Below are 57,671 nucleotides of genomic sequence, written 5' to 3'. Positions count from 1 at the left end.
CATTGCCGATAAAGCTGGCATTATTGAGTCATTCTTCCAATTTGCCCAAAAAGAGCAACAACAAGAAGCCAATGAATTGATAAATACCGAAGGACTTAATATTGAAGATGCCAAACGTTATATTAACGTGTCATTACAACGTGGATATGCAAGTGAACAAGGTACAGATTTAAATGAGGCGCTTCCTAAAATGAGCCCACTTAATCCACAATACCTCACTAAAAAACAGAGTGTTTTCCAAAAAATATCCGCATTTGTTGAAAAATTTAAAGGTATTGGGGGAAAAGTTTAAATTTAAGGGGTTGTCCTAGATAACGACTAAAAACTCTATTTAGGCTAAGATAGCCAAATGAGAAAAAGTCTCCTAAGTCAGCATAAACAAAATAAACTTATTGATCTATTTGTGGTAGATATGACAGCTCGAACCGCAATTGTGTTAGCAAATATAAATAAAGCCACTTTAGCTTATGTAAAGGACAAAAGCGCATCAAAAATAGTTTCAACATTATCTTCACTTTCTGTGGTATCGGTATTTTAGTAAAAAAGATACGATGGTTGGTTCAGCATACGGATACCAATGGTAATCAAATAACAATAATAAATCTCTAAAGTAAGTGAAGCGCCCGGCAAATGCTGGGCGCTTTTTTATCCGCAATATGTTAAAGAAATGATAGTTCATGATAAAATTTGGGAATAAGGCTTAGATAAAACTTGGAGTAATATAAATGAGCAAAATTTTAGCCGTGAAAGCCGCCAAAGCGAGCGTGCTCACATTATCTGATGGTAAACAAATTACAACGGCTATTCGTAAACATTCGGTATCGCACATTCGGGTTGAGCGTTTGGGCCCTGTTGGGGATGAAGTCGCGAACGTTAAACATCATGGTGGGGTTGATAAAGCTATTTTTTTCAATGGGCAGAAAAGTTTAGAAAAACTGACCGCACTTTTGGCTTTATCGTATGATTATTTACAAGATTCACGTTTTGGTGAAAATTTTGTGGTGTCTGATTTGGATGAAAATAATGTTTGTATTGGTGATCAGTTTCGTATTGGCGAAGCGTTAATTGAAGTTTGCCAACCTCGCAAGCCGTGTAATACGTTATCTCAAAATACGAACGTACCAGAAACACGAAAAGTGGTGGTGGAAACGGGGTTGGTGGGATGGTATGCGCGTGTATTAGAGGCAGGTGAAATTCATCAAGATGATGAACTAGTATTGGTTAAGCGTCCTTATCCAGCATTAACTGTGATGGCAGTGCATGAACTGCTTTCAAAACCAGCCAATACTTTAAATAAAACCTTTTTAGAACAAACCTTACAGTGCAATGTGTTAGCGGAGGGTTATAAAATCACTTTGCGTAAGCAAGCAGATAAACTGGCTCAAGATTCTTCACAAAGTGCCTTTTTTAATACACCTGAATTTTAATGAGGGTAGAAAGTCAGGCAAAGTTTAAATTTATGCTATAATTTTTCCATCATTCAATTTTCAATAAAGGATAAATCATGAAAAAATGGTTGTTAGTGGTCGCGGCTGCATTGGTTGTTTCAGCTTGTGCGAATAAAGATGTATATTTTAATGGGGCGGAAGGTTCGCATTCTGGAATCAAATTTGATAAAAACACACGTCATTGGGGAATGAATCCATAAAGTGCGGTAGGTTTTAGTCCTATTTTCATTCATAAAAAATAAGCGCTGGTTTCCCAGCGCTTATTTTTATTTGCATTTATTATTTATATTGAACCGCAATATCGCTTTCGCTGACGCTATCACCATAAACTGGCAATAATGTTTTTTCATAGGCTTGTTTTAATACGCCTTCTTTAGAAAGTTTTACAATTTCAGTATTTAACCAATTGAGTAAATCTGGCGCATCTTTGCGTACTGCTGGGGCAATAACATCTTGATCGCCAAAACTTTTTACGCCTACTGTGTAGCCTGGATTTTGTTTTGCCCAAGCAAATAAGAAGGTGTTGTCATTAGAAAGTGCATCACCACGTCCGTCACGTAATGCTTCAAAGGTTTCGGTATTTTGTTCAAATTTAAGTAATTTGATGTTGGGATAATTTTTGGTAAAGAAAATATCCGCGGTAGTCCCTTTATCCACAATCAGGGTTTTATCTTTTAATTGTTCAAGGTTTGTGATGACTTCACCATTTTTAGACACCACGCCAAGTGCAACTTTCATATAAGGGTTCGCAAAATCGACCACTTCTTTACGTGCTGCGGTGACAGTAAAATTCGCTAGAATAATATCTACTTTTTTGGAAAGTAAATATTCAGCGCGATTTGCCGCATCTACAAGCACAAATTCCACTTTATTTTCATCGCCTAATAGATCCTTCGTAATCGCTTTACCGATTTCTACATCAAACCCTTGGCTTTTTCCTTGGGCATCCACATAGCCAAATGGCGGTTTATCACTGAATACGCCAATGCGTACTTTGCCTGCTTGTTTGATTTGTTCAATTGCAGAAGCTTGTTTCGTTTCTTTGACCTGTTCTTTATCGTTACAGGCCGATAATCCAAAAGCAAGTGCTGCCGTGGCAAAAAGTGCGGTTAATTTTTTAAATGTTTTCTTCATAGTTTGTCCCTCTTGGTTCATAGTTTAAGATGTTTAAGAATGTTTTCGCCCGATCCGTGGTCGGATTCGTAAAGAAATCTTCAGGCTTGGCTTGTTCGATGATTTGACCTTTATCCATAAATACAATGCGATGTGCGACTTGACGTGCAAAATTCATTTCATGTGTCACAATCAACATTGTCATGCCATCTTTGGCTAGACCTAAAATAACATCGAGTACTTCACGTACCATTTCTGGATCCAATGCAGCGGTCACTTCATCAAATAGAATAATTTCAGGATTCATACATAGGGTGCGCACAATGGCTATGCGTTGCTTTTGCCCACCTGAAAGCTCGCGTGGATAGGCATTTTTACGCTCATATAATCCCACTCGTTTGAGTAATTCATCTGCTTGTTTTTCTGCTTCAGCACGATCGCGTTTTTGTACTTTTAATGGTCCAAGTAGAATGTTGTCGATCACCGATAAATGAGCAAATAATTCATAACTTTGAAACACCATACCAATACGTTGGCGCGCTTTTACCCAACTAATGTCTTTGCCAAGTAGGCCTGCATTTTGCAGTAGTAATTGACCGCTCTTTATTGGTTCTAAGCCATTTAGTGTGCGTAAAAAAGTGCTTTTCCCACAGCCAGATGGCCCTAAAATTACGACAACTTCCCCTTTTTCAACAGAAAGACTTATTCCTTTTAATGCTTCTACATCGCCATAATTTTTAACAAGATTTTTGATTTCTAGTAATGCCATTTTGGTTCCTTAATTTTCCCAACGCGCTTCTAAATAACGAGAAAATAATGAAAGTGGATAACAAATTACAAAATATAAACAGAAAATTACACCGTATATCCAAAGGGCAGCGGATTGATTAGTGAAAAGAGAATGTTCAATAATTTGTTGGCCAACTTTGATAACTTCAACCACACCAATTAACATGGCAAGTGAACTGGTTTTTATCATACGTGTGAATAAGTTAATCATACTTGGTGTCACTCGTTTTAGGCTTTGAGGAAGTAAAATATAAATGAACGTTTGCAAGGGCGTTAAGCCTAGGGCGTAAGCCGATTCAATTTGGTGTTTTTCAATGGAGGTAAGCGCACCACGCACGAGATCCCCCATTTCTGCAGTTCCCCAAAAAATAAAGACAAGAATACAGACGGTGACACTATCTAAATGGATATCAAACCATTTTGCTAATCCAAAATAGGCAAGAAACAACAACACTAATAATGGGATAAGGCGTACAAATTCAAGATAAAAGCCTGTAATTGCTTTGATAATTTTATTTTTACTTGTCATCAGTACGCCTAAAATAATCCCTAAGAAGCAAGCAAAAAATACTGAAATAAATGCAATTTCAGCGGTAATCCAAAGCCCATGGAGTAAGCGGTTTAATTGGTTACCTTGGAATAATAATTCAAGCCCCATATTTTGCTCTCCGAGTACGTTTTTCTAAATAGCGAATCAAAATTGACATCGGTAATAAAATAATTAGATAAAATACAACCAATAAAAATAAGGACTCATTTGTTTTGTAATCCATACCAATGATTTCTTTTGCAATAAACATTAATTCTGCGACAGCAACTGCGCTAATAACGGAGGTTTCTTTCATTAAAAATAAACAGTTTGCTCCAATAGCTGGCATAGAAATAGCAAAGGCTTGAGGTAAAATCACATATCGGAAAGCTTGAAAAGGTGTTAAACCGATGCTAAGTGCAGATTCTATTTGCCCTTTTGAGACTGCTTCTAATCCCCCTCGAATGGCCTCAGCCATATAGCTCCCACCTAAAAAAGCTAATCCAATCACACCACAAGTGAACCCATCTAATTTAATGCCAACTTTAGATAATCCGAAATAAAGGAAAAACACTTGAATTAAAAGTGGGGTATTACGAGAAAGCTCAATGTAGCTTTTAACTAGCCAACTTAATGATTTTACTTGGTAAGTACTTATCACTGCGCAAATAGTGCCGATAATCAGCGAAAGTAAGATTCCCCAAAAGGAGAGAGCAAGTGTCATTAATGTTGCATCTACAAATCGCGGAAAAACGTTAATGATATAATCCCAGTTCATTTTCTTTTTATGAAAGCATTGTTTGTAAAAAGATAATAAAAGAGATTTTTTATGTTGAGAAAGAATTGAAATGAATGATTTATAGTGAAATGGAATAAGATGAGATAAAGAAAATGCGGTGAAACGTCACCGCACTTATTTATTATTCTACTTTCACAATCCAGCCTTCAGGCGCTTCGACATCACCGAACTGGATGCCTGTGAGCTCTTCATAAAGGCGACGTGTTATTGGGCCAACTTCAGTTTCAGAATAGAACACATGGAATTTACCTTTATGTTGGATTCCTCCAACGGGTGAAATGACTGCTGCAGTACCACAGGCACCAGCTTCAGCAAATTGATCTAGCTGATCGATATAAACATCGCCTTCAATTGCTTCCATACCTAAACGCTCTTTTGCGATATGTAAAAGAGAGTATTTGGTGATACTAGGCAAAATAGATTCTGATTTTGGTGTGATGAATTTATTGTCTTTTGTGATCCCAAAGAAGTTTGCCGCACCGACTTCTTCAATTTTAGTGTGAGTTTTGGGATCTAAATAAATGGCATCAGCAAATTTACGTTCTGGCGTACCTTGTTCCGCCGCTAATACATGTGGCAGAAGGCTTGCAGCGTAGTTACCACCCACTTTTACGCCACCGGTTCCCATTGGTGCAGCGCGATCGTATTCGGTGGTAATAAAGTTAGATGGTGTTAAACCACCTTTGAAATAGGCACCAACTGGGCAGCAGAATACAGAGAAAATAAATTCTGGCGCAGCTTTTACACCAATATTTTCACCCACACCAATTAAAAATGGACGTAAATATAGGGTTGCGCCAGAGCCGTAAGGGCCGACCCATTCTTCGTTTGCTTTCACTACTTCTTTACATGCACGGATAAATAATTCAGTGGGCACCTGTGGCATGAGTAAACGATCTGATGTATGTTGCATGCGTTTTGCATTTTCTTGCGGACGGAATAAGTTGATTGAGCCGTCTTTGCAACGATAAGCTTTTAAGCCTTCAAAGCATTGTTGACCATAGTGCAGTGCGGTAGAACCTTCGTGAATATGCAACGTATTGTCTGTGGTGAGTTTGCCTTCGTCCCATTTGCCATCTTTCCAGTGAGCGATAAAACGGTAATCTGTTTTGATATAACTAAAACCAAGGTTATTCCAGTCTAAGTCTTTCATTTTGCTTCCTTAATTTATTTTTATGAATGAAATAGGGGTTAATCTACATCATTATTATGGGAATTTGAATCTTAAATTTTCAAAATTGGTTAATTTTTAGAAAATTAACTAATAATTGTGAAATTTGTGAAGTCGATCAGAAAATCAAGATGTAACTGTGATAGAATCAAGAAGAAAAAAACGCCACTCAAGAAGAGTAGCGTTTAACCAATAAGGTTTAAATATACAGGAAGTAAATGAGTAACTTGATTTTGTTACTCAAGTTCGGTTACCCGAACTATATGCAAACACAACATCATACTTAAGTCCGAAACTCATTAACTAGTAAGGAATTACCAATCATTAAGTATGTTTGTATTGTAAGGAAAAAGGGTAGAAAAGGACAAATGACGTTTTTTTATTTGAAGTATTAGAAAAACTAATCCGAATTAAATCTTGTCTATTATAGACAAAAATTTTATGAATGGAAATACTTATGTATAAACGTTTGCCACCGTTGAATTCGCTAAAAGCTTTTGAGTCAGCTGCTCGCTATTTAAGTTTTACTAAAGCGGCAGATGAGCTTTGTGTGACACAAGCGGCAGTTAGTCATCAAATTAAATTATTAGAAGAGTTCTTAGGAATTGAATTATTTAAGCGAAAGAATCGTTCTTTAGAATTAACAGAGCTTGGAAAAGCTTATTTTGTTGATATTAATAAAATTCTACGTCGTTTAAATGAAGCCACAGAGCGATTGTTAACGTTAAAAACGGATCCGCATTTAAATATTAGTGTGCCACAAACTTTTGGTATCCAATGGCTCGTGCCACATTTAAGTGAATTTAATCAGCTTTATCCGCAAATTGAGGTGCGTTTAACCGGTGTGGATCAAGATGAAGGATTGTTAAATAAAGAAATTGATCTTGCTATTTATTATGGTTTGGGTAATTGGCAGAATCTCCAAGTGGATCGTCTTGGCGGAGAAAATTTATTGATTTTAGCTTCGCCCGAATTGCTAGCGGAAAATCCAATTATTCAGCCTGAAGATTTAAAAAAACACACATTAATTCATATTCATACGCGTGATAATTGGCAAGTGATGGCAAATCATTTACAGTTAGATGATTTAAATATTCAGCAAGGACCGTTATTTAGTCATACATTTATGGCGTTACAGGCGGCTATTCATGGGCAAGGCATTGTATTAGCTAATCGCTTATTAGCCTTGCAAGAAATTGAAAATGGCTCATTAAAAGTGGTATTGCCAACCAATTTGCCTGATCCAAAATCATTTTATGTGGTCAATCATCTTGATCGCCTTGATGACCAAAAAATTCAAGCATTCCGTCAGTGGATTATTAACTCAATTAAGCAAGAAGAAAATGAATAAACTCGCATTATATTGTCGCCCAGGTTTTGAGAAAGAAGTCGCCGCAGAGATCACCGATCAAGCAAGTAATTTAGGTGTATTTGGTTTTACACGAGTACAAGATAATTCGGGCTATGTCATTTTTGAATGTTATCAACCTGATGAGGCAGATCGCCTTGCTCGAGACATTCCTTTTAACCGTTTGATTTTTGCTCGTCAGATGATGGTTATTTCCGATTTATTGGAAGATTTAGATCCCGCTGATCGTATTAGTCCCATTGTGGCGGCGTTTGAAGAATTATCGCAACAAGTTAATTTTGCTCAATCTAGTGAGCTTTTTGTTGAAACTGCAGACACAAATGAAGCGAAAGAGCTTTCCACTTTTTGTCGTAAATTTACCGTTCCTTTACGTCAGGCATTGAAAAAACAAGGTTGGCTTTCGGCAAAGGCGACTCAAAAGTGCGGTCAATTTTTACATTGTTTTTTTGTAAAACCGAATTGCTGCTATGTGGGATATTCTTATGTGGGTAATCATTCCCCCCATTTTATGGGAATCCCTCGTTTAAAATTTCCAGCAGATGCGCCGAGCCGCTCTACGTTAAAACTCGAAGAAGCTATTTTGACTTTTATTCCGCGTAAAGAAGAGAATAAACATTTAAATGAAAATATGATTGGCGTTGATTTAGGGGCTTGTCCTGGCGGTTGGACGTATCAATTAGTCAAACGCGGTTTATTTGTTTATGCAGTTGATCACGGAAAAATGGCGGCGAGTTTGCATGATACGGGGCGCATTGAACATTGCGCGGAAGATGGATTTAAATTTCAGCCTCCCAAAAAGAAAAAAGTGGATTGGTTAGTCTGTGATATGGTGGAACAACCAAGCCGTATTTCGTTATTGATTGGTAAATGGTTGTTGAATGGTTGGTGCCGAGAAACGATCTTCAATTTAAAATTACCCATGAAAAAACGTTATCAAGAAGTGATATTATGTTTAGAAAACTTGGCTGTGATGTTGGCTGAGCAGAATTTAAATTTTGATATTCAAGCAAAACATTTATATCACGATCGTGAAGAAATCACGGTACATATAGCATTAAAACCTTGAGTGAATTGTTTTCATAACCCAAAAGGACGTCGCGAATGAATTTACACGAATACCAAGCAAAACAACTATTTGAGCATTATGGATTACCCGTAAAAAATGGGGCAGTCTGTCAATCTGTTGATGAAGTAGATTTGGTACTGGCTCAACTTTCAGGCGATAAGTGGGCGGCGAAATGCCAAGTTCATGCGGGTGGGCGTGGTAAAGCGGGTGGCGTTAAATTAGTGCACGATGTAGAGGAAGCAAGATCTTTTGCAGAAAAATGGCTAGGACAACGTTTAGTCACTTTTCAAACGGATAAATCGGGTCAGCCAGTAAATCAGATTTATTTTGAAGAAACTTGCGATATTGATAAAGAATTTTACTTAAGTGCCGTTGTTGATCGGGCCTCTCAAAAAGTGGTGTTTATTGCTTCCTCTGCGGGTGGAATGAATATTGAAGAAGTCGCGCAAAATTCACCGCACTTGCTCCACAAAGTCACAATTGATCCTTTATTTGGAGGATTGCCTTATCAAGGGCGTGAATTAGCGTTTAAATTAGGATTAAGTGGTGCGCAAAACAAACAGTTTACCGATATTTTTATGGGATTATCTCAGTTGTTTCTAGAAAAAGATCTATCTTTAGTGGAAGTCAATCCGCTTGTTCTAACTAAACAAGGCAATTTGGTTTGTCTCGATGCCAAAATATCAGTTGATGATAACGCTTTATTTCGTCATAAAGATTTATTGGCACTGCAAGATTTAACTCAAAATGATGCTCGTGAAGCAGAAGCTGAAAAATTCCAGTTAAACTATGTGGCTTTAGAGGGCGACATTGGTTGTATGGTAAACGGGGCAGGGCTTGCAATGGGAACAATGGATATTGTGAAACTCTATGGTGGGAAGCCTGCGAATTTTCTTGATGTCGGTGGTGGTGCAACGAAAGAGCGGGTTGCTGAAGCGTTTAAAATCATTTTAACCGATCCTTCAGTGAAGGTAATTTTAGTAAATATTTTTGGTGGCATTGTTCGTTGTGATTTGATTGCTGAAGGCGTGATTGCTGCAGTAAATGAAGTGGGCGTGAGAGTGCCTGTGGTTGTGCGATTAGAAGGAACAAATGCTGAAATCGGTCGCCAAATTTTAGCGGAAAGCGACGTTAATATTCTTACCGCACACAGTTTACAACAAGCCGCAGAATTAGCTGTGAATGCAGCAAAAGGAGAACACTAATGGCGATTTTAATTGATAAAAATACCAAAGTGATTTGCCAAGGTTTTACTGGTGGACAAGGGACTTTTCATTCTGAACAAGCATTAGCCTACGGAACACAATTAGTTGGTGGCGTATCGCCAAATAAAGGTGGAAGCACTCATCTTGGTTTGCCTGTATTTAATACAGTTCGGGAAGCTGTCGAAAATACGGGGGCAACAGCGACAGTCATTTATGTGCCAGCACCATTTTGTAAAGATGCCATAATTGAAGCCATTGATGCAGGAATTAAGTTAATTGTCTGTATTACTGAGGGCATTCCTACATTGGATATGCTTAAGGTGAAACAAAAATTAAATGAAACAGGCGTTGTAATGATTGGGCCAAATTGCCCAGGTGTGATTACGCCTGATGAGTGTAAAATCGGCATCATGCCCGGACACATACATAAAAAAGGCAAAGTGGGTATTGTTTCTCGTTCTGGTACTTTAACGTATGAAGCGGTAAAACAAACTACAGATGAAGGTTTTGGGCAATCGACTTGTGTGGGTATCGGTGGCGATCCTATTCCAGGTTCTAGTTTTATTGATATTCTCGAAAGATTTCAACAAGATCCTGAAACAGAAGCTATTGTGATGATTGGCGAGATCGGCGGTTCCGCAGAGGAAGACGCGGCAACCTTCATCAAAGATAATGTCACTAAACCCGTGGTAGCCTATATTGCGGGTATCACTGCGCCAAAAGGTAAACGGATGGGACATGCTGGTGCCATTATTAGTGGCGGAAAAGGTACTGCCGCAGAAAAAATTACAACGCTTGAAGCCGCAGGTGTGACCTGTGTAAAAAGTCTCGCTGAAATTGGTGCAGCCTTGAGAAAGGTATTAAAATAATTTCAGAAAATTAACCGCACTTTGGTTTGACAAGGCGTAGATTGACTCTCTACGCCTTTATTTTTATATGCTCGCCATTATAAAGTGAGCGCAAAACTGCTATAATCAGCGCATATTTTTTAAGGAAGAAGCACATGAGCCAATTTTTTTATATCCACTCTGAAAATCCACAAGCGCGCTTGATTAATCAAGCCGTAGAGATTTTACAAAAAGGCGGTGTGGTTGTGTATCCGACGGATTCTGGATATGCCTTGGGTTGTATGATGGGTGATAAACATGCAATGGATCGCATTGTAGCAATTCGTAAATTGCCTGAAGGACATAATTTTACGTTGGTGTGTAGTGATTTATCGGAGCTTTCAACTTACGCAACGGTGAGTAATACCGCTTATCGTTTGATTAAAAATAATACGCCTGGGCGTTATACTTTTATTCTTACTGCAACGAAAGAATTACCGCGCCGTTTAATGACATCAAAACGTAAAACCATTGGTTTACGCGTACCAGATAATAAGATTGCTTTAGATTTACTTTCAGCCTTAGGTGAGCCGATTTTATCTTGTTCGTTAATGTTGCCAGGTGAAGAACATACCACGCAATCTGAGCCTGAGGAAATTCGAGATCGTTTGGAGCACCAAGTCGATTTAATTATTCATGGTGGATATTTAGGACAAGAGCCTACAACAGTGGTGGATTTAACGGAAGAATCGCCAGTGATTTTGCGCGAAGGAAGTGGAAGTACTGCTCCTTTTATTTAACTTATAGACGCTTGTGAAAGCGACCTTTCCATTATTTAAGGAAAACAATGAAACCTAGTCAAAAACAAACTCAAAAACAACCGCACTTTTCCAAAGATTCAGCAAAGAAAAGTGATTTTTCAGCTAAAAATGATGGACGTTCAGTGTCTCGTACTGCTCGCGTAGAAACGGCAAATACGAAAAAAAGTGCGGTTAATTCTGACAATAAATTTTTATCTAAGCCAAAAGCGAAACCTGTTGTAAAAGTTTCGAATCAACCTAAAGCAGAGGGCGAAAAATTACAGAAAGTTTTAGCGCGTGCTGGACAAGGCTCTCGTCGTGAAATTGAAACGATGATTGCCGCTGGCCGAGTGAGCGTAGAGGGGAAAATTGCGACTTTAGGCGATCGTATTGACGTACATTCTGGCGTGAAAGTGCGTATTGATGGCCAAATCATTAATCTTAGCCACGCACAGAAAGAAATTTGCCGTGTGTTAATGTATTACAAACCTGAAGGTGAACTTTGTACTCGTAGTGACCCAGAAGGGCGCGCAACCGTGTTTGATCGTTTGCCGCGTTTAACGGGCTCTCGTTGGATTGCAGTGGGGCGTTTAGATATTAATACATCGGGTTTGTTGCTTTTCACTACTGATGGTGAATTAGCAAATCGCTTAATGCACCCAAGTCGTGAAGTTGAACGTGAATATTCTGTGCGTGTATTTGGTCAAGTGGATGATGCAATGTTAGCGCGTTTACGTAAAGGCGTTCAGCTTGAAGATGGCCCTGCTAATTTTAAAGAAATTAAATTTACAGGCGGTGTGGGTATTAACCAATGGTATGACGTAACTTTGATGGAAGGGCGTAACCGTGAGGTTCGCCGTTTGTGGGAATCACAAGGGATTCAAGTCAGCCGCTTGATTCGTATTCGTTACGGCAATATCAAACTGATGAAAGGTTTACCTCGTGGTGGCTGGGAAGAAATGGATCTTGAAAACGTCAATTACTTGCGTGAACTTGTGGGATTACCGGCTGAAACCGAAACGAAATTAGATATTACACAGCCACGTCGTCGTCCAAAATCAGGACAAATTCGTAAAGCGGTAAAACGTTATTCTGAACTTAGCAAACGTTATAAAAAATAAGGACTTTTTTTATGAAAATGCAGCAACTGCGGTATATTGTTGAGATTGTAAATCAACATTTGAGTGTCACAGAAGCCGCGAATGCGCTTTATACCTCTCAGCCCGGTATAAGTAAGCAAGTGCGTCTGTTAGAGGATGAACTTGGACTTGAGATTTTTGAGCGAAATGGCAAACATATTAAGGCAGTAACACCTGCTGGTAAGAAAATTGTTGCCATTGCGCGTGAATTATTAGTGAAAGCCCAGGGTATTCGTGCGGTAGCAGATGAATATACGCAACCTAATCATGGGGTACTACGTATTGCGACAACGAATACGCAGGCTCGTTATATGCTACCTGCAGTTGTTGAACGTTTTTCTAAACAATATCCAGATGTGAGTTTACATATTCATCAAGGTTCACCAACACAAATTCACGATGCGTTAATGTCCGGTGAGGTGGATCTGGCGATTACAACTGAAGCGCCACATTTGTATGATGATTTAATTCAATTACCTTGTTATTGGTGGAACCGTTCCGTTATTGTAAAACCAGATCACCCTTTAGTTAATGCAGAAAAACTAACGATTGAAGCACTAGGAAAATATCCTCTTGTTACTTACACCTTTGGTTTTACAGGCGTATCCGATCTAGATTATGCTTTTAATAGCGCAGGAATATTGCCTAATATTGTATTTACAGCTACTGATGCGGATGTCATTAAGACCTATGTGCGCTTAGGATTAGGTGTGGGTATTATGGCATCAATGGCGCATACTGAGCTTGATAAAGATCTTATTGCAATTGATGCGAGTCATTTATTTCGTGCCAGTATGACAAATATTGCTTTTAAACATAGTACGTTTTTACGTAATTATATGTATGATTTTATGGAATATTTTTCGCCACACTTAACGCGTCCTGTTGTTGAAAAGGCGGAACATTTGCGTGATAACAATGCCGTGAAGCGATTATTTGAAGGCATTGAATTAGAAGTGAAATAATTTTATTTATATGGTGTAAAGTGCGGTTGAAATTTAATAAGAATTTCAACCGCACTTTTTTATACTAAAAATAGAACTGGAATAAGGTTCATCACACCAACTGTCGAGATGGAAAGCAATAATCTTGATGCGCCAAAAATAAAACCACGATTAGTGCCATTATCAACTTTTACTAATAAGTTTGCCATCGCCGTGAGGGCATATACTTCAATGACGGTAAAAATGACGAGATAGGCATAGGCGGAAAATACGGAAAGATAACGTAAGGTGATAAACCAAGGCACGATAATTCCAATAGCCAACAGAGGCGAAACCCATGCCGTTTGTTTGATTGTTAAATTAATTTTTCGGGAAAAATAGCTTTGTAATAGCACGGTGAGTAAGCCATTACCAAATAATGCTATCGGCGAATGTTCAGGCATGCCAAGTTTATTGTTAAATAAAAATGGGAAAATGACAAAGAAAGAGCTCGCAATGGCAAGAGGTAAAAATAGCATTAAATGCACCATGAGAAATTCTTTTGTAATAATTTCTTTGATTTGAGTAAAACGAAACTTCACCAACGTTTGTAAGGTTTGAATTTGATAGAAAGGCTTCACCATTAAGGCGAATAATACGGCTTCCATTGAAAAACAGACCCAAATGAGCAAGTCGATATGTTCGTATTTAATAAATGGAATGACTAAAAGCGGCGCAAACATGGATGACATGGAGGTCACTTTTAGGTATTTTCCTTGCAAGCGCGTTTTTTCTTTGTATTCATCCCCAGCCAACACAAGTAAGCAGGCTTTGGCGTTGGTTCCAAATAAGCAACTACCTAAACCAAAACAAGTGGTCGCAATAAGGAGCAATAAATAATTATCTGCTGCGAGAAAGAAAATATAAGCTATTACATCTAAAAAACAGCCGAGCAACATCATTTTGGCTAAACCATAACGATCGCCCCAAATACCAGCAAAAATGGAAAGGGCTTGGTTTGAGAAAAAGAGCAGTGATAAGGAAAAGGCGATTTCGCTGTTGCTCAATCCTTTACTTTGTAGATAAATCAGAAATACCGTTTGCACAGAAAAAAATGCAAGGGTGGAAAAGAAACGCCGAGTAAGTAAAAGTTTTTGTAAATTCATAGAGTCAAATGATAAAAAAGAAAAGCACGCATTGAATAACGCGCGCCATGAGTTTTATAAGTGCGGTTAAAATTGATATTAAAATTTTACCGCACTTGAAAGATTAAAACAGATCGTGATATTTCACTAAATCTTTACGCTGAATAGCAAATACGCCTAGTCCGCCATTTTTAAGTTCTACCCATTCAAATGGTACATCTGGATATTGCTCAATTAAGCTCACCATGCTATTGCCCACTTCACACACCAACAAGCCATTTTCAGTTAAGTAATCTGGCGCTTGTTTTAAAATTTGTTTGGTAATGTTTAAGCCATCATGGCCAGAACCTAAGGCTAACTCTGGTTCAAAATGGAATTCTTCCGGCATATCGGCGAGATCTTCTTCGTCCACATAAGGTGGATTGGTCACGATAAGATCGTATTTTTGTCCCAAAATATTTTCAAATAAGTTTGATTGAATCGGGAATACGCGATGTTCTAATTGATGGCGTGAAATATTGATCTCCGCGACATTAAGTGCATCAACCGATAAATCGACAGCATCCACTTCTGCATTCGGGAAAGCATAAGCACAAGCAATGGCAATACAGCCACTGCCTGTGCACAGATCGAGAATATGACTCGGTTCTTGTGAAATTAAATCTTCAAAGCGTTCTTGAATTAAAGCACTAATTGGAGAACGCGGAATAATAGTTCGTTCATCGACATAAAATTCATGACCGCAGAACCAAGCACTATTTGTTAAATATGCCACTGGTACGCGTTGTTCGATTCGGGTTAATACAAGTTGAACTAGGGTTTCTTTTTCAGATGGGGTTAATCGACTGTTAAATAATTCAGTAGGTAAATCAATGGGTAAATGTAAGCCACTTAAAACGAGTTGCAGGCTTTCATCCCAAGGATTATCGTGCCCTTGCCCGAAGTAAATATCAGAACGATTGAGAATGCTATACGTCCAACGCAGAAAATCTTGGATGGTTTGCAGTTCGTTTGCAACATTATCTTCCAAGATAGTTGCAACTAATTCTTGGTTATGTGAGGTTTCCATCGCATTTCTCCATAAAAGTGAGTAGAAAAGTTAGCATAAAATTCGGTATGAAAATTTGGCGTAGTTATACCACAGATGAGAATGTAGAACTATGATATGATACGCAAAATTTGAAATTAATGAGAAAAAATGCAAGACGAATTTGATTTATTCCGTGCGGAAACCAAAGGCATTAAGCCAATGAAACAAGATACTTTTGTTGTCCCCCGCCAAAAACGTGATCAGAAAAAAATAGAATTAAAAGAATTACGAGCGAAAGAAGATACATTGTTCTATTTTTCTGATGAATATGAGCCGTTACTGAATGAGCATGATGGTGTTGTGAAATATTTACGTGATGGGGAGGATTCCCATTTATTAAAACAACTTCGTCGTGGAGATTTTTCGCCAGAATTGTTTTTAGATTTGCACGGTTTAACCCGTGAACAAGCTAAGCAAGAATTAGCCGCGCTTTTACTGGCTTGTGAAAATGAACATATTGATTGTGCCAGCATTATGACGGGCTATGGCACCTTTACATTGAAAAAACAAATTCCACGTTGGCTAGTACAACATCCTAAAGTGCGGGCATTACATCAAGCGCCAAGAGAATGGGGCGGTGAGGCGGCAATTTTGATTTTAGTGGATGTGTAAAATATTAAGAAAATTGACCGCTCTTTTATCATATCCCCTAGTTTTTGCAAATAGGGGATATTTTAATTAGCTAATGTAAGTTATAGCACAGCCAAAGCCGCATCATAATTCGGCTCATTTTTAATTTCAGAGACTAATTCGCTGTGTATGACATTATTATTTTCATCAAGAATAATGACTGCACGCGCAGTTAATCCTGCAATTGGACCTGTAGTGATATTAACGCCTAACGTATCATGTACGGATTTATGGCGGAAGGTTGATAGTGTTTGTACATTTTCAATTCCTTCAGCACCGCAAAAGCGTGCTTGTGCAAAAGGGAGATCTGCTGAAATACAGAGTACGACAGTATTTTCTAATGTGGCTGCTCGTTGATTAAATACTCGTACAGACGTTGCACATACACCGGTATCAATACTTGGGAAAATATTAAGAACTTTACGCTTACCAGAAAAATCCCCTAAACTTACATCAGCTAGATCTTTATTTGTAAAGTGCACGTTTTCTACTTTTTCGCCTTTTTGTGGGAAATGGCCTTTTACTTCAATGGGATTACCCATCATTGTTACTTTTGTCATAAAAGCTCCTATTTTATGAGAGGGAGATGTAGCACCTTAGAAAGTGCGGTGAAAAATCGATCATTTTCTTCTGGTAAACCAATACTTATACGAAGATGATTTGGCATTCCATAGCCTGCTATTGGACGAACAATCACACCTTCATGCAATAAGGCATCATAAATTGGTGCGGCAGGTTGTTTAAAATTAATCGTAATAAAATTTCCTTTTGAAGGAATATATTCTAAGTTGTGCTTTTGGCAGAATGTTTCATAGCGAATCATTTCTGAGCGGTTATTTTCCGCCACTTTTTCAACAAAATGATCATCATTCATCACGGCAACTGCTGCCGTTAATGCTAATGCATTACAGTTAAAAGGTTGACGAACACGATTTAATAAATCGGCAATTTCGGGATTAGATACTGCGTAACCGATACGTAATCCAGCCAATCCATAAGCTTTAGAAAGTGAGCGAGAAACAATAAGATTAGGGTATTTTTTTAAAAGACTAAAAGAATCTATGCGTTCTTCTTTTTGGGTAAATTCTGTGTAAGCCTCATCTAACACAACAATGACAGTTGCAGGAATCTGCGCTAAAAAAGCATCGATTTCTTGCTCAGTTAAAAAGTTACCTGTTGGATTGTTTGGATTCGCAATATAAATAAGCTTCGTTTTATCAGAAAGAGCGGCTAAAAATCCGTTTAAATCATGTCCCCAATTTTTAGCAGGAATTTCTTTTGCTACTGCATTAATTGCTTTAGTGACTAGTGGATACACAATAAAGGCATATTGTGAATAAATGATTTCATCATGTTCACTAGCAAAAGTATGGGCAAAGAGTTCCAATAAATCATTTGATCCGTTTCCAAGCGTAATTTGGTTAGGTTGAACACCAAATTTTTGAGCAATAGTTTGTTTGAGTTCAAAACCATTGGCATCGGGATAACGTGTGAGTTGATTTAGTTGTGCATTTATAGCGCGTTTAGCACTTTCGGGAAAGCCAAATGGATTTTCATTTGAGGCGAGTTTAATAATATTTGAAATGCCGAGCTCACGTTCGAGTTCTTCTATTGGCTTTCCTGCTTGGTAAGGTGAAAGGGATTTCACCCCTTGATTGGCGATGTTAATGTACTGCATTGTTTTTATACGTTTTTTTATTCATATTGTGGATATTATAGAAACAGGCGTTAAGCCTGTTCTGATTAGCTATTTTCTGCTTCAAATTTTTTCATAAATTTAATCAGCGCTTCTACCCCTTCTAATGGCATGGCGTTGTAAATAGATGCACGCATTCCTCCAAGGACTTTGTGTCCTTTTAATGCTTGTAAGCCTGCTGCAGTTGATTCAGCTACAAATTTCGCATCGAGTTCAGCATTACCGGTGATAAAAGTCACATTCATAGTTGAGCGATTTTCTTTTGCAACAACATTTCTATATAGTTTGCTTGAATCAATGTAATTATAAAGCGTTTGTGCTTTTAATGTGTTGCGTTTAGCAATAATGTCTAAGCCACCTATTGATTGAATATGTTTAAATACTAGAGAACATAAATACCATGCAAAGGTTGGTGGCGTATTTATCATTGAATCGGCATCACGCTGCACCGCATAGTTCCAAATAGAGGGTGTGTCTTTGCGGGCATGACCGATTAAATCATCACGAATAATGACTAATGTAATCCCTGCTGGGCCAAGATTTTTTTGTGCACCGGCATAAATCACCCCAAATTTGCTGATATCAATTTGGCGAGAGAGGATATTTGATGACATATCTGCAACTAATACAGCATCTCCTATTTTAGGAATATCAAAAATTTCAACTCCACTAATAGTTTCATTCGGACAATAGTGAACATAGTCATATTTTTCCGCAATATTACTAAAATCGAGTTGAGTAATACACGTTTTGCCTCCGTTTTCTACAATTGTAATTTCATCAATTTCTCCGAAATTACGCGCTTCTTTTGCTGCTGTGGCAGACCAATGTCCACTATTTAAATAAAGTGCTTTCCCTTTTTTCCCGATTAAATTCATTGGGATTGCGGCAAATTGACCACGCGCACCACCTTGTAAGAAAAGGATACGGTAGTTATCAGGAATATGATAAATATTACGCAAATCTTTTTCAGCTTGAGTGATAAGCTCCATAAAGTATTTGCCACGATGACTGACTTCCATGACAGATACCCCTTGATCAAGCCAATTTGTGAGCTCACTTTGTGCTTTATGAAGAACTTCTGGGAAAATCATTGCAGGACCTGCACTAAAATTAAAGACTTGTGACATTGTGTTTCCTTATTTTTATGAATGATATTGGTCTCTTTTTATCACTACAAAAGCGGATAATCAACGCTTTTTAAATAAATCCATCAATTTTGGGGAATGTTGTTAAAAGTTATTGGTAAGGTTTTGACGAATAGATGAAAAAAAGCTAAATTAGTGAAGTTCACTTTGTCTATTTAAAAGAGAGTAATTATGGAAAATGTAAATAAGCAATCTTTCCAGGATGTGTTGGAGTATGTCCGAATGTATCGTTTAAAGAATAAGATTAAACGTGATATGGAAGACAACAACCGTAAAATTCGTGATAACCAAAAACGAGTATTATTGTTAGATAATTTGAATCAATATATTCGTGATGATATGAGCATTGAAGAAGTGCGCGGAATTATTGAAAGTATGCGAGATGATTATGAAGGACGAGTGGATGATTACACTATTCGTAATGCAGAGCTTTCAAAGCAGCGTCGAGAAACAAGTGCTAAGATGAAAGAACAGAAAAAAGCACATGCTGAATTGATGAAATCAGGTGGAATGGCTTAAATGATAAACCGATTCTGAATAAGAATCGGTTTATTTTTTTATTAAGCTTTTTTCAAAAACTCAGATTTAAGCATAATTTTGCCACAATCTACGTTGTGATCGCCATTAACTAGGCGAATATTTTTGAATTTTGTTCCTTTTTTCAATACTTCTGATGAGCCTTTTAATTTTAGATCTTTAATGAGTAGCACATCATCACCATCGGTAAGTAAATTACCATTACTATCTTTGACGATGCGTTGATCATCATCAGTTTCAATTTGTTCATTACTATTCCATTCATTACCACAATCAGGGCATACAAAATTAACCGTGTCGTGATAAACGTATTCACTTTGGCATTTTGGACAAGCAGGCATTTGATCCATTGGGTTTTCCTTCTTGGTTAGCATATAATAGGCGCGCGAGTATAGCAAAAAATGTCAAGTTCGCCAAAATAAACAAAGGTGGGCTTTTTTTCGATAAAGTTTTGGGAGAAATTACGTGAAAAAAAATTTTTTAGTGCTGGGATTGGGGTTAGCGATGTTGAGCAGTTCTACGTTTGCACATAATTTACAAATAGATCAATTGTTACCTGCTGTGAAAGTATCTGATTATGGGGAAATTGTGTTAAATGGAAAGGATATTGTATTCCAATCTTGGACATCTTCTACGCTACCGGGAAAAGTGAGAATCGTGCATCATTTAGCGGGAAGAACTTCAGCAAAAGAGAAAAATCAAGCAATGATTGATGCAATTAAGGCGTCACATTTTAATCCTGCAAAATATCAAACAACAACAATTATTAATGCTGATGATGCTATTGTTGGTACAGGAATGTTTGTGAAAAGTAGTGCGGAGAAAGGCAAGGTAGAGAATCCACATAGCCAAGTCGTGTTAGATGATAAAAGTGCGGTAAAAAATGCATGGGCTTTAAATGCCAAAGAAAGTGCGATTATCGTATTAGATAAAAATGGTAAAGTAAAATTTGTAAAGGAAGGCCAGTTGTCTGCCTCTGATATTCAGACAGTGCTTTCATTAGTAAGAGAATTTACTCATTAATGATAAAGGCGGAAAAATCCGCCTTTATTGTAGTTAATTTCTAACTGAATACACTTTAAATTTTCCTGTTTGAGCAACAACTTCGTAATCACCGAAATGTTGTCTAAGTAATTCGGGATAAGGCAAGAATGCATTGGCGACAATGCGTAATTCTCCACCTTGATTGAGATGCCATTTTGCTTGCGTGATGAGTTCTGTTACTGCTCGATAGGCGGTATCAATGCCATCATGGAATGGAGGATTCGAAATAATCAAATCAAATTTTCCTTCTATATCAGAAAAGACATCACTGGCGTAAACCTCGCCTTGTAATTGATTTTCAGAAAGTGTTTTACGCGCTGATTCCAATGCCATCGCATGAATATCAGTCATGGTAATTTGTGCGTTAGGAGCGCGTTTTTTGATCATAGATCCAATTATTCCCGCCCCACAGCCAAGATCAAGTACTTTTCCTTTTATTTTATTATCAATGGTTGAAAGTAACAGTTCAGTGCCCATATCTAATTCCTCAGCACTAAATACCCCAGGTAAACTATATATAGTTAAGTTTTCAAGTGTTGAATGTTGATAGGTTTTCCAGAAATTTTTAAGTTCAAAGTGCGGTTTATTTTGTAGTAAAAAATGATATAAACCGCAACGACGAGCAGAGTCAATTTTCGCTATTTCACCATAGGGTTCTAATGTTTTTTCTACTGAACGCACGCCACAACGATTTTCTCCAATAATTAATATTTCCTGGCCAATAGGCGCCTGAGCTAATAGTTGAAGGAGTTGGAAATTGACTTCTTGTTTGTTTTTAGTCCAATAATAAACGATTAAATCAGTTTGACCTTGAAATTCAACGGAAAAATTGACCGCACTTTGCGTTCTTGCATAGTCAAAATAGCAACTCCAAATTTGGATTGATTGGCATTTAGAGGCTAATGTTTTAGGAAAATTATCAGAAATACCTCCAGCAAATAATACTGATTTACCATCAAAAAATGAAAGATGTCGTTCTAAAACTTGGCTCTCTAGAGAAATCACGCTTTGAATCCTGTGGGTTATTAGTTAAAATTACGCGCTATTTTAGCAAAATTATTAATAAAAATTGATTAAAACTATTTTAGGAAAATCCTTTATGAAAAAAATTCTCTCTGCAGCCTTAATGGCAACATTACTATCTGGATGTCAAGTTCTCGACCTTGTTCAAGGTACGCCTCAAAAGGCATCTAAAGTATCAAAGCCGGTATTAACGCAAGCTCAAACTGAAGTATTACAAAAGTTAGATGCGCAGTTTCAGCGTATTTCAGCTAAAGGCATCGAAATTGAATTCAATGGCGAGAAATATGTGAAACAAACACAAGCAGTAAAAGGTGATGATCCTCGTTTTGTGAGTCTAGCATTAAGTAAAAATAGCGAGGCACGTAAAGCCATATTAAGTGATACATTCTATTTAACTGATGTTTCTCATGAGAAAGCTATTACCGAACGTTATTTTGCAAAAAATAAAGAGACCTGCCAGTTACAGGCTGTGAAATCAGATATTCATGATTATTATGCTTGTGCCAGTGATAAATTTAAACGTTATGTTGCTTTAGTGCATAAAGATAAAAATATAATTGCTTATCGTAGTTATACGTCATACCAAGTTGAACCTACACAGGCTGAAGAACGTGCGATTATTAAGGCATTAGTCGATTATCCATTTGATAGTATTGCTCGTTAATATGAATAGACGCGATCTTCTTTTACAAGAAATGGGCATTTCCCAGTGGACGTTATATCGCCCAGAGGTGCTACAAGGTTCAGTAGGAATTAGTGTTGCGGAGAATATTCGCTTTATCACTGTTTCTGATGAAAATATAAGTGGCTCGCCTTTGTTGGCGGATGTGCTACTCAGCCTTGATCTTAAAAAAGAAGATTGCTTATGTTTGAATTACGATCAAATCCAGCATATCGAATGTAAGCAGCTTATTTGTTATTGGTTATTATCAGAAAATAGCGACCAAATTGACCGCACTTTACCATTTTGCATGCAGGCTGAGCGTGTTTATCGCTCGCCAAGTTGGCAACAATTTCAATCTAATTACCAAGCCAAACGAGAGTTGTGGCAACAAATTCAGCAGCCTTAATTATGTCTATTATTTCTCAAATTGAAGCCAGTGATTTCGACCGATTGTATGAAATCGAGCAGCAAGCACATCTTGTGCCTTGGTCATTTGGTACGTTAAAAAATAATCAAGGGGATCGTTATCTCAATTTAAAATTAATTGAGAATGATCAGATTATCGGTTTTGCTATTTGCCAAATAGTATTGGATGAAGCAACTTTGTTTAATATTGCTATTTTACCGTCCCATCAAGGTAATGGATTGGGGAAATTATTGTTGAATGAGTTAATCGCTCAGTTGAAAGAAAAAGCTGTTCAGACTTTATGGCTAGAAGTCAGAGAGTCTAACCCCGCTCGTTTCTTGTATGAAAAAATTGGTTTTAATGAAGTCGATATTCGAAAAAATTATTATCCAAAACCCAGTGGTGGACGAGAAAATGCCGTAGTAATGGCCTGTTATTTATAGATACAAATGATATAGCCTAGAATGTTTATCCTAGGCTATATTTTTTTATGCTTCTTCTGCAGGAAAAACAAAGGGATTTAATCCGCTGCGTGCAAGACCTTTTTCTTCCATTTCAATATCTAAGAAAATAGAAGCCAAATCGTCGGCTACTGGTTCTACATGAGGATCTTTTTCTTGGAACATGATTTTCAAGTAACTTTCACAGCTGCCACAGGTTTCGGCACGGACAAGTGCGAGCTCTTCATTTAATGACCACATTTCGAGTTTGTCGTGGCTATTACAGTTGGTGCATTGTGCGCGAACTAAATTCCATTCACTTTCACATAAATTACAATGTAAGTAGCGTAAACCTTGTGATGTACCAATTTGTACAATACTCGCGACAGGTAATGAGCCACAAACAGGGCAGTGATGGAGATTTTCAGTATTTTCCAGTTGGCTATTATGTGGAATTTGTTGAGTGAGTTGTAACCAATAGAGGGACAGGGCTGCCCAAATAAAAACAGACTTATCGCTACTTACTAAGTTAAATTCTTGAGTAAGAAGTTTAGTTGCCATATCTTCTAATTCTGAAGATGATGCTTTTTCAAGCTGTTCAATGGTTGCTAATACTTGTTCATTAGCTTTAGGTTTTATTTCGTGAATAATTTCTGCGAGATATTCTCTCCAAATATTATTTCGTTGAAAAGTTTTTGCATTTAAGGGCTCAATTTCATTTAACTGTTTAAATGGATGAGCAGGTAAAGGATTTTTTTCTAATGTAGAAAGTTGGCTTTCTACAATATCTGCAGCAAAATTTAAGTAATCGCTTAGTGGATGATCTTTCGCTAAATCACGCAGACGTTTTGCACGACGCTGGTAAAGGTTTTTAGGATTCGCAAATAAAACAGGTGGAACATCATAAGCGTTCTTTTTTTGTTTAATTTCATCCTCTGAAAGAATTTTAATACTCATAAGATACTCTTGATTGTCACTAATAAAAAGTGCGGTTATTTAACCGCACTTTTTCATACTAGGGGGTTATTTTCCAAAGCCTTTAAATAATACTTTGGTTTTCCCACCTTTGTCATTTTTTTCGTTAATAAGGTCATTCTCTAGTGCTTCTAACACCTCTTCACGATACCATTTTGGATGGTGTTTTTTCGCCCAGCGAACAGTTACCCATCCTTCAACAATACCACGAATAGAGCCCTTGATCCAAAATGCCATATACATATGTACTAGGATGCCAGTGAATAGCATGAAAGCACTTAATGAGTGAAGCAAAATTGCAATACGCAATACTGGAATTGAGAAGTAATGTGAGAAGTATTGGCGCCACATAATGATGCCTGTTACTAATAATGTCACCATAGCTAAATTTAATGTCCAAAATAACATTTTTTGGCCAAAGTTATATTTACCATTATCAGCTACAGCATGCTCGTTACCTTTTAATACTTCTAATATGCCTTTTGCCCAGCGAATATCATTTTTTTCTGGAATATTGTGATCCCAGTATAATAAAGCTAAGTAAATAAAAGCAAAGAACATTAATATCCCAGTGAACGGGTGAACTGCACGTGCAATTTGTGGTGTTCCCAAAATTTCTGTTAACCACGCAAAATCTGGGAAGAAAAAGGCAACCCCAGTGAACATTGTCATAAAAAAGCAAATTACCAACATCCAGTGGCTGATACGCGCAGGCGTTCTATGGCGGATAACGCGAGTATCGTTGCTAATTTCAATTTTACTCATGGTTTTCCCCCTTAGTTGATTTTTCTTCTTCAAATTCGTGGTGATGATCTTCCACATCTTCTTCTACATTTGGACCAACAGTTAAGTAGTGTGCGATTTCTGCAAGGGCTAACCCCCCCATTGCCACTGCCGCAACTGGTTTTAACACATCTTTCCATAAAGTAACGCTTGGATCAATGCTTGGGTTTTTAGGAAGACCTGAATAAAGTTCCGGTTTATCCGCATGATGTAATACATACATTACATGCGTACCTCCAACACCTTCAGGATCGTAAAGTCCCGCATTTTCATAACCACGTGCTTTTAATTCAGCAATGCGTTGTTCTGCGTATACTTTCATTTCTTCCTTAGAACCGAAACGAATTGCACCAGTTGGACAGGTTTTCACGCAAGCAGGCTCTTGACCTACAGATACGCGATCCACGCAAAGGGTACATTTGTATACTCGATTATCTTCAGGGTTCATTCGAGGAATATTGAATGGACATCCTGCAATACAATAGCCACAACCAATACATTTATCAGATTGGAAATCTACAATACCATTGGCGTATTGGATGATTGCGCCTGGTGATGGACAAGCTTTCAAACAGCCTGGTTCAGCACAGTGCATACAACCATCTTTACGAATTAACCATTCTAAACGATCGTTTTCTTCTACTTCGTTAAAACGCATTACTGTCCATGCTTTTGCATTGAGATCAACAGGGTTATCATAGATCCCTACACACTGAGCATTGACATCAGAGCGGATATCATTCCACTCTGAACAGCCTACCTGACAAGCTTTACAGCCAATACAGGTAGTAACATCGATTAATTTTGCGACTTCAACTTTATGATCTCGCGCGTGTGGTGCAGGTGTTAAGCCTGAAGTTGCGGAGATTTTAATAACGTCTTGCGTTTGAACGCCTTGAGCAGTTCCTGCCATATTATGCCTCCCCAACTTTTTCAATATTCACCAAGAATGTTTTGTATTCTGGTGTTTGCGTGTTTGCTTCACCCCAAGACGGTGTTAAGGTATTAGTAGCAAATCCACGATTACCTTTACCATTTAAGGCTTTCATATTCCAGTGAATTGGAAGACCTACATGGTGTACGGTACGTCCATCAATTTCTAGATCTTTAAGACGTTTTGTAACCACAGCAACAGCTTTAATATAGCCACGACGAGAAGTAATTTTTACCATATCGCCTTTTTGGATGCCTTTTTCTGCCGCTAATTTTTCACCGATTTCCACAAATTGTTGTGGTTGTGCGATGATATTTAATGCAGATTGTGCAGTCCAACTATGGAAGTGTTCCGTTAATCGGTAAGTTGTTGCCACGAATGGGAACTCTTTATTTGAACCGATAAATTCTTTATCTTCAGGATAAATACGTACTGTAGGATCACTTACCACTGCAGCGTGTAATGGGTTAGTATCTATTGGGCTTTCAACTGGCTCATAGTGTTCAGGCATTGGACCATTTGCAATTTTATCAACTGCAAATAAACGACCTACACCTTCAGCAGACATAATAAATGGTCCTGTATCAGAACCTGGTGGTTGTGTACCATAGTCTGCTACATCATGCCAGTTCCAGTTTTTACCATTCCATTTGATTAATTGGCGGTTTTTATCCCAAGGATTACCATTGATATCTAATGATGCACGGCTATAAAGTACACGACGGTTTGCAGGCCATGCAAAGCCCCAACCAATGGTGCAACCTAGACCTGATGGGTCTGAGTTATCACGATTTGCGGTTTGGTTACCTTTTTCAGTCCATTGACCAACGTATAACCAGTTACCTGATGTTGTTGTACCATCATCACGTAAATGTGCAAATCCATTGAGTAATTGGCCTTTTTTGTACATCAAGTTACCGTTTGGATCATAAAGATCTTCAAGCGCATAACCATTTAATTCTTTGGCTAATTCTACCGCACTTGGTGAGTGTGGTTGAGCATAGTCCCAAGTCATTGCTTCAAAGGATTCAATACCGCGACCACCTTCTTTTTGATAAAGATGATGCATTTCTTCACGAATCATTGAAAGAATTTCAACGTCTGGTAATGCTTCACCTGGCTGATCGCAACCCTTCCAGTGCCATTGCGCCCAACGTCCTGAGTTTACAATTGAACCATCTTCTTCTGCGAAACAGGTTGTTGGTAGGCGGAAGACTTCAGTTTGAATTTCTGAAGAATTCACGTTGTTTGATTCACCAAAGTTTTTCCAGAATTCAGAGGATTCAGTTTGAAGCGGATCCATCACGATTAAGAATTTTAACTTACTCATTCCTGCAACAGTTTTGTTTTTGTTCGGTAATGAGTTTAACACGTTAAAGCCTTGTAAAATCCAACCGTGTAATTTGCCGTCATTCATCAATTTAACGTGGGTAATCGGGTCATATAAGCGATCTGCTTTTGGTAAGAAATCAAAACCCCAACCATTTTCTTTGGTTGCTTTATCACCGTAGAAGGTTTTCATCATACTAACAAAGAATTTTGAGGTATGACGATAATAGTTCACTTGGTTTGGAACAATATCTTTTGGTGTAATCGCGTTAATGTATTGCTCGTAAGAGGTATCTTTATCGTTTGGTAAACGCATGTAACCAGGTAAAGACATTGGCAATAGGCCCATATCTGTTGTACCTTGCACATTGGAGTGACCACGTAATGCATTAATACCACCACCAGGCATACCCATATTACCTAAAAGTAATTGGATCATCGCCATTGAACGAATATTTTGTGTACCGATTGAATGCTCGGTAAAGCCTAACGCATATAGATGCGTCATCGTTTTATTTGGTGCAGAGGTTTTACCAATTTCTTCACAGATTTGTAAGAAGAGTTTTTGTTTTACACCTGTAATGCGTTCAACCATTTCCGGGGTATAACGAGAAACATGCTCTTTTAAGATATTAATGACACAACGAGGGTGTTGTAATGTCATATCACGTTTAGCCTGTCCGTTCTCATCAAACTGATAGTTCCATTTAGATTTATCGTAGTTACGTTTTTCTTCGTTGTAACCTACAAATAAACCGTCCTCAAATTTGAAACCTTCATCAATTAAGAATGAGGCATTAGTATAGTGTTTAACGTATTCGTGTTGAATTTGGTTTGTTTCCAATAAGTAACGGATGACACCCATTAAAAATGCGATATCTGAACCAGAACGAATTGGCGCATGTAAATCTGCAACAGAGGCTGTACGGTTAAAGCGTGGATCGATAACGATAAGTTTCGCACCGTTTTTCTTTGCTTCAATTGCCCAACGGAAGCCAACAGGGTGAGCTTCTGCAGGGTTACCGCCTTGAACAATGATAAGGTTGGCATTTTTAATATCAACCCAGTTATTTGTCATCGCACCGCGACCAAATGATGGAGCAAGACTTGCTACCGTTGGTCCGTGTCAAGTATTCGCTTGGTTACACATCGGTACCATACCCAACATCCGCACCCATTTATGAGTCAGTAGTGCGGCTTCGTTGCTTATGGCTGATGCAGTCATAATACCTGTAGTTGTCCAACGGTTCACGGTTTTGCCACTTGCATCTTTTTCAACGAAGTTAGCATCACGATCGTCTTTCAGTAAGCGAGCAATGCGTTTAATTGCATCTTGCCAAGAAATTCGTTCCCATTTATCAGAACCAGGTGCACGATATTGAGGATATAAAGAACGGCTTTCACTATTTACATAGTCTAATGCACCAGCACCTTTAGGGCAAAGTGCACCACGACTTACTGGATGATCTGGATCACCTTCAAGGTGAAATAATTTAGAACGAGTATTTGTGCTGGTGTGGCCACTTAATGTATCAGCAGGTTTTCCAGTGCTATATAACAACATACCGCAGCTTACGGCACAATATGTACAGGTGTTACGAGATTCGAATGCGCGTAATAATTTATATTCACGCGGTGCAGCCAATGCACTTGTAGGCGCAAAGCCCAACATTGCGGCTGAAGTTCCCGCCATACCACCTGCACAGACCTTAAAGAATTTTCTTCTTGAGATCTGCATAATCACTCCTTTACATTAACAGTGAGCGTTAATGTGTTTTAGATTTTTAGATAGTAAAAAATTCGCTTAGATAATTTGATTGATTTCGATAAAATAGCCTTATCGAAAGGTAACATAAAAAGGCGATAGCAAAAAACACCAATTTAAGCGGGCCTAAGGATAACGATTTTTTAACCATAAATCTATAATCAAATTACATTAGATTGCTAAAAATAAGTGATCTAGATCATAAAAATGAAACAAATTTAACAAAATTGTTACATGCGTGTAATGGATATAACAAGAAATGAACTGGCTTTTACGACACTCAATCTATTTGTTTAGAACAAATAAAAAAGAAGAAAAAATTACCGCACTTTTAACCGAGAAAGAGGATGATCTTGCTGTTGAAATCCCCGTTTCTCTTGTTTATAACGATATTTCTCATGCCGTGATGATGTGCTCACCAAAGAATTTAGAAGATTTTGCATTGGGGTTTTCTCTAACAGAGGGAATTATTGATAAACCTTCTGATATTTATGGTATTGACGTGATAGAAGCCTGTAATGGTATAGAAGTTCAAATTGAACTTTCTAGTCGAAAATTTATGGCATTAAAAGAACATCGTCGAAACCTTACTGGGAGAACTGGTTGTGGTATTTGTGGTACAGAGCAGCTTAATCAAGTTTATAAACACTTCCCAAAATTAGAGCAAACCTTTCAGTTTGATATTAATCGGTTAGATAGTTGCTTAACTACATTACAAATTCATCAACAACTTGCTCAACAAACAGGAGCGACACACGCTTGTGCTTTTTTTGATTTACAAGGCAATATGCTTGCAATTCGTGAGGATGTAGGGCGACATGTTGCACTAGATAAGCTACTTGGTTGGTATGCAAAAACTGATAAACCTCAGGGATTTATTTTAGCCTCTAGTCGCGCGAGTTATGAAATGGTTCAAAAAACAATAGCTTGCGGTATAGAGATGTTAATGACAATTTCTGCGGCTACAGATTTGGCGGTGAAAATGGCGAATGAGCATAATTTAACCCTAATTGGGTTTGCGAGAGAAGGGCGGGGGAATATTTACTGTGGTAAAGTGCGGTTGAAATTTTAGTTAATATAAAACAGGAAATAGGGTAATGTACCTCTTCTATTTCCTGTTTTGTTTAGGGATATTTAACCTCTTTCTTTAATGTCTGATATCCATTGTTGAATCAAGCGTTTACCTTCTTTATCAGATCCAAATTTTATAAAATTCATATCTATAAGCTTAAGTTTGTCTGCAGGTGTAAAGCCTGGTGCTGGTTGGGCATAAATATTGGTTGGTAACTGATAAGAATCGCCAAATCGCCAAGGGATTTCTTGAGCTTCTTTGCTTAACACGAAATCAATAAATAATTTTGCATTATCTAAATTACGCGCCCCTTTAATAATGCTTGCAGCCCCTAATGCGTATCCAACACCTTCACAAGGTAAAACACCTTCAACGGGTGCGCCTTTATTCTTTTCTTTAGCATAATTGAGCATGAAACCTATATCAATTGCGACATCACCCGTTGCCAAATAACTAGTTGCGAGCCCACTTTTTGTATATTGGGAAACATTGTGATCCAAGGCTTTTAAGTAATCATTCGTTTTCTCTTCACCCCATAGAGAAATGAGCGTGCTTAATAACGAATAACCGGTTCCTGAAACACGTGGGTCTGCGTATTGAATTTCATTTTTGAATTCAGGTTTGGTTAAATCGGCGAAACATTTTGGTGGCGTAATCCCCAATGAGGCTAGTTTTTTAGTGTTAATGCCAATTCCCATTTCCATTAGGTAAATAACAGATGTGAAATCACCGCGCTGAGCCATTAAGGATTTGAATTTGGGCATAATCTGTTTTTGTATTGGGGAGCGGTATTTTTCAAGCAAGTTCAACTCGGCTGCTTGTAAATGCGGTTCAATAGTGCCCCCATACCAAACATCTGCTTGAGGATTTTCTTTTTCAGACTTGATTTTACCTAAAATGGTCCCTGTGCTATTACGAATGAACTGTGTTTCTATTTGATATTTTTGAGCAAATGCTTTTGTCACTTGTTCACAAGTTGTATTTTGAACACTGCAATAGACGGTAAGTTTACCTGCAGCTTGAGCGGTAGAGGTAGCACTTAGTACAGCTAGTCCAAGAAGTAAAGTGAGTTTTAATGATGTTTGGAGAGGTTGTGCCATATTTTTCCTTATGATTATAGTGTCATGTTAAGCCAAGTCGCTAGGCAATATAAAATTTTAAAAAAATTTTGTAAAGAGAGGTAATACCCGTTTTAGAGCGTATTCATTGCATTAATGATTTTAATTTCATCAAAATTGACAATATCTTCTTGGAATATTGTGCGCTCTTGAATTTTCCCCTCTTGTAATAATTTTTCTCGTTGTGTGCCTAAAAGCAATGGCGAGTCTGGTGTGTACCATTTTTTCCCTTGGCGGAAAATTAAATTACCAATGGAACAATCTGTCACTTTTCCATTTTTGATAATAATAATTTCATCACAAGAGCCTCGTTGATCAAACAATTTATTAATTAAACTGCGATCAGAATATTTCAAGCTATATTCGATATTGTCACAAATTACAGGTTGGAAAGTACGGTAAATTTTTCGATAGTATTCAAAATATTGAATTTGTGTGGTTTCGGCATTGTAATCAATGCGGCAGCGAACTAATTGATTTTGTAAGAGGGCTGGCAGTTGAATGAGTGAAAAAAGATTAAAAATTTTTACCGCACTTTTGCCATAATATTCATGCAAACTACGTTCATATCGTGCTTGGTGTAAATCGATATTTTGAATTTTCCCGTTTTCAATACAAAGGGTTTCAAATAGAGGATACATTAATGAGCCCCTTCAATCGGTAAATAGACTTTTTCTAACAATTCTTCATATTCATCTTGCACATTGCTATGAATGGTAATTCCACCTCCACTATGAAAATAAAATTTTTCATCTATTTGAGAAATAAATCGAATTGCTACCGCACTTTGTAGTGTTTTACCATCAAATATGCCGAAAATTCCTGTGTAATAACCGCGTTTTTGTTTTTCTGCTTGTTGAATAATTTGTGTGGTTTTTTCTTTTGGGGCGCCACTTATGGAGCCAGCAGGCAAGAGTTTCGCTAAAATATCTCCAATTTGATTTTGCCAGTTTTCATTCAACTTTCCGTAAATTTCAGAACTGGTTTGCAGTATTTCACCTTTTTGTGTTTTGATGCGATCGATATAACGAAATTTTTTCACCCGAATGTTTTCTGCGACCATCGATAAATCATTACGCATCAAATCAACAATCGTGTAATGTTCGCGTTGTTCTTTTTCATTTGTGAGTAACTGATTTTCTGCATTGGGCAGAGATGCATTAATTGTCCCTTTCATGGGGTAAGTAAAAATGCTGTTGTCATGAATATTGACAAAACATTCTGGTGAGAAGCAAACAAATTGATCTTGTAACCACAATTTATAAGGAGCATTTGTTTGATGAAAAATCTGTTCAAGTGACAGATTACCTGAAATTTCAGTGGGGTAGGTGAGATTCAATAAATAAGAATTACCTTTTTGTAATTCACTTTGAACAAGTTCAAAACCTTGTTGATAACGCGAGAAGGGCATTGGATGTTTGGTAAAATTAAGAGGGATAGGTTGTGAAGAAATTGTGCAATTTCTTTTCCCTAAAATATCAAAATAAATGCCTTGTTGTGCAGAATTTTCGAGAGGATAAATCAATGGTTTTTCTTTTTCAAAATCAATGAGAAAGAAAAATGGTGTGCGTTGTTTGCCATAATGATTAGCCCGTTTAATAAAATGTTGCATTGTGCTTTGTGTCATTTTGCGTAAAATTGCCCGATTATAACGAATGCCGAGCGGTTATGAAATTACTCATCATTAATAATCACGATTCTTTTACTTTTAACTTGGTGGATTTAATTCGAAAATTAAATGTGCCTTATGATGTTTTAAATGTGGAAGATTTAAAAGAAAGTACAGCGGAAAAATATAGTCATATATTGATTTCACCGGGGCCAGATGTACCACAAGTTTATCCACAACTTTTTTCCATGTTGGAAAAATATCATCAGAAAAAATCTATTTTAGGTGTGTGTTTAGGGCATCAAACCTTATGTGAATTTTTTGGTGGTACATTGTATAACTTACAGAAAGTCCGTCATGGCCAGAAACGAATTTTAAAAGTGCGGTCAAATTCTCCATTATTTTTTAGCCTTCCAAGCGAATTTAATATCGGGCTATATCATTCTTGGGGCGTACAGAAAAAAGATTTTCCTAGTTGCCTAGAAGTTACCGCACTTTGTGATGAAGGCGTGGTCATGGCTATACAGCATAAATCTTTACCAATTTATGGCATTCAGTTTCACCCAGAGTCTTATATGTCAGACTTCGGTGAGCAAATTTTGCGTAATTGGTTGAATATTCCTGCTGCGATTAATCAATAATAGCGCTTGCTTATTAAGCTAAAATACGTATTATAGACGTCTATACGTCAATACATCCAAATTTAAAGAAAAAGAGAGAAAATATGTCTAGCTATTTATTTACATCTGAATCTGTATCTGAAGGGCATCCAGATAAAATTGCCGATCAAATTTCTGATGCGGTACTTGATGAAATCCTAAAACAAGATCCAAAAGCACGAGTAGCTTGTGAGACCTATGTAAAAACCGGTATGGCATTGGTGGGTGGTGAAATTACAACATCAGCATGGGTCGATATTGAGAATTTAACACGTAAAGTGATTTGTGATATTGGTTATGAACATTCTGAAATGGGTTTTGATGGTCATTCTTGTGCGGTGCTTAATGCAATTGGTAAACAATCTGCAGATATTAATCAAGGTGTTGATCGTGAAAATCCATTAGATCAAGGCGCAGGCGATCAAGGTATTATGTTTGGTTATGCTACCAATGAAACGGATGTATTAATGCCAGCTGCTATTACTTATGCACATCGTTTAATGGAAAAACAAGCTGAAGTGCGTAAAAGCGGTAAATTAGCATGGTTACGCCCAGATGCTAAAAGCCAAGTAACATTAAAATATGAAGATAATAAAATTGTTGGTGTGGATGCGGTTGTGCTTTCTACTCAACATTCCGAAGAAGTTAGCCAAAAAGACTTACACGAAGGTGTGATGGAAGAAATTATCAAACCTGTATTACCAAGTGAATGGCTTTCTAAAGAAACAAAATTCTTCATTAATCCGACTGGCCGTTTTGTTATTGGTGGACCGATGGGGGATTGTGGTTTAACTGGTCGTAAAATTATCGTGGATACTTACGGTGGTGCTGCTCGTCACGGTGGTGGCGCATTCTCAGGAAAAGATCCATCTAAAGTTGACCGTTCAGCAGCTTATGCGGCACGTTATGTCGCAAAAAATATTGTTGCAGCTGGTTTGGCAGATCGTTGTGAAATCCAACTTTCTTATGCGATTGGTGTGGCTGATCCAACATCTATCATGGTCGAAACCTTTGGAACTGGAAAAGTTGCGAATGAATTATTAGTGTCGTTAGTTCGTGAATTCTTTGATTTACGCCCTTATGGCTTAATTAAAATGTTAGATTTAATTCAACCAATCTATCGTGAAACAGCAGCTTATGGTCATTTCGGTCGTGAGCAATTCCCTTGGGAAAAAGTGGATCGTGCAGCAGAATTACGTGTTGCAGCGGGATTAAAATAATCTTATTTTTTAATTTAGTAAATTATATAAAAGCCGCTTATCTAGCGGTTTTTTCTTTTTCAATCATGGCATCAATAGAGCAAATTCCATTTCGTCATTTAAAAATGCAAGTGCAACGTAAATTGAATCAGTCTTTGCAGCTTGCAGAGGTTTATTTTAAGCGAAAATTTATAATGCCTGAGGTAAATTATGAGTTACGTGGAATAAAGGCTGGAGTGGCTTACCTACAAAAAAATGAAATAAAATTTAACCGCACTTTGTTATTAGAAAATGTGGATGAATTTATTCGACAAGTCGTGCCACATGAGCTTGCTCATTTGATTGTGTATCAAATGTTTGGTCGTGTAAAACCTCATGGGAAAGAGTGGCAGCTTGTAATGAATGAAATTTTTAAGCTTCCTGCGGATACTTGCCATCAATTTGATATAAAAAATGTACAAGGTGAAACCTTTGAATATAGTTGTGCGTGCCAAACACATTTTCTAAGTACTCGTCGTCATAATAGAATAGTAAGAGAAAAGATTGAATATTTATGTAGAAAATGTAAGGGAAAATTAGTTTTTGTCGATGAAACGAAATCATTTTTGTGATATATTTTTCCAGTTTATTCAATAAATAAAGGAGTTATCCAATGAAAAAATCTTTATTAGCCGTTATTGTTGGTGCATTTGCCTTTGCTTCTGCTGCAAATGCGAATATCTATGCTGAAGGCGATATCGGTTTATCTCAAACTCAAGCAAACGGTAGCAATAATACCCGAGTTGAACCTCGTGTAGCGGTTGGTTATAAATTAGGAAATACACGTGTCGCAGGTGATTATACTCATCACGGAAAAGTTGATGGTGCGAAAATTCACGGTTTAGGTGCATCAGTATTATATGATTTTGATACAAATTCTAAAGTTGAACCTTATGTAGGCGCTCGTGTTGCAGCTAACCAATTCAAATATGATAATCGAGCTAACCAAGTATATAAAAGTTCTTCTGAAACTAAAATTGGCTATGGTGTTGTAGCGGGTGCTAAATATAAATTAGATGGTAACTGGTATGCAAATGGCGGTGTTGAATACAATCGTCTAGGTAGTTTTGATAATACTAAAGTTAATAACTATGGTGCAAAAGTTGGTGTTGGTTACGGATTCTAATTTTTAGAGTACCCAAATCTCCTTAAGAAAACACTTTTGGTTTAACGGTGATTGCTTATGGTGATCACCGTTATTCATTTCTAGATATTTTAGGAAAATGTTTGAATAAAATACGGTGAAAATTCACCGCACTTTGGTTTTCCCCTTGAAATCTTTCTTTTTATTCTTATATCTGTGACGTTCAATTTTTATCTTTATGAAGGAAAAAATTATGTCACAAAATCAAGAAACTCGCGGCTTTCAATCTGAAGTCAAACAACTCCTCCAATTAATGATTCATTCTTTGTATTCCAACAAAGAAATTTTCTTACGTGAATTAATTTCTAATGCCTCTGATGCTGCAGATAAATTACGCTTTAAAGCACTTTCCAACCCTGCTTTATATGAAGGTGATGGTGACTTGCGTGTGCGTGTTAGCTTTGATGCGGATAAAGGCACTATTACAATTAGCGATAACGGCATTGGTATGACTCGCGAGCAAGTCATCGATCATTTAGGTACGATTGCAAAATCAGGAACAAAAGAATTTTTAACCGCACTTGGCCAGGATCAAGCAAAAAATAGCCAACTTATTGGGCAGTTTGGTGTGGGTTTTTATTCAGCTTTTATTGTGGCAGATAAAGTGACTGTAAAAACTAGAGCAGCTGGCGAAGAGGCGGATAAAGCTGTACTTTGGGAATCTGCGGGTGAAGGCGAATATTCTGTGGCGGATATTGAGAAAAAATCCCGTGGCACTGATGTGATTTTACATTTACGCGAAGATGAAAAAGAATTTTTAAATGAATGGCGTTTACGTGAAATTATCGGTAAATATTCTGACCATATTGGCTTGCCAGTAGAAATGCTAACGAAAGAATATGATGATGAAGGCAAAGAGTGCGGTGAAAAATGGGAGAAAATTAATAAATCCGATGCACTTTGGACGCGTTCTAAAAATGATGTCTCCGATGAGGAATATAAAGAGTTTTACAAACATTTAAGCCATGATTTTGCTGATCCTGTGACTTGGGCGCATAACAAAGTGGAAGGAAATCAAGCATATACTAGTTTGCTTTATGTGCCAGCGAAAGCACCTTGGGATTTATTTAATCGCGAACATAAACACGGCTTAAAACTTTATGTTCAACGTGTATTTATTATGGATGATGCTGAGCAATTTATGCCGAATTATCTACGTTTTATGCGTGGTTTAATCGATAGCAATGACTTGCCATTAAATGTATCTCGTGAAATTTTACAAGATAACAAAATTACTGCTGCATTACGCAAAGCATTAACTAAGCGTTCATTACAAATGCTAGAAAAATTAGCAAAAGATGATGCAGAAAAATATCTTCAATTCTGGAAAGAGTTTGGTTTAGTCTTGAAAGAAGGCCCTGCAGAAGATTTTGCTAACAAAGAAACTGTCGCGAAGTTATTGCGTTTTGCTTCAACACATAATGATAGCAGCGAGCAAACTGTCTCTTTAGAAGATTACATTTCTCGTATGAAAGAGGGGCAAAAAGCTATCTATTACATTACAGCGGATAGTTATGTTGCAGCGAAAAATAGCCCACACTTGGAATTATTCAATAAAAAAGGCATTGAGGTTTTATTGCTTTCCGACCGCATTGATGAATGGATGTTAAGCTATTTAACTGAATTCGATGGTAAACAATTACAAAGTATCACAAAAGCAGATTTGGATTTAGGCGATTTAGCTGATAAAGAATCTGAAACGCAAAAACAACAAGATGAAGCCTTTGGTAGTTTTATTGAGCGTGTGAAAAATTTACTTGGTGAACGAGTGAAAACGGTGCGTTTAACCCACAATTTAACAGATACACCAGCGGTAGTTTCTACAGATAACGATCAAATGACGACCCAAATGGCGAAATTGTTCGCAGCCGCAGGGCAACCTGTACCTGACGTAAAATACACTTTTGAACTTAATCCAGAACACCACTTAGTGAAAAAAGTAGCTGATATTACAGATGAAACAGAATTTGCTGATTGGGTGGAATTATTACTTGAACAAGCTATGCTAGCAGAGCGTGGCTCTTTGGAAAACCCAGCTGCATTTATTAAACGCATAAATAAGTTGTTAGGTTAATTCATTTGAGATGAAGTAGTATAAGGGTTAAAATCCTCAGTCTGATTAGATTGAGGATTTTTCTTATTTTTTTAGGTGAAACATGATTACAGTTTACGGCATTAAAAATTGCGATACAGTAAAAAAAGCGTTGAAATGGCTAGCGGATCACAATATTGAACACAAACTCCATGATTACCGTGTTGATGGTTTGGATTCGAATTTTTTAGTCCAAGCAGAAGCTCAATTTGGCTGGGATGTGTTGGTGAATAAACGCAGTACAACTTGGCGTAATTTGGATGAGCAAGTTAAAAATTCTCTTGATAAAGCTACTGCACTTTCCGTGTTGGCTGAGAATCCAACCTTAATTAAACGCCCAATTATTTTACAAGATGGGAAGGCATTAATTGGATTTAATGAAAAGGAATATCAGGCTGCTTTGGCTTAAAGTGCGGTTATTTTCTTAGGAGTTTTTATGAGAGAAAAAGTGATTTCGTTAGCGCAAGATTTAATTCGTCGCCCGTCTATTAGCCCGAATGATGAGGGCTGTCAGAAAATTATTGCCGAACGTTTAGGAAAATTAGGTTTTCAAATTGAATGGATGCCTTTTAATGATACGCTTAATTTGTGGGCAAAACACGGAACGGGCGAGCCAGTTATCGCGTTTGCAGGACATACGGATGTTGTGCCTACTGGCGATGAAAATCAGTGGTCGTTTCCGCCGTTTTCTGCTGAGATTATTGATGGCATGCTTTATGGTCGTGGTGCGGCGGATATGAAAGGATCCCTTGCAGCAATGATTGTGGCAGCAGAAGAATACGTAAAAGCAAACCCTAATCATAAGGGTACTATTGCATTATTGGTTACGTCTGACGAAGAGGCTGCTGCAAAAGATGGCACCGTGCGTGTGGTTGAGACTTTAATGGCGCGTGGTGAAAAAATTACTTATTGTATGGTTGGCGAGCCATCGAGTGCTAAAAACTTAGGCGATGTTGTCAAAAATGGTCGTCGAGGCTCAATTACAGGAAACCTTTATATTCAGGGGATTCAAGGGCACGTAGCATATCCGCATTTAGCTGAAAATCCAATCCATAAAGCAGCGCCATTTTTGCAAGAATTAACGACTTACCAATGGGATGAAGGTAATGAGTTTTTCCCTCCAACAAGCCTACAAATTGCTAATATTTACGCAGGTATGGGAAGTAATAATGTGATTCCAGGTGAGTTATATATTCAGTTTAATTTGCGTTATTGCACAGAAGTCACAGATGAAATCATCAAGCAAAAAGTGGCTGAAATGCTAGCAAAACACAATTTGAAATATCGTATTGAATGGAATTTATCTGGTAAACCGTTTTTAACAAAACCAGGTAAATTATTAGATTCGATAACCTCCGCTATTGAGGAAATCACAGGCATAACGCCAAAGGCCGAAACAGGTGGTGGTACGTCAGACGGTCGTTTTATTGCATTGATGGGCGCTGAAGTAGTGGAATTTGGTCCACTTAACGCAACAATTCATAAAGTAAATGAATGCGTCAGTGTAGAAGACCTTGGCAAGTGCGGTGAAATTTATCAAAAAATGTTAGTGAATTTATTGGATAGCTAAAATGAAATTAACGCCAGAAATGCTTACAGGAAAGTCCCGTGAGCATTTAGTCAATTTACCCGCAACTCATTCATCAAATCATTTTTTGCAAACACAAGCTGTGCAAGCATTTCAAGGTTTGCAACAAAGTGCGGCGAAAAATGGCTTTAATTTACAGCCAGCGAGTAGTTTTCGTGATTTTGAACGCCAACAGCTTATTTGGAACAGCAAATTTAAGGGTGAGCGAAAAGTCCATGATGACGCAGGCAAAGCATTAGATTTGAGCCAATTAGATGACTGGCAAAAATGTCAGGTAATTTTACGTTGGTCTGCATTGCCTGGTGCTAGCCGTCATCATTGGGGAACGGAAGTGGATATTTTCGATCCTGATCTTTTGCCACAGGGGAAATCTTTACAGCTGGAGCCTTGGGAATATGAAAAAGGTGGCTATTTCTTTGAATTGAGTGAATTTCTTACCGAAAATTTACCGCACTTTGATTTTGCTTTGCCTTTTATGAATATGCAGTCCAATAAGAAAGTGGGGCGGGAGCCTTGGCATATCAGTTATTTGCCGTTAGCTGAATTGGCAAGCCAGCAATTTTCTCCAGACATTTTACAACAGGCATGGAAAGGGGAAAATATTTTAGGCGCAGACTGTTTAATATCAAATCTTGAACAAATTTTTTCTGAATATATTGTTTAAAATAAAGCCTTATCGTGAAGATAAGGCTTTATTATTAGGTGTAAAAAAGCCCTTTTCCATGCAAATAAATTGGCAGCTCATCGCCAATAGATAAATCGGGGGAAATGATGTTCTCAATCCATATTGCGTAGCCATTAATTTCAATTTGAATAGCGGTAATTTTCCCTTTGAATTCGATTTGTTTTACTTGCCCTTTGAAAAGTGCGGTTGGATTTTCCGATGTTTTAAACAGGCTGAATTGTTCTGGACGAAGCAAAATCTTACCTTGTTTAAGCGAGGTTGATTTGTTGTTTACAGGAATATTACCTAATTGGCATTGAACTGTGTTTTCATCAATCAGATTCGCCGATAGCACGATGTTGTCACCAATAAAATTTGCGGTTTCAATATGATTAGGCGACCAATAAAGTGTGCGAGGTGTATCAATTTGCAAGATTTTTCCTTGCTGAATTACGGCAATTTTATCCGCGTAACGTAATGCTTCATCACGATCATGGGTAACGAAAATCGCTGATGCACCACTTTGACGCAGCGCTTTTAGCATATCATGACGAATTTGCTGGCGAAGATGTTCATCTAAGGCACTAAAAGGTTCGTCTAATAAAATCAGTTCTGGATTCGGCGCTAGTGCTCGAGCTAGCGCCACACGTTGTTGTTGTCCGCCTGATAGTTGATGAGGAAAACGTTCTGCCAATTCACTAATTCCAGTGAGTTGCATTGCCTGCTCAATCCGCATTTTCTCTTCATCCGTTTTCCCTTTTCCATTCCCTAATCCATAAGCAATGTTGCGATAGACATTTAAGTGAGGGAACAGAACTCCTTCTTGTACCACATAACCTAGATGGCGCTGTTGCGTTGGCACATTAGAATTCTCGCCAAAAATTAACCGCTCTTTTAGCCAAATTTCGCCAGTATTGGGTTGTTCAAATCCTGCGATCGCTCGCAATAACGTTGTTTTTCCACAACCAGAAGCACCAAGCAAAAAGAGGATTTCACCTCGTTGCAAGGTAAAGGAAATATTGTGAAGAACTTGTTGTTCATTAAAAAATTTATTGAGATTTTTAACGGCTAATAACGGATTATTTATCATTTTATTTAAATGCATATTTTTTCAATAAAAACACAGGAATTCCTGAAAAGAGAACGAGCATGAGTGCATAAGGCGTTGCCGCAGCGTATTGCGCATCACTGGTATATTCCCAAACGGCAATAGAAAGGGTTTTGATGTCGTTTGGCGTGAGCAAAAGTGTTGCAGTAAGCTCTTTCATTAAATTCAAGAATACTAGAGAGAATGCCGCCGCAATGCCTGGTAGCATTGCTGGTAATGTTAAAGTTCGGAAAATATAGAATGGGCTTCGCCCTAGGCTTTGTCCGACTTTCTCAATATTATCAGAAAGTTGCTCAAGTGAGGCTCTAAGCGTGGTTTGTGCCATTGGTAAATAGAGCATAAAGTAAGCCACGATGATAACTAAAAAGGTTTGATATAAGCTGTTGGCATAGTTGATCGTAAAGTAAATCAGCGATAATGCGATAACTAAGCCGGGTACGGCATGTAATAGGTAAGGTAAGCGATCGATCCAAATGGTTAGTTTGCTACGATAGCGTACAGCTGCCCAAACCAATGGCAAGGCACAAATTACGGTAAGCAGTGCGCCTAAGCCTGAAATGATAAATGAATTGCTGAATGCCGATAAAAATTCTGAAAAATCACCCGCACTTTCGAGTGACGTTCCCACAATAAGCCAGTAAATTAACATAATCACAGGCACGCCAATGCTTAAGATGAATATGCTAGAGAAAAAACCGAAAGTTAAACATTGTTTGCCAAAAGAAAGCGTTTTTACTGGATAAGGACGAGTGACACCTTTGCCACTGTTGTAAAGCGTTTGTTTGCCGCGGAAGAATGTTTCTCCCAGCACAATAATGCTACAAATTGCCATTAATACAGCGGAAAGTAGTGCTGCTGTGCTGTTATTAAAAGACATTTCATATTCTTGGAAAATCGCAGTGGTGAATGTTTGGTAATTTAAAATTGAAACTGCACCGAAGTCCACGAGCATATGTAATGCTATTAGCAATAAACTGCTACCAATTGCTGGTTTTAATTGCGGGAAAATAGCGTGCCAAAAGGTGTAAGCTTGGCTTTTCCCTAATGAAAGGCTTACTTCTTCAAGGGAGCGATCTAGTCGTTTAAGTGTAGCTGAAATAGGCAAGTAAGCGAGTGGAAAAGAGCTTAATGTCATGATGCCAATCGTTCCCCAAAAACCTTCTACTCGAAAGGTGAGGCTAATCCAAGTAAAACAGCTCACAAAGGCTGGAATACAAAGTGGCAAACTCATCGCCACTTCAAAAAATGATTTTCCAAAAAAGCGATAGCGTTCAAGTAAAAATGCACAAAGCGTACCGAGAAAAATGGATCCAATGGTTACACAGACCATGAGAAGCATTGTGTTGCTCAGTAATTCCGCCATTCTTGGGCGAATAAGAAGCTCGAGGCTACGACCTAATCCGACTTCAATCGCACGGAAAAGAATATATAGAAATGGTAATAAGAGCGGTAAACCAATAAGTAAAATAATGATGGTGAGCCAAAGTGGGGGAGTTCGGGTCAAAAGATAGTCCTTTATATGTGGCAACTGTATCTCCACTTTTGGTGAAAATACAGTTGCGACGTTAGCGGGCTTATTTTAAACCAGCTTCTTCAATTAATTTATTTGCTTGTTCTTTATCTTGAGCAGTAGTTGCTGAAACTACTGGCGCTTGCAATTTAGCATAAGGTTCCATATTGAATGGGGAAGTCACATCTGTACGTAATGGATATTCTGCACGTACAGCAACTAAGGCTTCTTGACCTTTTTTGCTTGCTAAGAAGTCCACGAATTTTTTCGCTTCTTCTTTATTTTTAGATGATTTTAAGATTGCAGCACCAGAGTAAGTGACTAATGCACCAGGGTCTTTATGACGAATAAAGTACAAACGAGTTTTTAAGTTTTCTGCGCCTTTTTCTTTTGCTAATGCATACCAGTAGTAGTTATTAATTAAGGCTGCAGGCACTTCGCCATTTTCAACAGCTTGCAATGCAACACTGTTTTTCGCGTAAAGTTTACCATTTTCTTTTAAGCCTTTTAACCAATTAAGTGCAACTTTCTCGCCTTTTAGTTTAACAATAGCGACAACTTGTTCTAAGAATGCACCAGAGGTTGGTACATAACCGATTTTATCTTTCCATTTTGGTGTCGCGTAATCAAGTACTGATTTTTCCATATCTTTTTCAGATAATTTAGTGTGATCATAAACTACAACACGAGAACGACCACTTAATGCAATCCAATCTTTTTTAGGTGCTACTGGTACACCTTGGTGAGAGGTTTGTTTGATCGTATTGGCTGAAAGTGGTTCTAATAAACCTGCTTCAGAAAGTGTGGCAAATGGAGAGGTTTGTTCTGAATAGAATACATCGGCTGGGCTTTTATCGCCTTCTTCTTTAAGTTGACCTGCTAACTGTTCGCTTTTAGCACTATTTAAAGTAACTTTAATACCCGTTTCTTGTGTAAAAGCATCAGCAACAGCTTTTGCTGCTTCTTTATGCTGACCATTATAGACAGTAATATCTGCAAAGCTACTTGCTGAGAATGTAAGTGCGGCAGCGAGTGTCGCAATTTTGAATGATTTTAACGTCATTGAAAACTCCTTGTTTTTGAGAATGGATCTTAATTTATATTGAATTGGCTTCATTCTATTTCTAAAATCCAATAAATGCAAATAGTTTTCAATTTGAATTTTGCGATTGGGACAAAAAAAGGAGAGCTAATCGATCTCCTTTAGTATGTTACTTGCTTTCAATTTTGCTTTTTGCTTATGGTGTAGCAGGTTGGATGTAACCTAAGTCTGCTAATACTTTACAAATAGAATCACATAATCCTGAACAATCATATTCTTCATCAATGAGTTTTTCGTTGTTGTTCATATCTTTGTAGCCATTTTCAATTAAATATGCTTTGAGTGACGCATTAAGTTCCGCTTTAGTTGTCGGTTTTTCCATTTGAGACATCATATAAACATGCAGTTCATTTAAATTTTCAACGCCTCCATTATACATATTGCCTGCACCGATATATTGATCTGCACCTTCTAATAAGACCTGTACATATTGAGTAAATCGTTTTGGTACATAAGTTTTGTTATCTTCAAACGTATATGTTTGATAAGGTGTGAGAAAAACATTGATATAACCGAAGATAATTGCTAACAATACGGAAGAGTAAATTTCATTCTCTGTGAGATTTTCAAATTCTTTATGCTCAGCAACGTGATCAATTAATGATTGAATAGTGAAATGAACTACTTGATAGATAAAGTATTCAAGTAATTTTTCTACGTCTTTATTATTGAATATATGGCTCAGATTATTTTCTTTGTTCTGTCCAATAAAAGTTAATTTATTTAATAATGCTTTATCAATAGTTTCTGTACGGTTAATTTTATCTTGTAAATGAGCATGGCATAGTAAACTTCTTCTGAATGCTACATCGTAAAGATAATCAAGGCATTGCTCACGTGCAACATAATCTGTTTCGGATAATTGATTGATCATGTCACGTAGATGTTGTGGCATCCAAGAAATATATGAAAGTTGAAAATCCGTATCGCCAATATAAGCTAATTGATGTTGATGTAGGCTATCAACAAATTGATTCAAATAGAAAGGGTGGTTGTGATATTCGAGATATTCATGTGCGATGTAATGATCGCCTTTAGTTTGAATATTATCGAAGTTATTGATTCGGCTCTTATTATTGTTTTTTTCAGACTCAATCGATTTAATTGCATCTGAGAATAATTGAACAACGGCTTTGCCACGACGAGTTTGCTCAGAGAGTGGTAAATTCTGAGTGTATTTATTAGCATAGAGCATAATATCCCGTGCAACTTCGCGGCTTTTCCAACCGGGATAGGTGTTGTAAGAAATATAAGCAATACCATTTGGCGTTAAATTCTCACGACAAACCTTAAGGATTTTATCTTTAACATTATCAGGTACCCAAGAATAAATACCATGCACGATGATGTAGTCAAACATGCCAAATTCAGGCGTAATATCGAGAATATTTTTTGTTTCTAAACGAACGTTTGTTAATCCCATTGATTGAATAATTTCATTACCTTGAGTAATTTGACTATCTGCTAAATCAATACCTACAAATTCAGTATCTGGATAATAAACCGCTTGAGAAATTAAGTTTCCACCAAAAGAAGAACCTAATTCTAATACTTTAGCACCTTTGAGTGCTGGAGGGGTTAATCCCCATAATGTTGCATTCCCTTCCAGAAGCGCAATGCTCGTATAAGAAAAGGGTCTTGAGTAGTATCTAAGTTCGTCGTAAGGGTTATTTTGTTCAGTCATAATATATTCAGCTTGTCACATAATCAAGGATGCATATTATAGTGGGGATATGGGTGAAAACAAAGTGATGATTGTTTCCCATGAAGTGGTAATTACGCTAGAATAACCGCAATTTTCACCAGCTTAGTATCCCCATGCTTTCATTTACTCTCGAACCTCAAGATAACGCACGTTTGCAATCTTTATGCGGTGCATTTGATGATCATCTAAAACTTATTGAAAAAGAATTTAACCTTGTCATTGCTCGTCATAATTTCACGTTTCATATTGATAGTGTGGAAGAGGATCCAAAACCTTATCATGCAAAATTGATAAAAAGTGCGGTGAAATTAATTCAAGATTTATATGTTGAAACTGCGCCCGTAAAAGGTAAAGTGAAAGAGTTAGATTTGGAAGATGTGCATATGGCTTTACAAGAAAGCCGAATGCTATCTCAAGTTGAACCGAACCGTGCTGAAAATAATGTTTTCAGTACAACGATTAAAACTAAGCGAGGTGTGATTAAACCTCGAGGCGAAAATCAAGTTCAATATTTACATAATATTTTAACTCACGATATTAGTTTTGGTATTGGCCCAGCAGGAACGGGGAAAACATTCTTAGCGGTTGCTGCAGCAGTTGAGGCTTTAGAGCGTCAAGAAATTCGTCGCGTTTTACTTACTCGCCCTGCGGTAGAAGCGGGCGAAAAGCTAGGTTTTTTACCGGGGGATTTAGGTCAGAAAATCGAACCTTATTTACGTCCGCTTTATGATGCTTTGTTTGAAATGCTAGGTTTTGAGCGAGTGCAAAAATTAATGGAACGTAATGTTATTGAAATTGCGCCTTTGGCTTATATGCGTGGGCGTACACTTAATGATAGTTTTATTATTTTAGATGAAAGCCAAAACACGACAGTTGAGCAAATGAAAATGTTTTTAACCCGCATTGGTTTTAATTCTAAAGCCGTGATTACGGGCGATATTACGCAAATTGACTTACCTCGTAGCACAAAATCTGGTTTACGCCATGCGATTGAAGTGTTGGAAAAAGTACCAGAATTAAGTTTTAACTATTTTGATAGTAAAGATATTGTGCGCCATCCGGTGGTGGCTAAAGTCGTGCAAGCATACGAAGAATGGGAAGTGCAAGATAAAATTCGTCGAAAAGAATTAGTGGAGCTTCGTAAAGCCGAACGTGAAAAAGAGCGGTCAGAAATTGAAAAGAATTTAGGAGAGTAAAATGGGAAGTATATTCGTTGATCTGCAAATTGCCACAGAAAATATAGAGGGTTTGCCAACAGAAGAACAGATTGTGCAGTGGGCAACAGCTGCAGTTCAACCGGAAGGGGATGAAGTTGAAATGACGGTTCGTATTGTGGATGAAGCCGAAAGCCATGAATTAAATTTAACTTATCGTGGCAAGGATCGCCCGACTAATGTGCTTTCATTTCCGTTTGAATGCCCCGATGAGGTGGAGTTGCCATTGTTAGGGGATCTTGTCATTTGTCGTCAAGTTGTGGAGCGAGAAGCTGCAGAACAAGAGAAAGCATTAATAGCACATTGGGCGCATATGGTTGTGCATGGTAGCTTACATTTACTCGGTTACGATCATATTGAAGACGATGAAGCTGAAGAAATGGAAAGTTTAGAAACCCAAATTATGCAAGGATTAGGCTTTGATGATCCTTATCTAGCAGAGAAATAATCTTTATTCGGAGTAATGATGTACAAAGCGGTATTTAGTGATTTTGATGGCACCTTATTAACCTCTCAACATACCATTTCCCCTCGAACTGTTGCGGCAATTAAGCGTTTAACGGCGAATGGTATTCCTTTTGTGCCAATTTCGGCGCGTTCTCCTTTAGGTATTTTGCCTTATTGGAAACAACTTGAAACAAATAATGTGCTTGTTGCATTTAGTGGCGCACTTATTTTGAATCAACATCTTGAACCAATTTATAGCGTACAAATTGATCCAAAGGATATTTTATATATTAATACCGTTTTGGCGGAACATCCTTTGCTTGGCGTGAATTATTATACAAATAATGATTGCCATGCTCGCGATGTAGAAAATAAATGGGTGATTTACGAACGCAGCGTCACCAAAATTGAGATTCATCCTTTTGATGAAGTAGCGACATGTTCGCCACATAAAATTCAAATTATTGGGGAGGCACAAGAAATCATTGAGATTGAAATTATTTTAAAGGAAAAATTTCCACATCTGAGTATTTGTCGTTCCCATGCTAACTTTTTAGAGGTGATGCACAAGAGTGCAACCAAAGGAAGTGCGGTGCGTTTTTTGGAAGATTATTTTGGCGTAAAAACTGATGAAGTGATTGCGTTTGGTGATAATTTTAATGATTTGGATATGCTAGAACATGTTGGGCTTGGGGTGGCAATGGGAAATGCACCTGATGAAATTAAACAAGCTGCAAATGTAGTCACCGCGACCAATAATGAAGATGGGCTAGCATTAATTTTGGAAGAAAAATTTCCTGAATAACGGGTAAGAAAAAGGCTCTCAAACGAGAGCCTTTTAGTTATGAATTTTTTGATTCTTTTGAATTATACATATCTTCAATCTGTTTACGATAACGTTCTAAAATCACTTTTCTACGTAATTTTAATGTTGGTGTAATTTCACCCAATTTAATGCTAAATGCTTGAGAAAGTAACGTGAATTTTTTTATTTGCTCGAAATGAGCCAATTCTTTTTGCACCGCATTAATACGTTGCTCAAACATTTTCAGAATTTCAGAATTTTTTAATAATTCTAAACGGTCATGATATTTAATATTGATCTGTTTAGCGTACTCTTCCAAACTATCAAAGCAAGGCACAATAAGCGCGGATACATATTTTTTCGCATCAGCAATGATCGCAATTTGTTCGATAAATTTATCTTTACCAATTTTGCTTTCGATATATTGTGGCGCGATATATTTGCCGTTTGAGGTTTTCATTAATTCTTTAATGCGATCGGTAATAAATAAATTCCCTTGTTCGTCAAATTCTCCCGCATCGCCAGTTTTTAAGAAACCATCTTCTGTGAAGGCTTGAGCCGTTTCTACTGGCTTCTTGTAATAGCCTTTCATCACCATTCCGCCACGCACTAGGATTTCATTATTTTCCCCAATTTTAACTTCCGCTTTTGGCATAAGTGTGCCGATTGAATTTGGGTTAAATTGGCAATCATGCCAGCAAGAAACGGTCGCAGTTGTTTCTGTCATGCCATAGCCTAATTTGATGTTGATACCAATAGCATGGAAAAATAGCCCAATAGTAGGTTCTAATTTTGCTCCTCCGCAAGGCATCATTTTTATACGACCACCCAATAATTGGCGAAGTTTTGAGAGCACTAATTTATCTGCTAAAGCAAATTGTTTCTTCAATAAGAATGGAATAGCTTTGTTATTCGCACGTAAATCAAAATGTTTTTGTCCTACGGAAATTGCCCAATGAAACATAATTTGGCGAAGTTTTGGTGCTTTTTGAACTTTATCCAAGACGGCGGCATAAATTTTTTCGTAAAAACGTGGCACGGCGCACATTAAAGTTGGGCGAATTTCCGTTAAAGCTGACCGCACTTGGTTGGTGTCTTCTAAATAGCAAAGTATTGCACTTCTATGAAGAATATAAGCCGCCCAAGCTCGTTCAAAAATATGCGAAAAGGGTAAGAAAGAAAGTGAAATGTCCTGATCTGTCACATTAAGTGAAAGATCATGTGTTTCTAATTGGTGAGCGAGATTAGCGTAATCTAACATGACACCCTTAGGTTCTCCAGTAGTGCCTGAGGTATAAATAATCGTAAACAAATCCAATAATTGTTTTTCGTTTAAGCGTTGAGTAAGTTTATCTTGTTGTACGTTTGAACCTGTTTCAATAAAACTTTCCCAAGAGCAAGAAAGAGGATCTTGTTGCAATTGAATTGTGGATTTCATTGCCACAATTTTTTGTAATTTTGGACAATGATGAGCAATTTCCAATGCTTGATCGTATTGCTCTTGATCGCCCACGAATAAAATTTTTATATCGGCGTGATTTAGGATAAATTCTGCTTGCTGGGCAGTATTGGTTGCGTAAATAGGTACTGTGATTGCTCGAATTTGTAACGTCGCAATGTCAGCGATTGTCCAACGTTCCATATTATGGGCGAAAATAGCGATTTTATCTTGCACACCAATACTGTGAGCAAGCAATGCACGAGAAAGTTGATTGAGTTGCTCTTGAAAATTTTTCCAAGAGATGTCTCTCCACAAGCCGTGTTCTTTATAGCGAAGTGCGGTCATATTTGCACGAGTTTTGGCTTGTTGTTGAATACGATTAACAAAATGGAGATCGAGATTCATATTAACCTTATTTTTTGATTTTATTGAGCGAACACTTGTGCGCTAATATAATCTTAAATAGAAATAAAAGCTAGAAGAATATTGATTATTTTAAATTATTTTTAGTGATCCCTTGTTCATTTTTAGATCGTAAACTAAATTTCAGATAATAAAAAACCGCTCTAAAGAGCGGTTAATTTTTTCAAAGTTTTAATTAGCCTTTGTAGTTGTAAATGTGAGCTACTAAGTCTAATACTTTATTTGAGTAACCAGTTTCGTTATCGTACCAAGATACTAATTTAACGAAAGAATCAGTTAATGCGATACCAGCGTCTGCATCAAATACAGAAGTTAAAGTACAGCCGTTGAAGTCAGTAGAAACAACTGCATCTTCAGTGTAACCTAATACGCCTTTTAATTCGCCATTGAAAGTTTTACCTTCAGCTGCATCTTTGATTGCTTGTTTGATAGCATCATAAGAAGCTGGTTTTTCAAGATTAACAGTTAAATCAACAACAGATACGTTTGGAGTTGGAACACGGAAAGCCATACCAGTTAATTTACCGTTTAATGCAGGTAATACTTTACCTACTGCTTTTGCTGCACCTGTTGAAGATGGAATGATGTTTTGTGATGCACCGCGGCCGCCGCGCCAGTCTTTAGCTGATGGGCCATCTACAGTTTTTTGAGTTGCAGTTGTTGCGTGAACAGTGGTCATTAAACCATCTTTGATACCGAAAGTTTCATGAACAACACGTGCTAAAGGAGCTAAACAGTTTGTTGTACAAGATGCGTTAGACACGATATCTTGACCTGCGTATGCGTTGAAGTTTACACCACGAACGAACATTGGGGTTGCATCTTTAGATGGGCCAGTTAATACAACTTTTTTCGCGCCTGCAGTGATATGTTTACGAGCAGTTTCATCAGTTAAGAATAAACCAGTCGCTTCAACAGCGATATCAACACCGATTGCACCCCAGTTTAAGTTTGCTGGATCACGTTCTGCAGTTACACGGATAGTTTTACCATTAACCACTAAGTTACCATCTTTCACTTCAACAGTGCCATCGAAACGACCGTGAGTTGAATCATATTTCAACATATAAGCCATGTATTCAACGTCGATTAAGTCGTTAATACCTACAACTTCGATGTCATCACGGTGTTGTGCTGCACGGAATACGATACGACCGATACGGCCGAAACCATTGATACCAATTTTAATTGCCATAAGATTTTCACCTTTTATTTAAGTTAAACAAATCTGTTTGCTTTGAGTAATACTGCTCACTCAGTAAGACAGCGCACAGAGTATAGCACGAGCATTTTTATAAAACTATAAACCCTACTACTTTTTTGTGATCTATATCAAATCATCATTAGAATCAAAAAGTACCGAAAAAATCACCGCACTTTTGATGATTTTTTATAGAGAAATCTGCATAATAGACTGAAATTGTTAGAGAAGGTTAAATGTTCTATGTCTCAAGGTAATCTTTATATTTTGTCTGCACCAAGTGGTGCGGGAAAATCTTCATTAATTTCAGCGTTATTGGCATCAGATAGCTCAACTCAAAAAATGGTTTCTGTGTCACATACGACCCGTGCCCCACGCCCAGGTGAAGTTGAAGGTGTACACTATTATTTTGTATCAAAAGAAGAGTTTGAATCACTCATTGAGCAAGATTTATTTCTAGAATATGCCAAAGTTTTTGGTGGAAATTATTATGGAACCTCTTTACCTGCGATTGAAGAAAATTTAGCAAAAGGTATTGATGTATTTTTAGATATTGATTGGCAAGGCGCTCAACAAATCCGTAAAAAAGTGCCTTCGGTAAAAAGCATTTTTATTTTACCGCCTTCATTGCCAGAGTTAGAACGTCGTTTAATTGGTCGTGGGCAAGATAGTGAAGAGGTTATCGCTGAACGAATGTCAAAAGCGATAAGTGAAATTTCGCATTATGACGAATATGATTATGTCATTGTGAATGATGATTTTGAGAAAGCATTAAAAGATTTGCAAAGTATTTTGCAATCGGAACGCTTAACAAAAGCTTATCAACAAAAACAAAATGCAATGTTAATTCAACAGCTACTAGTAAAAGAGGGTGAAATTGAGTATTATAACACCCTTTCAATAGAGTAATTTTTGACAAATCGGAGTAAATTATGGCTCGTGTTACTGTGCAAGATGCAGTAGAAAAAATTGGTAACCGTTTTGATTTAATTTTAACGGCTGCGCGTCGTGCAAGACAATTACAACTTAACCAAAGTGCGCCGTTAGTGCCAGAAGATAATGACAAACCAACAGTAATCGCATTACGTGAAATCGAAAAAGGTTTGATTAATCAAGATATTATGGATGCACAAGAATTCCAAGAAATGGCGAAAGTGCAAGAAACGGAAGAAGCAGCTGTTGCATTAATTACAGAATAATCTTTTAAAAGTGCGGTAAAAATCACGATATTTTAACCGCACTTTCTCTTTCAATAATAAGTAGGTCTCCTTTGGAACTGTTTGCGGATTTAGATCGAATTATTCAAGGGTATTTGCCCGCAGATAAAATTGAACTCATTAAGCGTGCGTTTGTGATTGCAAGAGATGCGCACGAGGGACAATTTCGCTCCAGCGGCGAACCTTACATTACCCATCCTGTGGCGGTAGCCTCCATTATTGCTCAACTACACTTAGATCACGAAGCGGTAATGGCAGCGCTTTTGCACGATGTTATTGAAGATACACCTTATACGGAAGAACAACTGAAAGAAGAGTTTGGTGCCAGTGTAGCTGAAATTGTAGATGGTGTATCAAAACTCGATAAGTTGAAATTCCGTACTCGCCAAGAAGCACAAGTCGAGAATTTTCGCAAAATGATTTTGGCGATGACGCGTGATATTCGTGTTGTGTTAATCAAGCTTGCAGACCGCACGCATAATATGCGCACGCTTGGTTCGTTACGACCAGATAAACGCCGCCGTATTGCGAAAGAAACGCTTGAAATCTATTGTCCGCTTGCTCATCGTTTAGGTATTGAGCATATCAAAAATGAATTAGAAGACTTATCTTTTCAAGCAATGCATCCACACCGTTATGAGGTGTTAAAAAAACTCATTGATGTGGCGCGTAGTAATCGGCAAGATTTAATCGAACGAATTTCACAAGAGATTAAAGTGCGGTTAGAAAACGCAGGCATTTTTGCCCGAGTGTGGGGGCGTGAAAAACACCTTTACAAAATCTATCAAAAAATGCGCATAAAGGATCAAGAATTCCATTCTATTATGGATATTTATGCGTTCCGTGTGATTGTAAAAAATGTGGATGATTGTTATCGCGTTTTGGGGCAAATGCATAATCTTTATAAGCCACGTCCTGGTCGAGTAAAGGATTATATTGCCGTACCTAAAGCAAATGGCTATCAATCTTTGCAAACTTCAATGATTGGGCCGAAAGGTGTTCCTGTAGAAGTTCATATTCATACTGAAGATATGGAACAAGTCGCCGAAATGGGCATTACTGCGCATTGGGTTTATAAAGAAAATGGTAAAAACGACAGTACAACCGCACAAATCCGCGCGCAGCGCTGGCTGCAAAGTTTGGTCGAAATTCAACAAAGTGTAGGTAATTCGTTTGAGTTTATTGAAAATGTAAAATCAGAGTTTTTCCCGAAAGAAATTTATGTTTTTACCCCAAAAGGTCGAATTGTTGAATTGCCAATGGGCGCAACGGCAGTGGATTTCGCTTATGCTGTGCATTCAGATGTGGGGAATACTTGTGTTGGCGTGACTGTTGAGCATAAACCTTATCCGCTTTCACAAGCTCTTGAGTCTGGTCAAACGGTAAATATCATCACCGATCCAAATGCGCATCCTGAAGCCGCATGGTTAAATTTCGTGGTAACTGCTCGTGCGAAAACACGGATTCGCCATTATCTCAAACAGCGTTGTGAAGAGGATGCGGTGAAATTAGGTGAAGTTGAACTTAATGCAGCATTACAGCCTCATAATTTAGGTGATTTTTCTATTCAACAAATTAGAACTGTATTAGATGCTTTATCGCTTTCTTCTTTAGATGAATTATTACGAGAAATTGGTTTAGGTAATCAGTCTGCCTCCATCATTGCGCATCAATTTGTGGGCGTGCCATTAGAATCTTCTAATATTCAGAATTTTGAATTTGAATCAAAAATACTCACTATTGCACCAATGCAAGTTGGTAAAACACGATTTGCTCAATGTTGTCATCCAATCCCTGGTGATCCTATTGTGGGATGTTGTACACAAGAAAACACAGTAGTGGTACACCATCAACATTGTGCAAGTTTGAAAAATGCTTGTCGTCAATCGCTGGCTAAATGGGATAATGTTCAAAGTGCGGTGAATTTTGAGGCAGAATTACAAATAGAAATATTGAATGAGCAGAATGCCTTGCTTAGTTTAATGACCGCAATTTCTGCGAGCGAAAGTAGTCTTCAAAATATTTGGACGGAAGAATTAGAGAACAATTTATTGCTTGTGATTTTGCAGGTTTGTGTAAAAGATATCAAACACCTTGCCAATATCGTTCATCGCATTAAAGGCATCACTGGCGTCGTTAATGTCAAACGCAATATTAATGAGCTATGAGCCTTGAACTTCTTGATGCCGTACCTTTGACCAGCCTCTCTGGTGTTGGTGCGGCCATTTCTAATAAACTGGCTAAAATCGGCATTCATAACCTGCAAGATTTACTCTTTCATTTACCTATTCGCTATGAAGATCGTACGCGAATTACGCCAATCGCTAATCTTCGTTCCGAACAATATTTTACCATTGAAGGAATTGTACAAACCTGTGAAGTCGCTTTTGGCCGTCGTCCGATTTTATCGGTTAGTCTGTCAGACGGTACATCGAAAATTATGTTACGTTTTTTCAATTTTAATGCGGGAATGCGTAATAGTTTTCAAGTAGGTGTGCGAGTAAAGGCCTTTGGAGAGGTAAAACGTGGGCGTCACATGCCAGAAATTCATCATCCAGAATATCAAATTGTGCGAGATAACGCGCCCATAGTATTGGAAGAAACACTAACGCCAATTTATTCCACAACGGAAGGGCTAAAACAAAATTCATTACGAAAATTAACGGATCAGGCTTTGGCATTACTCGACAAAGTTCAGATTGCAGAAATTTTGCCTAATGAATTTAATCCACATCAATATAGCTTAAAAGAGGCATTGCGATTATTGCATCGTCCGCCGCCAGATATTTCATTAGAAATGTTAGAGCAAGGTAAGCATCCTGCACAACAGCGCTTAATCTTTGAAGAGCTTCTGGCACATAATTTAGCTATGCAAAAAGTGCGGTTAGGAACGCAGCAATTTTCTGCCTTACCGCTACATTATCAAACAGATTTGAAACAGAGATTTTTATCCACCTTGCCATTTCAACTAACTAATGCGCAAAATCGAGTTGTGTCGGATATTGAACAAGATCTTATTAAAGATTATCCGATGATGCGCTTAGTGCAAGGGGATGTTGGCTCCGGAAAAACATTGGTTGCCGCATTGGCTGCTTTAACTGCAATTGATAATGGCAAACAAGTCGCCTTAATGGCGCCAACAGAAATTCTTGCAGAACAGCATGCGAATAATTTCCGATGTTGGTTTGAGCCTTTCGGTATTGAAGTTGGTTGGTTAGCTGGTAAAGTAAAAGGAAAATCAAGACAAGCAGAGCTTGAAAAAATTAAAACTGGTGCGGTGCAAATGGTGTTGGGAACGCACGCTTTATTCCAAGAAGAAGTAGAGTTTTCCGATCTAGCATTGGTGATTATTGATGAACAACACCGTTTTGGTGTGCATCAACGATTAATGTTGCGTGAGAAAGGCGAAAAAGCGGGATTTTATCCCCATCAGTTAATTATGACGGCCACGCCGATTCCGAGAACGTTGGCAATGACCGTATATGCAGATTTGGATACATCAATTATTGATGAATTGCCTCCAGGTCGTACGCCAATAACAACCGTAGTGGTTTCTGAAGAACGTCGATCTGAAATTGTGATGCGTGTAAAAAACGCTTGTGTTAATGAAAAACGCCAAGCCTATTGGGTGTGTACATTAATTGATGAATCAGAGGTTTTAGAAGCTCAAGCTGCAGAGGCGATTTGGGAAGATTTAACGAAAGCATTACCTATGTTAAATATTGGGTTAGTGCATGGTCGGATGAAACCACAAGAAAAACAAGATGTCATGATGCGTTTTAAAAATGCAGAATTGGATTTATTGGTGGCAACGACAGTGATCGAAGTAGGTGTTGATGTTCCGAATGCTAGCTTGATGATTATCGAAAATGCAGAGCGTTTAGGTTTATCGCAACTTCATCAGTTACGAGGGAGAGTCGGTCGAGGCAGCACGGCTTCTTTTTGTGTACTAATGTATAAACCTCCGCTAGGTAAAGTTTCGCAAAAACGTTTGCAAGTGCTAAGAGATAGCCAAGATGGATTTGTTATTTCTGAAAAAGACTTAGAAATTCGCGGGCCTGGTGAAGTGCTTGGAACTAAACAAACGGGCATTGCTGAATTCCGAGTAGCAAATTTAATGCGAGATAGAAAAATGATACCAACAGTGCAATTTTATGCGAAATCACTTATTCAAAAATACCCTGATCTAGCAGAAAGTCTGATTCGTCGTTGGTTAAATAATAAAGAGATTTATTCAAACGCTTAAAAGTGCGGTCAATTTTCAAAGAGTTTTAAATGGATACAAAAGAAAAACGCCCAACTGTACTTTTTTTTGACTCTGGAGTCGGTGGGTTTAGCGTATATCGTGAAGCCAGAAAGTTATTACCAAATTGGCATTATCTCTATTGTTTTGATAATGCCGGCTTCCCTTATTCAGAACGCGAAGAAGAAAGTATTATTCACCGCACTTTAGCGGTTTGCCAACTGATTAATCAACGTTATCCATTAGATGCAATCGTGATAGCTTGTAATACAGCGAGTACTGTTGTGCTTCCGCCTTTGCGAGCTGCTTTTGATATTCCTATCGTTGGGACTGTGCCCGCTATTAAACCTGCATCAGAAATGACAAAGACAAAACATATTGGTTTATTAGCTACAAAGGGTACTGTAAAACGTCATTATGTCAATGATTTGATTGATAAATTTGCGCAAGATTGTATTGTTGAGAGATTGGGGACAACAAAATTAGTAGAAATTGCGGAGCAAAAAATTCGTGGTCATTCCGTTGATCTAATTGATTTAAAAGATGAGTTATCTCCATGGGCAGACATGGCAGATTTGGATACATTAGTTTTAGGTTGTACTCACTTTCCACTCATCAAAGATGAAATTCAGTTGTGCTTGCCACAAATTAAATATTTTATGGATCCTGGAGCGGCGATTGCTAAGCGGATAAAATATTTGCTCGATGGTAAAAGTATACGTGCTCAAGGTGAAAAACATAATCAAATGTTTTGTACCGACCATTTTTCTGAAGAATCTCAATTTAAAAAAGCTTTACACCTATGGGGATTTGAATCTTTAGATGTAATAAAAATAGACTAAAATTGATGTCAAATAGACCTTTTTGTATTAACTTTATCCAAAAGAACATTTTTTTAAATATTTTTACCAAAAAGTACTTGCAAGGGATTTGAAAATCCCTATAATGCACCGCACACAACGACGCACTGTTGTGAAGTTTTTAAGTTTCCAAGTGCGTCGTTGTTTTTTGCTCTTTAACAATATATCAGACAATCTGTGTGGGCACTTGTTGATTGACTTGTTTTAAAATATTTTTAATTTTGAAGTCTTAATAGGTGCTTAACTGAAAATTCATAATTACTTTTTAAGTAGTGTTTTATTTATAGCTAAGCAGTTTATTGAGCGATTGAACTTGAATTGAAGAGTTTGATCATGGCTCAGATTGAACGCTGGCGGCAGGCTTAACACATGCAAGTCGAACGGTAGCAGGAGAAAGCTTGCTTTCTTGCTGACGAGTGGCGGA

Annotated in this window: 58 protein-coding genes, 1 rRNA gene and 1 pseudogene (1 of these 60 running past the window's edge); 35 read left to right on the top strand and 25 right to left on the bottom strand. The window is 37.7% G+C overall.

The window, feature by feature from the left end:
• The 4 genes and pseudogenes from KKW16_RS03290 to KKW16_RS03275 all read left to right on the top strand — a co-directional run.
• A protein-coding gene (locus tag KKW16_RS03290; RefSeq protein ID WP_048953773.1) for a type I restriction endonuclease subunit R crosses the window boundary here: on the top strand, window positions 1-292 show its final stretch. Its footprint begins 2,804 nt before the window's first position; the window shows 292 of its 3,096 coding nt (coding positions 2,805-3,096); its start codon lies beyond the left edge, outside the window; its stop codon occupies window positions 290-292.
• A 57-nt stretch (window positions 293-349) separates the two neighbouring features.
• A pseudogene (locus tag KKW16_RS03285) lies at window positions 350-469 on the top strand (IS1595 family transposase); the annotation flags it as partial.
• Between the two features lie 256 nt (window positions 470-725).
• Window positions 726-1,427, top strand: a complete 702-nt coding sequence (locus tag KKW16_RS03280; protein WP_048953771.1) for an MOSC domain-containing protein — start codon at window positions 726-728, stop codon at window positions 1,425-1,427.
• A 77-nt stretch (window positions 1,428-1,504) separates the two neighbouring features.
• Entirely contained in the window at window positions 1,505-1,648 is a 144-nt protein-coding gene (locus KKW16_RS03275) for a hypothetical protein (protein ID WP_048953769.1), read from the top strand.
• A 79-nt stretch (window positions 1,649-1,727) separates the two neighbouring features.
• Here KKW16_RS03275 and KKW16_RS03270 read toward each other — a convergent pair whose 3' ends face one another.
• From KKW16_RS03270 to KKW16_RS03250, 5 genes are all read right to left on the bottom strand, one after another.
• Window positions 1,728-2,582 carry a cysteine ABC transporter substrate-binding protein gene (locus tag KKW16_RS03270; RefSeq protein WP_048953767.1) on the bottom strand — a complete coding sequence of 285 codons (855 nt, stop codon included), beginning with the start codon at window positions 2,580-2,582 and terminating at the stop codon, window positions 1,728-1,730.
• Complete coding sequence (locus tag KKW16_RS03265) at window positions 2,566-3,330, bottom strand: amino acid ABC transporter ATP-binding protein (RefSeq protein WP_065265258.1); 765 nt, start codon at window positions 3,328-3,330, stop codon at window positions 2,566-2,568. Before KKW16_RS03265 ends, KKW16_RS03270 begins: the two co-directional genes overlap by 17 nt.
• A 9-nt stretch (window positions 3,331-3,339) precedes the next feature.
• Entirely contained in the window at window positions 3,340-4,008 is a 669-nt protein-coding gene (locus KKW16_RS03260) for an amino acid ABC transporter permease (protein WP_215767918.1), read from the bottom strand.
• Complete coding sequence (locus KKW16_RS03255) at window positions 3,998-4,657, bottom strand: amino acid ABC transporter permease (RefSeq protein ID WP_065265256.1); 660 nt, start codon at window positions 4,655-4,657, stop codon at window positions 3,998-4,000. Before KKW16_RS03255 ends, KKW16_RS03260 begins: the two co-directional genes overlap by 11 nt.
• A 142-nt stretch (window positions 4,658-4,799) precedes the next feature.
• Window positions 4,800-5,831: a branched-chain amino acid aminotransferase gene (locus KKW16_RS03250; protein WP_005638711.1), complete on the bottom strand. Its 1,032-nt coding sequence runs from the start codon at window positions 5,829-5,831 to the stop codon at window positions 4,800-4,802.
• 475 nt (window positions 5,832-6,306) lie between these two features.
• On the opposite strand from KKW16_RS03250, the gene KKW16_RS03245 reads away from it, so the two are divergent.
• From KKW16_RS03245 to cysB, 7 genes are all read left to right on the top strand, one after another.
• Complete coding sequence (locus KKW16_RS03245; protein ID WP_005638709.1) at window positions 6,307-7,200, top strand: transcriptional regulator GcvA; 894 nt, start codon at window positions 6,307-6,309, stop codon at window positions 7,198-7,200.
• Window positions 7,193-8,284: a 23S rRNA (cytidine(2498)-2'-O)-methyltransferase RlmM gene (gene rlmM, locus KKW16_RS03240; protein ID WP_048953759.1), complete on the top strand. Its 1,092-nt coding sequence runs from the start codon at window positions 7,193-7,195 to the stop codon at window positions 8,282-8,284. The genes KKW16_RS03245 and rlmM overlap by 8 nt, the downstream gene beginning before the upstream one ends.
• 35 nt (window positions 8,285-8,319) lie before the next feature.
• Window positions 8,320-9,489 carry an ADP-forming succinate--CoA ligase subunit beta gene (gene sucC / locus KKW16_RS03235; RefSeq protein ID WP_048953758.1) on the top strand — a complete coding sequence of 390 codons (1,170 nt, stop codon included), beginning with the start codon at window positions 8,320-8,322 and terminating at the stop codon, window positions 9,487-9,489.
• A complete protein-coding gene (gene sucD, locus KKW16_RS03230) occupies window positions 9,489-10,358 on the top strand; it encodes a succinate--CoA ligase subunit alpha (RefSeq protein ID WP_048953757.1) in 870 nt (289 codons plus the stop codon). The genes sucC and sucD overlap by 1 nt, the downstream gene beginning before the upstream one ends.
• Before the next feature lie 134 nt (window positions 10,359-10,492).
• Window positions 10,493-11,116 carry an L-threonylcarbamoyladenylate synthase gene (locus KKW16_RS03225; protein ID WP_048953756.1) on the top strand — a complete coding sequence of 208 codons (624 nt, stop codon included), beginning with the start codon at window positions 10,493-10,495 and terminating at the stop codon, window positions 11,114-11,116.
• Between the two features lie 47 nt (window positions 11,117-11,163).
• The gene (rluB, locus tag KKW16_RS03220; protein ID WP_048953754.1) at window positions 11,164-12,237 is read left to right on the top strand and encodes a 23S rRNA pseudouridine(2605) synthase RluB; all 1,074 of its coding nucleotides are present in this window, start codon (window positions 11,164-11,166) and stop codon (window positions 12,235-12,237) included.
• Window positions 12,238-12,248: 11 nt separating this feature from the next.
• Window positions 12,249-13,220, top strand: coding sequence for an HTH-type transcriptional regulator CysB (cysB, locus tag KKW16_RS03215; RefSeq protein WP_048953752.1), 972 nt, complete (start codon window positions 12,249-12,251; stop codon window positions 13,218-13,220).
• A gap of 59 nt (window positions 13,221-13,279) precedes the next feature.
• Here the strand turns inward: cysB and KKW16_RS03210 are convergent, their stop codons facing one another.
• Together KKW16_RS03210 and prmB are read right to left on the bottom strand one after the other, a co-directional pair.
• Window positions 13,280-14,344 carry an MFS transporter gene (locus KKW16_RS03210; protein ID WP_215767917.1) on the bottom strand — a complete coding sequence of 355 codons (1,065 nt, stop codon included), beginning with the start codon at window positions 14,342-14,344 and terminating at the stop codon, window positions 13,280-13,282.
• Window positions 14,345-14,447: 103 nt separating this feature from the next.
• Window positions 14,448-15,392 (bottom strand): 50S ribosomal protein L3 N(5)-glutamine methyltransferase, encoded by a 945-nt coding sequence (gene prmB / locus KKW16_RS03205; protein ID WP_048953747.1) that lies wholly within the window; start codon window positions 15,390-15,392, stop codon window positions 14,448-14,450.
• A gap of 129 nt (window positions 15,393-15,521) precedes the next feature.
• On the opposite strand from prmB, the gene smrB reads away from it, so the two are divergent.
• Window positions 15,522-16,025 (top strand): endonuclease SmrB, encoded by a 504-nt coding sequence (gene smrB, locus KKW16_RS03200; protein WP_048953745.1) that lies wholly within the window; start codon window positions 15,522-15,524, stop codon window positions 16,023-16,025.
• Window positions 16,026-16,105: 80 nt separating this feature from the next.
• On the opposite strand, the gene tpx is transcribed toward smrB, so the two are convergent.
• The 3 genes from tpx to serC form a co-directional block, all read right to left on the bottom strand.
• Window positions 16,106-16,603, bottom strand: a complete 498-nt coding sequence (gene tpx / locus KKW16_RS03195; RefSeq protein ID WP_048953743.1) for a thiol peroxidase — start codon at window positions 16,601-16,603, stop codon at window positions 16,106-16,108.
• Window positions 16,604-16,611: 8 nt separating this feature from the next.
• The gene (hisC, locus tag KKW16_RS03190) at window positions 16,612-17,721 is read right to left on the bottom strand and encodes a histidinol-phosphate transaminase (RefSeq protein ID WP_048953741.1); all 1,110 of its coding nucleotides are present in this window, start codon (window positions 17,719-17,721) and stop codon (window positions 16,612-16,614) included.
• A 65-nt stretch (window positions 17,722-17,786) separates the two neighbouring features.
• On the bottom strand, window positions 17,787-18,869 hold the full coding sequence (gene serC / locus KKW16_RS03185) for a 3-phosphoserine/phosphohydroxythreonine transaminase (protein WP_048953739.1): 1,083 nt from the start codon (window positions 18,867-18,869) through the stop codon (window positions 17,787-17,789).
• Between the two features lie 189 nt (window positions 18,870-19,058).
• On the opposite strand from serC, the gene KKW16_RS03180 reads away from it, so the two are divergent.
• The gene (locus KKW16_RS03180) at window positions 19,059-19,406 is read left to right on the top strand and encodes a DUF496 family protein (protein WP_048953738.1); all 348 of its coding nucleotides are present in this window, start codon (window positions 19,059-19,061) and stop codon (window positions 19,404-19,406) included.
• A gap of 41 nt (window positions 19,407-19,447) precedes the next feature.
• Here the strand turns inward: KKW16_RS03180 and KKW16_RS03175 are convergent, their stop codons facing one another.
• Entirely contained in the window at window positions 19,448-19,774 is a 327-nt protein-coding gene (locus tag KKW16_RS03175; protein WP_048953736.1) for a zinc ribbon domain-containing protein YjdM, read from the bottom strand.
• A gap of 115 nt (window positions 19,775-19,889) precedes the next feature.
• Here KKW16_RS03175 and KKW16_RS03170 point away from each other — a divergent pair, with 115 nt between their 5' ends.
• Window positions 19,890-20,447, top strand: coding sequence for a YtfJ family protein (locus KKW16_RS03170; protein WP_080351569.1), 558 nt, complete (start codon window positions 19,890-19,892; stop codon window positions 20,445-20,447).
• A gap of 33 nt (window positions 20,448-20,480) precedes the next feature.
• Here the strand turns inward: KKW16_RS03170 and rsmC are convergent, their stop codons facing one another.
• Complete coding sequence (rsmC, locus tag KKW16_RS03165; RefSeq protein ID WP_048953734.1) at window positions 20,481-21,473, bottom strand: 16S rRNA (guanine(1207)-N(2))-methyltransferase RsmC; 993 nt, start codon at window positions 21,471-21,473, stop codon at window positions 20,481-20,483.
• 94 nt (window positions 21,474-21,567) lie between these two features.
• On the opposite strand from rsmC, the gene KKW16_RS03160 reads away from it, so the two are divergent.
• From KKW16_RS03160 to rimI, 3 genes are read left to right on the top strand one after another with little or no spacing between them, the layout of a single operon-like run.
• Window positions 21,568-22,155 carry a YdgH/BhsA/McbA family protein gene (locus KKW16_RS03160; protein WP_048953733.1) on the top strand — a complete coding sequence of 196 codons (588 nt, stop codon included), beginning with the start codon at window positions 21,568-21,570 and terminating at the stop codon, window positions 22,153-22,155.
• A 1-nt stretch (window position 22,156) separates the two neighbouring features.
• Window positions 22,157-22,561 (top strand): DNA polymerase III subunit psi, encoded by a 405-nt coding sequence (holD, locus tag KKW16_RS03155; RefSeq protein ID WP_048953732.1) that lies wholly within the window; start codon window positions 22,157-22,159, stop codon window positions 22,559-22,561.
• A 2-nt stretch (window positions 22,562-22,563) separates the two neighbouring features.
• Window positions 22,564-23,004, top strand: a complete 441-nt coding sequence (rimI, locus tag KKW16_RS03150) for a ribosomal protein S18-alanine N-acetyltransferase (RefSeq protein WP_048953730.1) — start codon at window positions 22,564-22,566, stop codon at window positions 23,002-23,004.
• A 45-nt stretch (window positions 23,005-23,049) separates the two neighbouring features.
• Here the strand turns inward: rimI and fdhE are convergent, their stop codons facing one another.
• From fdhE to fdnG, 4 genes are all read right to left on the bottom strand, one after another.
• Window positions 23,050-23,958: a formate dehydrogenase accessory protein FdhE gene (gene fdhE, locus KKW16_RS03145; protein WP_140523183.1), complete on the bottom strand. Its 909-nt coding sequence runs from the start codon at window positions 23,956-23,958 to the stop codon at window positions 23,050-23,052.
• A gap of 66 nt (window positions 23,959-24,024) precedes the next feature.
• Window positions 24,025-24,741: a formate dehydrogenase subunit gamma gene (locus tag KKW16_RS03140; RefSeq protein ID WP_048953726.1), complete on the bottom strand. Its 717-nt coding sequence runs from the start codon at window positions 24,739-24,741 to the stop codon at window positions 24,025-24,027.
• Window positions 24,734-25,672 carry a formate dehydrogenase subunit beta gene (fdxH, locus tag KKW16_RS03135; RefSeq protein WP_048953725.1) on the bottom strand — a complete coding sequence of 313 codons (939 nt, stop codon included), beginning with the start codon at window positions 25,670-25,672 and terminating at the stop codon, window positions 24,734-24,736. Before fdxH ends, KKW16_RS03140 begins: the two co-directional genes overlap by 8 nt.
• Window position 25,673: 1 nt before the next feature.
• The gene (gene fdnG / locus KKW16_RS03130; protein ID WP_152683495.1) at window positions 25,674-28,760 is read right to left on the bottom strand and encodes a formate dehydrogenase-N subunit alpha; all 3,087 of its coding nucleotides are present in this window, start codon (window positions 28,758-28,760) and stop codon (window positions 25,674-25,676) included.
• A gap of 286 nt (window positions 28,761-29,046) precedes the next feature.
• Between fdnG and fdhD the strand changes: the two genes are divergently transcribed.
• The gene (gene fdhD, locus KKW16_RS03125) at window positions 29,047-29,859 is read left to right on the top strand and encodes a formate dehydrogenase accessory sulfurtransferase FdhD (RefSeq protein WP_048953722.1); all 813 of its coding nucleotides are present in this window, start codon (window positions 29,047-29,049) and stop codon (window positions 29,857-29,859) included.
• A 62-nt stretch (window positions 29,860-29,921) separates the two neighbouring features.
• Here the strand turns inward: fdhD and KKW16_RS03120 are convergent, their stop codons facing one another.
• The 3 genes from KKW16_RS03120 to KKW16_RS03110 form a co-directional block, all read right to left on the bottom strand.
• Entirely contained in the window at window positions 29,922-30,959 is a 1,038-nt protein-coding gene (locus KKW16_RS03120) for an ABC transporter substrate-binding protein (protein ID WP_048953720.1), read from the bottom strand.
• A 92-nt stretch (window positions 30,960-31,051) separates the two neighbouring features.
• On the bottom strand, window positions 31,052-31,618 hold the full coding sequence (locus tag KKW16_RS03115) for an aminotransferase class IV family protein (RefSeq protein ID WP_065265232.1): 567 nt from the start codon (window positions 31,616-31,618) through the stop codon (window positions 31,052-31,054).
• Complete coding sequence (locus tag KKW16_RS03110) at window positions 31,618-32,604, bottom strand: aminodeoxychorismate synthase component I (RefSeq protein WP_140523175.1); 987 nt, start codon at window positions 32,602-32,604, stop codon at window positions 31,618-31,620. Before KKW16_RS03110 ends, KKW16_RS03115 begins: the two co-directional genes overlap by 1 nt.
• 41 nt (window positions 32,605-32,645) lie before the next feature.
• Between KKW16_RS03110 and KKW16_RS03105 the strand changes: the two genes are divergently transcribed.
• From KKW16_RS03105 to KKW16_RS03070, 8 genes are all read left to right on the top strand, one after another.
• Entirely contained in the window at window positions 32,646-33,227 is a 582-nt protein-coding gene (locus KKW16_RS03105) for an anthranilate synthase component II (protein ID WP_048953717.1), read from the top strand.
• Between the two features lie 83 nt (window positions 33,228-33,310).
• Window positions 33,311-34,465: a methionine adenosyltransferase gene (metK, locus tag KKW16_RS03100; protein WP_005627231.1), complete on the top strand. Its 1,155-nt coding sequence runs from the start codon at window positions 33,311-33,313 to the stop codon at window positions 34,463-34,465.
• Between the two features lie 65 nt (window positions 34,466-34,530).
• Complete coding sequence (locus KKW16_RS03095; RefSeq protein ID WP_215768020.1) at window positions 34,531-35,055, top strand: SprT family zinc-dependent metalloprotease; 525 nt, start codon at window positions 34,531-34,533, stop codon at window positions 35,053-35,055.
• Between the two features lie 41 nt (window positions 35,056-35,096).
• On the top strand, window positions 35,097-35,609 hold the full coding sequence (locus KKW16_RS03090; RefSeq protein WP_048953715.1) for an OmpW family outer membrane protein: 513 nt from the start codon (window positions 35,097-35,099) through the stop codon (window positions 35,607-35,609).
• A 211-nt stretch (window positions 35,610-35,820) separates the two neighbouring features.
• Window positions 35,821-37,701, top strand: a complete 1,881-nt coding sequence (gene htpG, locus KKW16_RS03085; RefSeq protein ID WP_215767916.1) for a molecular chaperone HtpG — start codon at window positions 35,821-35,823, stop codon at window positions 37,699-37,701.
• Between the two features lie 82 nt (window positions 37,702-37,783).
• Window positions 37,784-38,128, top strand: a complete 345-nt coding sequence (locus tag KKW16_RS03080) for an ArsC family reductase (RefSeq protein ID WP_215767915.1) — start codon at window positions 37,784-37,786, stop codon at window positions 38,126-38,128.
• Window positions 38,129-38,155: 27 nt separating this feature from the next.
• On the top strand, window positions 38,156-39,289 hold the full coding sequence (gene dapE / locus KKW16_RS03075; protein ID WP_215767914.1) for a succinyl-diaminopimelate desuccinylase: 1,134 nt from the start codon (window positions 38,156-38,158) through the stop codon (window positions 39,287-39,289).
• Between the two features lies 1 nt (window position 39,290).
• On the top strand, window positions 39,291-39,971 hold the full coding sequence (locus tag KKW16_RS03070) for a M15 family metallopeptidase (protein ID WP_215767913.1): 681 nt from the start codon (window positions 39,291-39,293) through the stop codon (window positions 39,969-39,971).
• Window positions 39,972-40,005: 34 nt separating this feature from the next.
• Here the strand turns inward: KKW16_RS03070 and fbpC are convergent, their stop codons facing one another.
• The 4 genes from fbpC to KKW16_RS03050 all read right to left on the bottom strand — a co-directional run bounded on the left by fbpC (window position 40,006) and on the right by KKW16_RS03050 (window position 45,375).
• Window positions 40,006-41,076, bottom strand: coding sequence for a Fe(3+) ABC transporter ATP-binding protein FbpC (gene fbpC / locus KKW16_RS03065; RefSeq protein WP_215767912.1), 1,071 nt, complete (start codon window positions 41,074-41,076; stop codon window positions 40,006-40,008).
• A complete protein-coding gene (locus KKW16_RS03060; RefSeq protein WP_215767911.1) occupies window positions 41,063-42,583 on the bottom strand; it encodes an ABC transporter permease in 1,521 nt (506 codons plus the stop codon). The genes fbpC and KKW16_RS03060 overlap by 14 nt, the downstream gene beginning before the upstream one ends.
• Before the next feature lie 70 nt (window positions 42,584-42,653).
• Window positions 42,654-43,652, bottom strand: coding sequence for an iron ABC transporter substrate-binding protein (locus tag KKW16_RS03055; RefSeq protein WP_048953703.1), 999 nt, complete (start codon window positions 43,650-43,652; stop codon window positions 42,654-42,656).
• A gap of 175 nt (window positions 43,653-43,827) precedes the next feature.
• A complete protein-coding gene (locus tag KKW16_RS03050) occupies window positions 43,828-45,375 on the bottom strand; it encodes a methyltransferase regulatory domain-containing protein (RefSeq protein ID WP_065265221.1) in 1,548 nt (515 codons plus the stop codon).
• Window positions 45,376-45,509: 134 nt separating this feature from the next.
• Here KKW16_RS03050 and KKW16_RS03045 point away from each other — a divergent pair, with 134 nt between their 5' ends.
• The 3 genes from KKW16_RS03045 to KKW16_RS03035 are packed head-to-tail and all read left to right on the top strand — an operon-like array spanning window position 45,510 to window position 47,862.
• Window positions 45,510-46,592: a PhoH family protein gene (locus KKW16_RS03045; protein WP_065265220.1), complete on the top strand. Its 1,083-nt coding sequence runs from the start codon at window positions 45,510-45,512 to the stop codon at window positions 46,590-46,592.
• A 1-nt stretch (window position 46,593) separates the two neighbouring features.
• Complete coding sequence (gene ybeY, locus KKW16_RS03040) at window positions 46,594-47,058, top strand: rRNA maturation RNase YbeY (protein ID WP_106014152.1); 465 nt, start codon at window positions 46,594-46,596, stop codon at window positions 47,056-47,058.
• A gap of 18 nt (window positions 47,059-47,076) precedes the next feature.
• Entirely contained in the window at window positions 47,077-47,862 is a 786-nt protein-coding gene (locus KKW16_RS03035) for a Cof-type HAD-IIB family hydrolase (RefSeq protein WP_181153959.1), read from the top strand.
• A 37-nt stretch (window positions 47,863-47,899) separates the two neighbouring features.
• On the opposite strand, the gene KKW16_RS03030 is transcribed toward KKW16_RS03035, so the two are convergent.
• Window positions 47,900-49,708, bottom strand: a complete 1,809-nt coding sequence (locus KKW16_RS03030) for an AMP-dependent synthetase/ligase (RefSeq protein WP_181153956.1) — start codon at window positions 49,706-49,708, stop codon at window positions 47,900-47,902.
• A 193-nt stretch (window positions 49,709-49,901) separates the two neighbouring features.
• Window positions 49,902-50,921 (bottom strand): type I glyceraldehyde-3-phosphate dehydrogenase, encoded by a 1,020-nt coding sequence (gap, locus tag KKW16_RS03025; RefSeq protein ID WP_005634934.1) that lies wholly within the window; start codon window positions 50,919-50,921, stop codon window positions 49,902-49,904.
• A 249-nt stretch (window positions 50,922-51,170) separates the two neighbouring features.
• Between gap and gmk the strand changes: the two genes are divergently transcribed.
• The 6 genes from gmk to KKW16_RS02995 form a co-directional block, all read left to right on the top strand.
• Entirely contained in the window at window positions 51,171-51,836 is a 666-nt protein-coding gene (gmk, locus tag KKW16_RS03020; protein ID WP_048953694.1) for a guanylate kinase, read from the top strand.
• Window positions 51,837-51,859: 23 nt separating this feature from the next.
• Entirely contained in the window at window positions 51,860-52,126 is a 267-nt protein-coding gene (gene rpoZ, locus KKW16_RS03015) for a DNA-directed RNA polymerase subunit omega (RefSeq protein ID WP_005625717.1), read from the top strand.
• Window positions 52,127-52,197: 71 nt separating this feature from the next.
• On the top strand, window positions 52,198-54,312 hold the full coding sequence (gene spoT, locus KKW16_RS03010) for a bifunctional GTP diphosphokinase/guanosine-3',5'-bis pyrophosphate 3'-pyrophosphohydrolase (RefSeq protein WP_048953693.1): 2,115 nt from the start codon (window positions 52,198-52,200) through the stop codon (window positions 54,310-54,312).
• Window positions 54,309-56,390: an ATP-dependent DNA helicase RecG gene (gene recG, locus KKW16_RS03005; RefSeq protein ID WP_140523154.1), complete on the top strand. Its 2,082-nt coding sequence runs from the start codon at window positions 54,309-54,311 to the stop codon at window positions 56,388-56,390. The genes spoT and recG overlap by 4 nt, the downstream gene beginning before the upstream one ends.
• Window positions 56,391-56,419: 29 nt before the next feature.
• Window positions 56,420-57,229, top strand: a complete 810-nt coding sequence (murI, locus tag KKW16_RS03000) for a glutamate racemase (protein ID WP_140450061.1) — start codon at window positions 56,420-56,422, stop codon at window positions 57,227-57,229.
• 333 nt (window positions 57,230-57,562) lie between these two features.
• Window positions 57,563-57,671 (top strand): 16S ribosomal RNA (locus KKW16_RS02995); the annotation flags it as partial.

Origin of the sequence: Haemophilus sp. SZY H8, assembly GCF_018829755.1 — a bacterium.
Taxonomy (GTDB): domain Bacteria; phylum Pseudomonadota; class Gammaproteobacteria; order Enterobacterales; family Pasteurellaceae; genus Haemophilus; species Haemophilus haemolyticus_K.
This window is presented reverse-complemented; position numbering and strand designations above follow the sequence as displayed.

Bases quoted from the DNA above. Each gene is read 5' to 3' on its own strand.
- KKW16_RS03050 (WP_065265221.1), bottom strand. From the start codon at position 45,375: ATGACTGAACAAAATAACCCTTACGACGAACTTAGATACTACTCAAGA.
- KKW16_RS03275 (WP_048953769.1), top strand. From the start codon at position 1,505: ATGAAAAAATGGTTGTTAGTGGTCGCGGCTGCATTGGTTGTTTCAGCT.
- sucC (WP_048953758.1), top strand. From the start codon at position 8,320: ATGAATTTACACGAATACCAAGCAAAACAACTATTTGAGCATTATGGA.
- smrB (WP_048953745.1), top strand. From the start codon at position 15,522: ATGCAAGACGAATTTGATTTATTCCGTGCGGAAACCAAAGGCATTAAG.
- KKW16_RS03030 (WP_181153956.1), bottom strand. From the start codon at position 49,708: ATGAATCTCGATCTCCATTTTGTTAATCGTATTCAACAACAAGCCAAA.
- KKW16_RS03105 (WP_048953717.1), top strand. From the start codon at position 32,646: ATGAAATTACTCATCATTAATAATCACGATTCTTTTACTTTTAACTTG.
- tpx (WP_048953743.1), bottom strand. From the start codon at position 16,603: ATGACAAAAGTAACAATGATGGGTAATCCCATTGAAGTAAAAGGCCAT.
- KKW16_RS03115 (WP_065265232.1), bottom strand. From the start codon at position 31,618: ATGTATCCTCTATTTGAAACCCTTTGTATTGAAAACGGGAAAATTCAA.
- gap (WP_005634934.1), bottom strand. From the start codon at position 50,921: ATGGCAATTAAAATTGGTATCAATGGTTTCGGCCGTATCGGTCGTATC.
- hisC (WP_048953741.1), bottom strand. From the start codon at position 17,721: ATGCAGTACATTAACATCGCCAATCAAGGGGTGAAATCCCTTTCACCT.
- KKW16_RS03265 (WP_065265258.1), bottom strand. From the start codon at position 3,330: ATGGCATTACTAGAAATCAAAAATCTTGTTAAAAATTATGGCGATGTA.
- htpG (WP_215767916.1), top strand. From the start codon at position 35,821: ATGTCACAAAATCAAGAAACTCGCGGCTTTCAATCTGAAGTCAAACAA.
- rpoZ (WP_005625717.1), top strand. From the start codon at position 51,860: ATGGCTCGTGTTACTGTGCAAGATGCAGTAGAAAAAATTGGTAACCGT.
- prmB (WP_048953747.1), bottom strand. From the start codon at position 15,392: ATGGAAACCTCACATAACCAAGAATTAGTTGCAACTATCTTGGAAGAT.
- KKW16_RS03160 (WP_048953733.1), top strand. From the start codon at position 21,568: ATGAAAAAAATTCTCTCTGCAGCCTTAATGGCAACATTACTATCTGGA.
- fdhD (WP_048953722.1), top strand. From the start codon at position 29,047: ATGAACTGGCTTTTACGACACTCAATCTATTTGTTTAGAACAAATAAA.
- rlmM (WP_048953759.1), top strand. From the start codon at position 7,193: ATGAATAAACTCGCATTATATTGTCGCCCAGGTTTTGAGAAAGAAGTC.
- rluB (WP_048953754.1), top strand. From the start codon at position 11,164: ATGAAACCTAGTCAAAAACAAACTCAAAAACAACCGCACTTTTCCAAA.
- gmk (WP_048953694.1), top strand. From the start codon at position 51,171: ATGTCTCAAGGTAATCTTTATATTTTGTCTGCACCAAGTGGTGCGGGA.
- KKW16_RS03140 (WP_048953726.1), bottom strand. From the start codon at position 24,741: ATGAGTAAAATTGAAATTAGCAACGATACTCGCGTTATCCGCCATAGA.
- KKW16_RS03255 (WP_065265256.1), bottom strand. From the start codon at position 4,657: ATGAACTGGGATTATATCATTAACGTTTTTCCGCGATTTGTAGATGCA.
- rimI (WP_048953730.1), top strand. From the start codon at position 22,564: ATGTCTATTATTTCTCAAATTGAAGCCAGTGATTTCGACCGATTGTAT.
- fdxH (WP_048953725.1), bottom strand. From the start codon at position 25,672: ATGGCAGGAACTGCTCAAGGCGTTCAAACGCAAGACGTTATTAAAATC.
- dapE (WP_215767914.1), top strand. From the start codon at position 38,156: ATGAGAGAAAAAGTGATTTCGTTAGCGCAAGATTTAATTCGTCGCCCG.
- KKW16_RS03110 (WP_140523175.1), bottom strand. From the start codon at position 32,604: ATGACACAAAGCACAATGCAACATTTTATTAAACGGGCTAATCATTAT.
- serC (WP_048953739.1), bottom strand. From the start codon at position 18,869: ATGTCACAAGTCTTTAATTTTAGTGCAGGTCCTGCAATGATTTTCCCA.
- KKW16_RS03180 (WP_048953738.1), top strand. From the start codon at position 19,059: ATGGAAAATGTAAATAAGCAATCTTTCCAGGATGTGTTGGAGTATGTC.
- KKW16_RS03045 (WP_065265220.1), top strand. From the start codon at position 45,510: ATGCTTTCATTTACTCTCGAACCTCAAGATAACGCACGTTTGCAATCT.
- metK (WP_005627231.1), top strand. From the start codon at position 33,311: ATGTCTAGCTATTTATTTACATCTGAATCTGTATCTGAAGGGCATCCA.
- KKW16_RS03245 (WP_005638709.1), top strand. From the start codon at position 6,307: ATGTATAAACGTTTGCCACCGTTGAATTCGCTAAAAGCTTTTGAGTCA.
- KKW16_RS03080 (WP_215767915.1), top strand. From the start codon at position 37,784: ATGATTACAGTTTACGGCATTAAAAATTGCGATACAGTAAAAAAAGCG.
- KKW16_RS03070 (WP_215767913.1), top strand. From the start codon at position 39,291: ATGAAATTAACGCCAGAAATGCTTACAGGAAAGTCCCGTGAGCATTTA.
- KKW16_RS03035 (WP_181153959.1), top strand. From the start codon at position 47,077: ATGTACAAAGCGGTATTTAGTGATTTTGATGGCACCTTATTAACCTCT.
- KKW16_RS03095 (WP_215768020.1), top strand. From the start codon at position 34,531: ATGGCATCAATAGAGCAAATTCCATTTCGTCATTTAAAAATGCAAGTG.
- holD (WP_048953732.1), top strand. From the start codon at position 22,157: ATGAATAGACGCGATCTTCTTTTACAAGAAATGGGCATTTCCCAGTGG.
- KKW16_RS03120 (WP_048953720.1), bottom strand. From the start codon at position 30,959: ATGGCACAACCTCTCCAAACATCATTAAAACTCACTTTACTTCTTGGA.
- cysB (WP_048953752.1), top strand. From the start codon at position 12,249: ATGAAAATGCAGCAACTGCGGTATATTGTTGAGATTGTAAATCAACAT.
- ybeY (WP_106014152.1), top strand. From the start codon at position 46,594: ATGGGAAGTATATTCGTTGATCTGCAAATTGCCACAGAAAATATAGAG.
- KKW16_RS03270 (WP_048953767.1), bottom strand. From the start codon at position 2,582: ATGAAGAAAACATTTAAAAAATTAACCGCACTTTTTGCCACGGCAGCA.
- KKW16_RS03090 (WP_048953715.1), top strand. From the start codon at position 35,097: ATGAAAAAATCTTTATTAGCCGTTATTGTTGGTGCATTTGCCTTTGCT.
- recG (WP_140523154.1), top strand. From the start codon at position 54,309: ATGAGCCTTGAACTTCTTGATGCCGTACCTTTGACCAGCCTCTCTGGT.
- fdhE (WP_140523183.1), bottom strand. From the start codon at position 23,958: ATGAGTATTAAAATTCTTTCAGAGGATGAAATTAAACAAAAAAAGAAC.
- sucD (WP_048953757.1), top strand. From the start codon at position 9,489: ATGGCGATTTTAATTGATAAAAATACCAAAGTGATTTGCCAAGGTTTT.
- KKW16_RS03210 (WP_215767917.1), bottom strand. From the start codon at position 14,344: ATGAATTTACAAAAACTTTTACTTACTCGGCGTTTCTTTTCCACCCTT.
- KKW16_RS03225 (WP_048953756.1), top strand. From the start codon at position 10,493: ATGAGCCAATTTTTTTATATCCACTCTGAAAATCCACAAGCGCGCTTG.
- murI (WP_140450061.1), top strand. From the start codon at position 56,420: ATGGATACAAAAGAAAAACGCCCAACTGTACTTTTTTTTGACTCTGGA.
- KKW16_RS03175 (WP_048953736.1), bottom strand. From the start codon at position 19,774: ATGGATCAAATGCCTGCTTGTCCAAAATGCCAAAGTGAATACGTTTAT.
- KKW16_RS03055 (WP_048953703.1), bottom strand. From the start codon at position 43,652: ATGACGTTAAAATCATTCAAAATTGCGACACTCGCTGCCGCACTTACA.
- KKW16_RS03280 (WP_048953771.1), top strand. From the start codon at position 726: ATGAGCAAAATTTTAGCCGTGAAAGCCGCCAAAGCGAGCGTGCTCACA.
- KKW16_RS03250 (WP_005638711.1), bottom strand. From the start codon at position 5,831: ATGAAAGACTTAGACTGGAATAACCTTGGTTTTAGTTATATCAAAACA.
- KKW16_RS03260 (WP_215767918.1), bottom strand. From the start codon at position 4,008: ATGGGGCTTGAATTATTATTCCAAGGTAACCAATTAAACCGCTTACTC.
- fbpC (WP_215767912.1), bottom strand. From the start codon at position 41,076: ATGCATTTAAATAAAATGATAAATAATCCGTTATTAGCCGTTAAAAAT.